A 57,671-nucleotide genomic window follows, 5' to 3' on the forward strand; every position below is an offset into this window, starting at 1 on the left:
TGCCGAACTCAGTAGTGAAACGAAACAGCGCCGATGATAGTGTAGCATTTGCTATGTGAAAGTAGGACATTACCAGGATCTAATTAAAGAAACCCGTTACAGCAATGTAACGGGTTTTTTGTTGTCTGAGATAAAGTAAAACATCAAGCCAAGACTGTATATGGAACTTAGTAGTGGCCGCTCTTGCATATCCTGTGCTCCATGGCATTCATATTCCTAAACAGCTCGAAGGCAAGCCCCGCACAAGGCCACTGTCGCATTTGCTATGTGACTTTCTACTGCTGTGGGCACCATGACATTACCACGATCCAAATAAGAGAAACCCGTTACAGCGATGTGACGAGTTTTTTTTGCTGTCTGGGATTTAATAAATAGCCAAGAGCCCATGCCGAACTCAGTGGTGGCCTTTCTCGTACATCCTGTGCTCCATGGCATTCGTATTCCTAAACAGCTCGAAGGCAAGCCCCGCACAAGGCCACTGTCGCATTTGCTATGTGACTTTCTACTGCTGTGGGCACCATGACATTACCACGATCCAAATAAGAGAAACCCGTTACAGCGATGTGACGGGTTTTTTGCTGCCTGGGATTTAATAAATAGCCAAGAGCCCATGCCGAACTCAGTGGTGGACTTTCTCGTACATCCTGTGCTCCACGGCATTTGTATTCCTAAACAGCTCGAAGGCAAGCCCCGCACAAGGCCACTGTCGCATTTGCTATGTGACTTTCTACTGCTGTGGGCACCATGACATTACCAGGATCCAAATAAGAGAAACCCGTTACAGCAATGTAACGGGTTTTTTGTTGCTTGGGATTTAATAAATAGCCAAGAGCCCATGCCGAACTCAGTAGTGGCCTTTCTCGTACATCCTGTGCTCTACGGCATTCGTATTCCTAAACAGCTCGAAGGCAAGCCCCGCACAAGGCCACTGTTGCATTTGCTATGTGACTTTCTACTGCTGTGGGCACCATGACATTACCACGATCCAAATAAGAGAAATCCGTTACAGCAATGTAACGGGTTTTTTGTTGTCTGAGATAAAGTAAAACATCAAGCCAAGACTGTATATGGAACTTAGTAGTGGCCGCTCTTGCATATCCTGTGCTCCATGGCATTCGTATTCCTATACATCAAACAAAACAGCTTGGATCTAAACAGAATAGTGGGATGTTCTATTGTATTGTCGCTATAAATTAGCGCACTGGCTTCAAATAACAGAACCACGTTACTGCAAAATGCTGGTTTTTTATTGTTTTAAATTTGAAGATGAATTACGCAATATCTTAAAAAATAGACTGTCCGCTAATCTCATCATGTATATGCTTCCTATCAGATTACTAATAACTTATAGACTTAACATTCTCATGCAGTTATAGATCCTACGTGTTAAAATTTGATTTTAACTTTGCATATTATTGAGGTGTCTATTGCCAACCAGTGATTATCAACGAGTGCTAAATGAGATAACTCAAGAGGTTAAACCTTTATTGAGCCAAGGTAAGGTTGCTGATTATATCCCTGCTCTTGCTGAAGTTGATCTTGAGCAGTTTTCTATTGCCATTTACACCACTGAGGGGGAGATATTTTGCGCGGGTGATTGCGAACAACGTTTTACTATTCAATCAGTTTCTAAAGTAATGACTCTGACATTAGCGCTGCAACGTTATGGCGATGAATTATGGAGTAGAGTGGGTAAAGAGCCCTCAGGAACAGCGTTTAATTCACTGACACAGCTTGAGTTTGAAAAAGGCATACCACGCAACCCGTTCATTAATGCGGGAGCGATTGTTACCTGTGATGCTTTGTATAGTCGTTTATCAGCTCCAATGCACTCTATGCTTGAAACATTTCGCGATTTATCAGGTAATCGAAGTATCGTAATTGATAAGCAAGTGGCTAACTCAGAATATGAGTTTCGGCATAGAAATGCGGCAATGGCACACTTAATGAAATCATTCGGCAACTTTGAGAATGAAGTGGATGATGTGCTTTGGTCATACTTTAATTTTTGTGCCATAGAACTTAATTGTATTGAACTTGCTAAGGCGTACAACTTTTTAGCTAATAAAGGGATAGACTACAGCTCTTCTAAACGAGTGCTTTCTAGCCGTCAAAATAAGCAACTAAACTCGTTGTTATTTACTAGTGGTTTATATGATGCGGCGGGTGATTTTGGTTATCGAGTGGGGATGCCTGGAAAATCAGGGGTTTCTGGGACTATATTGGCGGTATTACCGAATAGGTTTACTGTGGCAGTGTATTCCCCAGGATTAAACTCTTTTGGTAACTCGGTGGCAGGAATAGCAGCATTAGAGCTGCTATCTAAAAAGCTTGATATATCTATATTTTAGTACGCTGAGTGCTTTGGGATTTTATTGATCCCAATACACTTGCTCTAAACAATCTTCGCGCTCTGGTAAGCCACGTGATAAGCGTGGAGAATGCTGAACCAGCACTTCGTAACTTGCACGGTTGGCGTATTTACTGATTTGAGCGAGCGAAGAGTAGGTAATCGCTTGTTGCTGATGTTTTGCTGAATTAGCAACGTTCAGCTTATGATAAACATTCGCTGATAAGTCATGTAATACAGCGGCTAAAGCACAATCACCAGCGCCGTTGGTATTTTTAATCGAGTCAGGCCCGCCCATAAACGGAGCAGTATGACTATATGCCTTTATTGGGTTTTCACAGTCAACTTTACGCATTGCACGTGAAAACTCATAACGATTAAAATCAGGGATAGCACCAGGCAAAAGTGGATACTCTGTTTCGCGTTTGAAACTGTCATCAACAAAACCGGCCATAAATAAGCCTTTTTCACCGGCAGTACAAATTACTAAATCAACCCAGTCTAATGCTTTGTCGGCAGCTAGTAATGGATCTTCAAATCCAGTAATTGCTTGGCCTTCTTCTTCGTTCATAGCAAGGATATCAACATGCTTTTCTACAAAGTTAGCCCACCATGTAGGATCCTGCTCGATAAGAAACTTAGTACCGAGTGTTAATACAACCGGTACATCTGCATCGTTAGCATACTTGATTGCTTGCATGGTCGCTTCGGTCATGGTTTCATCGCCTTGAGTACGCATTAAATAAGCACTGATGACTAATGCTGATGAGCCTTCTATTAGCTCTCTATCAATTGACTCTGGCTTTAGGTAATTCATCAGGCCAGCACTAATGGCAAAGGTGCGTTCACCCGTTTCATCAATCAATGTGAAACAGCGGCCTATAGGGCCATCTACAGGCTGTAAGTAGTCTAGGTCTACGCGACTTGAGTTATTACATAAAAAGCGATAAGCATAACTGCCTATTTTTATGTTTTCACTCATTACACCTAATAGCACCGAACGGTCATCAGCAAGTACGGAATAGTTGTGCATCGTATTGCCAACGGTTCCGCCTGCGAATTCGTAATCGACCATGTCGTTTAGTTTTAAGCGATCGTATAAAGCATTGGTGATGTCATTATCTATAACTTGCGACATCCCTCGGCGCAATTGAAATTCATCGAGAAAAGCTTGGTCAACCTTAGCTTCTATATCAACAACGATTTGATCGATCCCCGTAATATAGCTGCGGTGTAATCGCTCAGTGGCGTTAAGTTGATTGGTCAGTGGATCTTTGGCTTCCACTGGAAAATAATGTTTATGCCTGCGGCGTCCAGGAAATTTCATTTGCTACCCGTGTTGTGAGCTAAATAAAAAAAGCGTGAGATTATAGCGTAAATCCTGCCTTATGAGCCATGACAAACCACTTAAATTTGTTTTATTTTTGCAATTAAGTGATCAATGACGCATTTTATTGCGCTAAGTTGGTATAATTACGGCATAAAAAATAGTTAAGTAATAATAATGATAGAGCCATTTGACGACCAATATTGGATGGAACAAGCGCTTGTGTATGCAAAACAAGCGGAGCAGCTAGATGAGATCCCGGTAGGGGCTATAATTGTTAGAGATAATCAGCTTATTAGCGCAGGCTATAATCGCTCAATTACTGATAATGACCCGTCGGCTCATGCTGAGATGATAGCGGTACGTGAAGCCGGAAAAGCACTTAATAATTACCGCTTAATTGACTGTACTCTTTACGTCACGCTAGAGCCATGCTCTATGTGCGCAGGTTTATTAGTACATAGCCGAATTAAACGCTTAGTATTTGGTGCAGCCGATGCTAAAACGGGTTCTGCTGGTTCAATTATGAACCTTTTACAAGAACCTCGTTTAAACCATCAGGTAGAAATAACGGGTGGGGTATTAGAAACACAATGTGCAGAGACTATTTCTAGTTTTTTTAAGCGTCGCCGAGCACAAATAAAGGCGGCAAAGCAGGCCGCTCGTAATAGTAACAGCGATTAGTCAGCTGCTGCTATTAAGGCGTCTAATTCAGCCATTTGCTGCATAGCAAACATGCGGCGGCGCCAAATTATTTTTTTATGTAAATTTCTTAACATCACTCGACGACGAGTGGCGGTTGAGTGCTTTATACAACGTTTAAGTTGATGTGTACGTCTACGTTTAAGCATGACTTATCCTTATGTGCTTGGTAATGACACAAAATTTTATACAATTAAGCCAGATTATTGAATAATTGATTACAAGTAAACAACTATTTGATTTTCTGATGTTCAGTTAATTACTAAGCAGCGTATTTATTTTTTTTCCTCAGCGGAATTACTTGTACGTTGCTCTGAATCATCTGGTTTAACGATTTTATCTTCTGTTTCATTTGTTGAGGTAATCGGCGCCATTGCATTATTTTCATCAAGCCAAACAAGCGCATCGTAATAGCGGCGTATATTATCAACGTAAGTCACAGCCACATCACCGCGAGCATAGCCATAACGGGTATTACGATAGTGACGTTTTTTTACTAACAGTGGTAAGCGCTTTTTAACGTCAGCCCATTTATCAGGGCTAGCTCCCTGTTGCTCGGTAATAATACGGGCATCGTTAACGTGTCCCCAACCTACATTATAGGCGGCAAGTGCAAGCCAAGTACGATCCGGTTGAGGGATTCGATCCGGGACGCGTTTAATTAATTTTGCTAAGTATTGTGCACCACCGCGTATATTTTGCTCTGGTTCTAAGCGGTTTGTTACACCGACTTGTTTTGCTGTGCGTCTTGTTAGCATCATAATACCACGCACACCGGTTGGTGACTTAGCACGCGGGTTCCACATCGACTCTTGATAACTTAATGCCGCCAGTAAGCGCCAATCTAGGCTACCTGCATATTGCATAAACCAAGGTTGATATTTAGGCAGTGTTTCTTTAATTGCATCTATATAGGCCAAAGTATTAACGTAATTAAACTGGCGGACATGACCGAAGTATTTTTCTTCGAGCACATAAAGTTGATTATTTTGTTTTGCTTCACCAAAAAAGGGGACTAATAATGCGTATAGGGAATCATCATTCGACTTTCTTAGTATCCATGCAATTGAATCATTTCGGGTAACTGAAAAGCCAATACTTAAATTAGGGTGATAGCGACGAAATAGCGCTAAAGTATGAGAATCCGCTAAGGTGTAATCTATTTCACCGTCAATAACTGCTTGCAGTAATTCTTCTTCATCAAACTCTTCGGTTTCATTCCAGCTTAAGTTTGGGTTGGTTTGTTGAATTTCTTCTAATGTTAATGAATGGCTACTTTTAGCGATAACGGTGAAGTTTCCGGTTAAATCATCAAAATCACGAGGGCGTTCACGGCCTTGTTTAAAGACTAATTTTTGACTAATTGTTCTGTATGTAGGGCCATAGCGATAGCGCTCAGCACGTACTTTATTGTAGGTAAGCCCTGAGGCAATTAAATCGAGGTCACCACTGTCCAAGCGCGCAAACATTTCGGATAAATTAAAAAAGGGTACAATTTCAAGCTCTACCCCTAAGTAGTCTGCAAACGCTTGAGAGAGCTCAAATTCAAATCCTTGCTCCCCTTGAACGGCTTGATAGTAATTACTTGCACTGGCAAGTGTACCAATACGAATTTTGTTTTCAGATTTGATTTGGGCAAGCTGTGTTGATTGCTCTTGTGTATTACATGCACACAAAAGTATGACTAACGTAATGATTGTTATTAGCTTTATCTTCAACATATTCGCCTCTTTAGCATCGTATCTCCTGTTATAACAAAACTTACTGATTACGTCACTTGTCGTTTAATCGCAGTGAGTAAAAAATAGGTGTAAACAAAAAGAAAAAGTTAATTTAATGAAAAGCGCATTTTTGAGTTAAATCTGAGAGTAATTTGGACTATAATACGCGCCTAAAATATCGTTCAATCCCTAACCCCGGGTGAAATTACTTATGTTGATCCTTCGTGGTGCACCAGCACTTTCAGAGTTCAGAGTTAATAAAATTTTAGCGCGTTGCCAACAATCGCAACTTCCTGTCACCAATGTATATGCCGAATACGCTCACTTTGCCGATTTAACATCGCCATTAAACACTGATGAGCACACCAAACTTGAAAAGTTATTAACCTACGGCCCAACAATTGCTGAGCATGCGCCAGCAGGTCAGTTGGTATTAGTAACGCCTCGCCCTGGTACAATCTCGCCATGGGCTTCAAAAGCGACAGATATCGCTCATAACTGTGGGCTTAAACAAGTTCATCGCGTAGAGCGCGGTATTGCTTACTATATTGAAGGTGATTTAAGTGCAGAACAGTTAGCACAAGTTGCAGCACTTCTTCATGACCGCATGACTGAAGCTACTCACAGTAAATTAGAAGATGCCGCGCAGTTATTTCGCAGCGATGCACCTCGTCCAATGTCATCAGTTGATATTTTAGGTGGCGGCCGTGAAGCATTAGCCGCAGCAAATATAGAGCAAGGGTTTGCGCTTGCTGATGATGAAATTGATTATTTAGTTGAAAACTTTATTAAGTTAGGGCGTAACCCTAACGATATTGAACTGTTTATGTTTGCTCAAGCGAACTCAGAGCATTGCCGTCATAAAATATTTAATGCTGATTGGACTATCGATGGCATTGAACAACCAAAGTCGTTGTTCAAAATGATTAAAAACACCTTTGAGCATAATCCTGAGAATGTATTATCTGCCTATAAAGATAATGCAGCCGTAATGAAAGGCTCAAAGGCGGGTCGCTTCTTCCCGAATGCACAAGGTGAATATGCGTATCACCAAGAAGACATTGAAATTTTAATGAAGGTTGAAACCCATAACCACCCAACGGCTATTGCTCCTTTCTCTGGTGCGGCAACAGGATCGGGCGGTGAGATTCGCGATGAGGGCGCAACTGGTCGTGGTTCAAAACCAAAAGCGGGTTTAGTGGGCTTTACTGTATCTAATTTACGTATTCCTGGTTTTGAACAACCTTGGGAAAGTGATTTTGGTAAACCAGGCCGTATTGTTAATGCCCTAGATATTATGACTGAAGGCCCATTAGGTGGTGCTGCGTTTAATAACGAGTTTGGACGTCCTAATTTATTAGGTTATTTCCGTACTTACGAAGAAAAAGTGACCAGTCACAATGGTGAAGAGGTGCGTGGTTACCACAAGCCAATTATGCTTGCCGGTGGTTTAGGTAATATCCGTGCTGATCATGTTCAAAAAGGCGATATTCCAGTTGGTGCAAAACTCATTGCACTAGGCGGCCCTGCAATGAACATTGGCTTAGGCGGTGGCGCTGCATCAAGTATGGCATCGGGTCAATCAAATGAAGATTTAGATTTTGCCTCTGTACAGCGTGAAAACCCAGAAATGGAACGTCGTTGCCAAGAAGTCATCGACAAGTGTTGGCAGCTAGGTGATGCAAATCCAATTGCGTTTATTCATGATGTGGGTGCAGGTGGTTTATCTAACGCATTCCCTGAACTTGTTAGTGACGGTGGACGTGGCGGTAAATTTCAGCTTCGCAATATCCCAAATGATGAACCGGGCATGGCACCACACGAAATTTGGTGTAATGAATCGCAAGAGCGCTATGTACTCGCTGTTGCTGTTGAAGATTTTGATCGTTTTGAAGCTATTTGTAAGCGTGAAAGAGCGCAATATGCGGTTATTGGTGAAGCAACTGCAGAGCCTCATTTAACGGTTGCTGATAGTCACTTTGAAAATAATCCTGTTGATTTACCGCTCGATGTTTTATTAGGGAAAGCACCTAAAATGCATCGTGATGTAACATCACAACAAGTATTAGGTAAAGCACTCGACGTTGAAAATATCAGTGCTGCTGATGCTGCAGAACGTTTATTACGTTTACCAACCATTGCTGAAAAAACCTTCCTCATTACTATTGGCGATCGCTCGGTAACAGGTTTAGTAGCACGCGATCAAATGGTAGGCCCATGGCAAGTACCAGTAGCTAACTGTGCAGTAACCGCAGCAACGTATGACACTTACCATGGTGAAGCAATGTCACTGGGTGAACGTACGCCTGCAGCACTACTTAACTATGGCGCTTCAGCGCGTTTAGCCGTGGCAGAATCGTTAACGAATATTGCCTGTGCAAACATTGGCTCTCTTGAAAATATTAAGTTATCTGCAAACTGGATGGCCGCAGCGGGACACCCAGGAGAAGATGCCGGTTTATACGAAGCAGTAAAAGCGGTGGGTGAAGAGTTATGTCCGGCACTTGGGTTAACAATTCCTGTAGGTAAAGATTCTATGTCGATGAAAACGACATGGAAGAATGAAGATGATGCTACAGAGCAATCTGTAACATCCCCGTTATCGCTTATTATCACTGCGTTTGGTCGTGTTGAAGACGTACGTAAAACAGTGACCCCACAGTTACGAACAGATAAAGGCGATACATCGCTTATTTTAGTTGACTTAGGCGAGGGCAAAAACCGACTGGGCGCATCAAGCCTTGCTCAGGTTTATAAGCAATTAGGTGATACAACACCTGATGTAGATAGCCCAGAGCTACTAAAAGGTTTTTACAACGCAATGCAAGCGCTAGTCGCTGATAGCAAGTTGCTTGCGTACCATGACCGTTCAGACGGTGGTTTATTTACCACTATCGCTGAAATGGCGTTTACCGGTCACACCGGTGTTACCGTTGATTTAGCGACTTTGACCGGCTCTGATATTGAAGCGCTTTATAACGAAGAGCTAGGTGCTGTAATTCAAGTAGCGAATAGCGATTTAGAGGCTGTAAATGCGGTATTTGAGCAGCATGGAGTTGCCGCAATTAGTCATGTGATTGGCTCGCTAAATAACGACGATAACATAGTGTTTAATCGTGGTGAGCAAACAGTACTTAATCATACTCGTACTGAACTTCGTACAATTTGGGCCGAAACAACGTATCAAATGCAAGCGCGTCGTGATAACCCAGATTGTGCTAAGCAAGAGTTTGACGCTAAGTTTGACGCAAAAGATCCTGGCTTAAATGTAAAACTTAACTTTGATTTAAATGAAGATGTTGCAGCTCCATATATTGCAACTGGTGCTAAACCGCAAATGGCTATTTTACGTGAGCAAGGTGTAAACTCTCATTTAGAAATGGCAGCTGCATTTAACCGTGCGGGCTTTGCAGCGGTTGATGTGCACATGAGCGATATTTTAGAAGGTCGTTTAACGCTTGAACAGTTCAAAGGTTTAGTGGCGTGTGGTGGTTTCTCTTACGGTGATGTGCTTGGTGCGGGTGAAGGTTGGGCTAAGTCAATATTGTTTAATGACATGGCACGCGATCAATTCCAAAGTTTCTTCCACCGTAAAGACACCTTTAGCTTAGGGGTATGTAACGGTTGTCAAATGCTATCAACATTAAAAGAGTTGATCCCAGGTACTGAGCATTGGCCACGCTTTGTAACGAACAAGTCAGAGCGTTTTGAAGCACGCTTTAGCTTAGTTGAAATACAAGAGAATCCATCGGTATTCTTTAATGGTATGGCGGGCTCGCGGATGCCAATTGCGGTATCTCATGGTGAAGGCCATGCAGAGTTTGCAAACGAAGCAGCAACAAAAGCAGCACTTGCAAGTGGTACTGTAGCGGTTAAATTTGTTGATAACTACGGCAACCCTACAACGCAATACCCAGCGAACCCGAACGGCTCGCCAGAAGGTATCACCGGTATTACATCAACAGATGGTCGTGCAACTGTAATGATGCCACATCCAGAGCGTGTATTTCGTACTGTTGCTAACTCTTGGCACCCAGATGAGTGGAAAGAGGATAGCCCATGGATGCGTATGTTCCGTAATGCGCGTAAAAATGTAGGTTAATATACACACTAGATTCATGATCTGGATGTAAAATAAAAAAGGCTGCCTTGTGCAGCCTTTTTTGTTTAGACTGTTCAAGGTTCAAGGTTCAAGGTTCAAATTAAGGATAGTATGATCAAACGCATCGCATGGGGAATCGTGTTTTTATTTCTGAGTGTTTTAACACTGGGTTATGTATTTCGTATGCCTATAACTCAATGGGCTATAGCGTCATCTTTGAGCCAATCTGGTGTTGAACTACATTGTTTAGATTGGTCACTAAACTCAAATATTAGCTTAGAGGTAAACCGATTATGTTTGGCTTACCAAGGCCATCAAATTGAGCTTGGTGGCATTGTGGCTGATACAAAAAAAATAACAGTTGGCCGCGCTAATCTTCGTTTAAATGATAGCGAGAGTGTCTCAGCAAGTAATAATTCCTTCAAAAAGCTGGCACTTAATTTACCCAAGCAACGGCCTAAAATTGATATCAAAAGATTGTTAATTACCCACCCACAACTTCATGATGAACTAGTTTTTAGCATTGGTGAAGAGAAGTTAAATACATTTGTGATTTCAGGTGATGCAATTGCCGAGATAACAGTCAGCAATCATAAAATTACTGGTCATTTTAAGGTAGCTGATGGAATATTAACAAAGATAAAGCCGATGCCCGCGCTTTCATTAAACAGTGAGCATGACTTCATCTTCGATGGGTTATCCGTTGATATAAAATCAAACATAGATGCTGATTTTACACAGCAGTTTAGTAAATGCCCAGTAACGCTAAATGCTTTTGGTAATATGAATATGTACTATCATTTTAACGATAAAAAAGCTTTGTTAAATGCACAGCAATTAAGCAGTTTGGTAACGTTTGATAGCGATTGTTTGGCGCTTATAAACAATCAATCACAGCGTGAATTTATAGCCAAGCAGCTGCCGTTAAAGTGGCAATTGATGCTCAGTGATACGGTAAAGCTTGAAAACGGACAACTTGTTATGCCGTCAATGCTATTAAACACTAAAAATAGTCAAACGAAGCTCAGCCTGAAAAACCTAGCAATTAATGTTCAGCAACCGTTAGAGTATGCTAAAGGCAATATTAAGTTATTGTTTATCAGCGAAGGTATTAAGCATATAGAAATAGAGGCAGCTTTAAATAATTTGGCTGTAGATGGCAACTACCAATTAAACGTCGATGAGCTGCCAGACTTTTTACCCGCATCAGCTAAAAAGGTAGCAAGCACTGGCCTATTTCAAATAGAGAATGTTTTACAGCGTCAGCAAAATGCAAAAATAACTAGTGAGGTGACTTTTGCTGAGCTTAGTTTTGATAAATTAACAGTAAAGGGCTACAAGGCGCAGTTTAGTGCTGAGCTTGATGATAAACAAAATATCAACGCTAGCCTAAATAGCCAATTACGCTCAGTGGCTTACGAGCAATACCAAATGCGTGGCGTAAATAATCAATTATCAGCATTTTCTAGTTTGGCTGTTGGCGAATTATTTGTCGATTTAAACAGTGAAACTAAACTTACCCAACTTAACAGTGACTTTTTAAACCTAAGTAATATTCGCATAAGCTCTAAAGGCTTGCAAAGTCGGGCGCTTCAAGCCTCACATCATGTATTTATTGATGGTATTGAATTGGTAGCCAGTCACCACATATCTGCTGTGGAACACCCATTTGAGATAACAGTTGCAGATCAAGCTGTGACTAAATTTAACCCTGTTTTACAGCAGTTTAAACCATTAGCCACGCTGACCGACGGTAGCTTTAATGGGGTTGTTCGCGGAGATGTTAATTTACAGCAGGCTGAGTTTACATTTCAAGTAGAACAAGTAAGTGGCTTATATAACGATTATTTAGCTAAGCATTTTAGCAGTCGCTTAACGGGTTCTTATGATTCAGGGCAGCTTAATGTGGCTCCTACTACATTTGAATTAAATGAGCTACGAGCAGGTGCTGTTGTGAGTAACATTGTCGGTAATTTTAGTGTTGAGAACTCTATTGCTCGCGCTGAAAGAATAACTGCAGATGTACTGGGTGGTCGTTTTGCTTTGGATAGCTACAAAGTGACGGAAAAAGCGCAGCGTTCATTGGCCACATTTGAAAATATTGATGCGAGTAAACTTATTACCTTAGATGATAAATCAGGCATTACACTAACAGGTCGAGTGAATGGCCGCTTACCCGTTTACATAGATCAACAAGGTATTTCGGTAAAATCCGGTGAGTTATCTAACCAAGGGACAGGTAAGCTAGTTATTACTGATAATGCTGCTTTTGATGCAGTTAAAGCTCAGCAACAAGAGCTGGGCCCGATTTTAAGCTTATTAGAGGATTTAGACATTCAGAGCTTAAACAGTAGTGTTGACTTAAAGCCTGACGGTTGGCTTTATTTAGGTGTAAACTTAAAGGGATACAATAAGGAACAGGCGCAGCAAGTTAACTTTAATTACAACCATGAAGAAAATGTTTTTACACTCTTAAGAGCATTGCGCTTAAGTGATGAAATTACTCAAAAAGTTGAACAAGAGTATTCAACAAAAGGAACTAAAAATGACTAAATGGCTGATAATACTTACAGCACTGGGGTTGCTTAGTGCATGTACGCACCGCGTTGAAGTGGCAGCGAAAGAGCCTATCACCATTAATTTAAATGTGAAGGTTGATCATGAAATTCGCGTAAAGGTTGATAAAGAGCTAGATGATTTATTTAGCGATGACAGTGAGTTATTCTAAGGAGCAATTATGAGTTTATTAAAAAATAAAAAGTTAAACGTGATCACACTTTTAAGTGCCGCTTTATTGTCATTTTCTGCTTGGGCAATCAGTTTAGATGATGCTAAAAACCAAGGGCTTGTGGGTGAAGATAGCTCAGGTTATTTAGGTTTGGTTGTACAAAATGCAGAGGCTAAAGCGGTTGTTGATGAAATTAACGCAAAGCGCAAAGCACAATATTTAAAACTTGCGAAAAAGAACAACTTGTCACTTGCTCAAGTAGAAGCATTAGCGGCGGCAAAAACCATTGAAAAAACCCAAGCAGGGCATTTCGTTGAAGTTAATGGTGAGTGGGTAAAAAAATAACTATGTGCATTATTAAAAACCAGAAACCGAGCTTATGCGCTCGGTTTTTTGCAATTTTCAAGTAGCTGCTGCCAAAAGTGAATGCCTTTTCGGCGCGCTAAGTTGATATTGTGTTCAGGAATTGACTCTGGCTCATTGTATTCATCTAGTGCCGCGCTCATACTTGCCTCACGTATTAAGTGTAAAGTAGGAAAGGGCGAGCGGTTAGTATAATTTGCAGCGTCATCTTCATCACTATCAGCAAAAACATAGTCAGGATGAAAGTTTGCAATTTGGTACTTTCCCTCAAATCCTTGTGCAACTAATAGCGCATTGGCTAAGTCAACAAGGTCTAAAAAATTTTCAAAATCAGTAAAGCCATTATCAAATATTAATAAAGTGGTTTCACGCTGAGGATCCCGGTCAAGCTGGGTACATTGCTCAAGCATATCCATTACGGCATCATCAATTTTTGAGGCATTACTAATAGTGTAGTGAATACAGTTATTTTCAACTTCTTTACGAGCAAATGGACAAAAGTTGTATTTTACAATCACAGCGCTTACCCATTCACGGGTTTGAGATATAGCTAAGTTGGTCACGATTTTGGCTCTAAATAAGGAGTTATAATGGCAAGCGTTTTGGCAATAGCGCCTTGGTTTTTAGCAACGCACTGAGCTGCTTTACTGCCAAGAATATCACACGCTTTGGTGTTTTTAATTAAGCGAAGCAATGCAAGCACCAGTTCGTCAGTATTTTCAACCACATGGGCGCCTTTGAGTTTAATAAGTTCAGGGTAAACATGGTCAAAGTTGTAGGTATGAGGGCCGGTAAGTACACCCACAGAAAAAGCTGCCGACTCTAATGGATTATGGCCACCACGACGAATTAAACTGCCACCGATAAAACTAATATTAGCGGCACCGTATAGATATTGTAATTCACCTAATGTGTCGGCTAATACAACTTGTTCATTGTTGTAACTTTTTTGACTGCGACGACTAAAGCTTAGATTCGAGTGAGTCAGCAACTCTGCAACTTTATCAAATTGCTCGGGATGACGTGGCGCAATGATCAGTAAAGCGTCAGGATGTGTTTCTAGTATTTGCTGGTGGGCTGCTAAAATAAACTCATGCTCTATAGGGTGTGTAGAACCTGCAACCCATATAAAGCGTTCTGCTTTTTTATAATCTTGCTGTAAAGAGGCGACTTTATTGAGTTGCGCAGTGGTTGGGGTAATATCAAATTTTATAGATCCCGTTACATGGCTTTTTTCAGCGGGTAGTCCTAATTCAATAAAGCGACTTGCATCGGTTTTGTCGTGACTTGCGAGTGCGGTAATTGATTGCATAATACTGCGAGTTAGCTGGGCCACTTTTTCGTAGCCTTGCTGTGACTTTTCAGATAGCCGTGCGTTAACAACCAATACAGGTATATTTTGTTTGTGCGCATTAGCCATTAAGTTCGGCCAGAGTTCAGTTTCTAAAATACAGAGTAATTGCGGCTTTACTCGTTTTAAAAAGCGAGTGGTGGCCATAGGAAAATCAATGGGTAAATAGCTAACAGCAGCGCTTTGTTTAAACTGTGCGGTAACTTGCTCTCGTCCTGTTGGGGTATTGCAGGTAATTAAAATATTTAACTGCGGTTGCTCATGTTGTAGGGCTTTTATTAAAGGGGTGGCAGCTAACACCTCGCCCACAGAAGCACAATGAAATACAACCGGTTTATTGTTGTTTGAAAATAAAGCGCGGCTTATGAAGCCAAAACGTTCCTTAAAGTGAGCGCGATATCCTGCGTTTTTTTTACCTCTTAATACATATAAGTAAAATACAATCAGTGGGCTAATAATAATTAATGCGAGTGAATAAAAAATGCGTGCCATACTGTTGCTTTATGTAAATGAAAGTGGCGCTAGTTTAACGTGAAATCGTTTTTTTCTAAATACACAAATATAAAATAGCAACTTGAAAAAGGTAACAACGATAAAACCCTTCTTTATCTGAATAATAACTTTCTACCCGTGCTTTAATTTAGTTATATAGAGGTGATTTGGCTATAAAATTATGGAATAATGAAATTAATTTTTCCTGCCATTTCAGTTCCAAGAGGAATATCTCATGTCAATTATAGATTCAGTGGCAACTAGCTACCTAGAAAGTTTAAATCGCCACCAAGTATTGTTCGAAACCATGGAGGCGTATCATCAAGAGGTAATGCAGTTGTTAGAAGCATGTCATAGTGCTTTACAAGCTGGTGGTAAGGTTGTTTGGTTTGGCAATGGCGGCAGTGCGGCTGATGCTCAGCATTTGGCTGCAGAGTTTGTGGTACGTTATAAGTTAGAGCGAGGGCCGTTAGCGTCTATTGCTCTAACCACAGACACCTCTATTTTAACAGCGCACAGTAATGACTATCATTTTGACACAGTATTTGAACGCCAAGTACAGGCGCTATGTAAACCTGAAGATATCGTAATTGGCTTAACTACATCGGGTACCAGTAATAATATTAATTTAGCATTAGAAGCCGCTAATAAAATAGGAGCGTTCACTGTTGCATTTACAGGTCGCGATGGAGGTAAAGTAAAAGACATCGCCAAGTTACCTATTATTATTAAAAATGATGAAACAGCCCGTATTCAAGAGGCGCACATGTTTATTGGCCATTGGCTGTGTGAAGCCATGGATATGGTTGTTGCGGAGCAGCAATAATGGATTTATCGCTATTAAAAAACTTATCAGCAGCACGTATTCTAGTGGTTGGCGATGTTATGCTCGATCGCTACTGGTATGGTGATTCTGGCCGTATTTCGCCGGAGGCACCAGTACCCGTTGTAAAAGTCAGTAAATTTGAAGACAAAGCTGGTGGTGCCGCTAATGTAGCTAAAAATATAGCCCGACTAGATGGCAAAGTGGGTTTACTTGGCCTAATTGGCGAGGATGAAAGCGGACAAATTTTAGAAAACATTCTAGAGGGTGAAAAAATAAATTCACAGCTTGTGAGTGTATGCGATTTGCCGACTATTTCTAAAATGCGGGTGATCAGTCGTCATCAACAAGTGGTGCGTTTAGATTTAGAAGAGGCTTTTAATGAGTCTCATAGCCAGTTGTTATTAAATCGATTAGAGCTGGTGCTCAGTGATTACGACTTTATTGTATTTTCTGATTACAACAAAGGCTCGCTATCGCTGATAAAAGAGATGATAAGTGTGGCCAAAAAAGCAGGAAAAACCGTGCTTGTTGATCCTAAATCATCTGATTTAGAGTTATATCGCGGTGCTGATTATATAACCCCTAATTTAAATGAATTTAAATTAGCCGGCGGGCAAGTGGGCTCAGAAGAGACACTTGCAAGTAGTGCACGAAACCTCATTAGTGATGCGGGTATAAAGGCGATGTTACTTACCCGTTCAGAGCAAGGTATGTCGCTAATTAATGCAACGCAAAAGCATGACTTTGCAGCGCAACAACTTGAAGTAAGCGATGTAACCGGTGCGGGCGATACTGTTATTGCTACATTAGCTGTAATGCTAGGTGCGGGTATGACCGCCAAAGATGCAGTCGAAATTGCAAACTTAGCAGCCGGTATTGCAGTAAGTAAATTGGGAGCGGCTACTGTTTCTCCTGAAGAGTTGAGCCGCAAGTTAGGTCAATACTTACAAACCACTGGCGAGCATTATCAAACCCCATTTGATGATGTATTACAGCATATTGAATTTGCAAAGCAAAATGGAGAAACCATTGTATTTACTAATGGTTGTTTTGATATTTTGCATGCAGGCCATGTGCGCTATTTAGCGCAAGCTAAAGCGCGTGGTGATAGATTAGTGGTTGGTTTAAATAACGATGAATCTATTGCCCGTTTAAAAGGTCCTGAGCGCCCAATTAACCCATTAGATGAGCGTGCTATGGTACTAAGTGCATTAGCCTCTGTTGATTGGGTTATTCCGTTTGGCAGTGAGGATGAAAATGACACACCAGCAAAGCTAATTGAGCAAATTAGCCCAGATATTCTTGTTAAAGGTGGTGATTACACCGTTGAGCAAATCGCTGGTGCTGAGCATGTGTTGCGTCATGGCGGAAAAGTAGAAGTGCTTGAGTTTTTAGATGGTTGCTCTACATCAAAAGTGATTAGCAAAATAAAAAGCTAGTTTAAGGGCCTGTTAATCTTTGAAGATTAAATTTGCAGCAGTCTGTTTGGTATTTAGGCAAGGCAGAGTCTATGTGGTGTGGTTATTCCCCATTAATAGGCGATAACGTAGCATTAATGCCAAACAGGCGCTGCCCAAAGGGTTCTGCCTAGGGGCAATTTACTCTTTGTTGCTCGGTTTTTACTTAGCCCGCTAGGTTACAAACCTCGCGCCGCGATTAAACTGCCCCTAGTTTGAACAAATATTAATCCGCAAAGGTCAACAGGCCCTAGTGAAATAAAAAAGGGGATAAACTTTGGTTTATCCCCCTTTTTTTAATACTTGCAAAACTAAAAATTATATTCGAACTTTGCAAATGCAGACGTATCGTTTTCTGCTCCATCGTTATTAGAGGCAAATCCGCCAAGGGTTAAGCGCCCCCCCATAGCAAGCATTCTGTAACGTACTTCAAGCTGTTTAGAGCTAAATGCTGTTTTGGTAATCGAGTTACCTAAGTCTGGGTTATTTGGGGTTCTATCACTGTTGTCGCTGTTGTAGTCTACATCACGTAATTTTACTTGCCAGTCAGTTCCGCTTGAGAGTTGCCCAAGTACGGTTAACACTAGCGATTGCGCATCATTATCATAGGTAGAGCCGATAGGGCGACCATGGTAACGATACCCTGAATTATAAATACTGTGCTCATAGAAGCAGTTTTCAGTTGCTGATGTGGCAGAACATGCTACGCCAGTATCAGTGTATTCTAGGTTAAATAAAATATTCTGATTATAAATGCGAGTCGTGGTTTGTATTCCACCAAGATAACCTCTGTCTACTGGCTTAATGCCGCCACTGGTATCTTCACCAATCGTGCTTGCATATACCGCATAAGGTTGATTAAAAAAAGTGTCCGACCAACGAATATCAAAACCCGCGAGTTGATTACCTAAACGAGTAATGAGCTCGCCATCGCAATCATTAGTGCCATCAACACATTCACCTCCGCCGGTTATTAAATCAAAAAAGTCGCCTGCTGAACTGGGTTGTCCCTTGCCAGCCCATTGTGCTGACCAACTAAAGCCAATTTCTAATTGTTGAATTGGACGAAGATTTAAACGAGTACTCCATAATAATGCATCAGGTACAACTCGGGTTGATTCAAGCTTAGCCATTTGTGCAGTAAAGCTCCACTGACCAATCCAGCTAAGCCAAGGTGTTTCGAACGCGCTACTTTGTTCTCTGCTGAGACTTATTGCGGGAAGTGGCTTTGAATTACCAGACATAATTAAGCTGTTATCAACACCCGGCCCCCAAAATTGCTCAACGGCACCCGCTCTTACAATCCAATTACCCATACGATATGCTAAATAGCTGTCATCTAGAGAGGTATCATTGCAGTCAGTTAGTGCTTGCTCGTTTTGAGCTATATCATCAGTTGTTTTACCGTCGACTAAGCAGTTTTTGCCATCATTACGATGATTAATCGCTATTTTAGCTGCAAAGTTATGTCCTAAATAAGCGTAGGCAGCAGTTAACTCTGATTCTTGGCTATTGGTGGCACCAAAGCTAGTGGCTACAAGAGGATCTGAGCTGGCAAATGCCGAAAGCTGTACACTATGCGAACCACTATTTTCTGACTTATAACGATGTTTTACACGTAATAACGCATCTTGCAGTTGAGGGGGTAATTGTTCTAACGAAGTATTGTTAACATCATTAATAAAGCTTTTCCACATTAATGGATATGTTGTTACTGGCGCTAAAATTATACCTGCATCGGCAAGCTGTTGTATATCTGCTCTAAGAGCATAGTCATCAGGCTTTACCCAAGGTTCAGCATTTACGGTTGTCGTTATGGCACAAAAAAGCGAAGAAAGTATAAAAATTTTGTTTCGCAAAGCTCAGATCCTTATGATTGAAATTGCCGACAAGTTTAGCAATCTACGCTCTTTATTGCAGTAATTAAATCAGCCAAGATAAATTTAAAATACCACTATAGATTAAAACATTGTAGCTCTATCGGAAAAATGATCTCGTTGATATACTCGTTGCAAAGAAAAAAAAGAGATAGTAATGAGCAACAAACGACTTTTATTTATTCCCGTGTCATCGCCCGAAGGTATTGGTGAATATATGCGCTCGTTACAGCTAGCTAATACCCTTACCTCGGAGTATGGCAATTCGTTAGATATTCATTTCATTTTAAATAAGCACACGGCTTATGCTAAAAACTGCCCATTTCCTACCTTATTGTTAAATCAATCGGCAACAAAAGAAAATACGCATGTATGTCAGTTCATTGAACAATACAAACCAGATATGGTGCTATTTGATTGCGCAGGACGAGCCGAACAAATGAAAGCGGCAAAAAAAGTGGGTGCTAAAGTTGTTTTTATTTCACAGCATGCAAAAAAGCGAGCAAAAGGTTTAAAGCTTAATAGAGCGGGCCTTATTGATACTCATTGGGTTGTTCAGCCTGATTACTGTATTGACCCTCTTTCGTGGTATGAAAAGCTAAAATTGAGCATGCTGCCCCTGGCTCACCCTGCTAATGTTGGGCCGTTTACAGTGTTTGCATCAGTACAACAAAAATCCGATGCGCTAACCCGTTATCACTTGAAAGAGAAAGAGTTCTTTATTGTTAACGCGGGCTCTGGTGGGCATACAGTTAATGGCGTGAATTGCGCAGATTTATATTTTCAAGCAGGGCTTATTATTGCTAAGCAAACAGGCTTAAAAGGTGTAGTGGTATTTGGTCCTAATTACACTAAGTCGTTACCTAAAAGCGATGAGTTAATTTGTTTGCCAAGCCAAGGGGGAGCTGAATTTTTAGCCTTACTAAGTCAGGCCAAGGTTGCATTATTAAGCGCGGGTGATACTTTACTCCAAGCTATTGCCTTGCAAACCCCCACAATTGCGTGTGCTATTTCAAAAGATCAAGGTGAGCGTCTTACCCGTTGTACTCGCACTGAAGTGGCTTATCAGGCACAGCTTGATATTGTTGATATAAGTGAAAAAGTGCAAACGTTACTTATAGAATCTCGTTATAAATATATTATTGATAAGTATTCTACTTTAGAAACAATCCACAGTTTTGACATTATTACACAAGGTTTGAAAAACATGTTGTTTAATAAGACTCATTAGTTATTAATAATTTAGTTTTTAGGAGCTTGATTTAACAAGTTTTTTAGAATTCGAGCTTTTGGTTGTATTGATTGCGTAATGTTTGCCAATCGTTTTGCTGCCAATGAAAGTGGCTATTGCGGCTTTGCTCTTTTAAAAAGGAGCGTTGTAAGCGAGACATGTTGCTTTGTTGCCATTTTTTATTGGGCACTTTTATTTCGCCACGGTCAAAGTCGATAATATAAACGTCGCCAGAGTCATCAAATAAAATATTATTAATATTTAAATCAGCGTGATACACCCCTTTATTATGAAACTGGGCAATGGTTTGTGCTACTTTTTTTATCTCAATATCACTTAAGGGGCGCTCAATCAGAACATCTAATACACTTTTAGCGCCGCTTACTGCTTCAGTAATAATATCACCTCGGTAAATAAAACTATGTCGGCTCACTTTAGCTGCAATGGGCTTTGGTACATTTAAACCTAACTCTATTAATTGCGTCATTAAGCTAAATTCTTGATAAACACGCGTATGCTCTAGTCCCCAATATAAATATTGGTCACTAAGTAGCTTGCCTATGAGGCCGCCACGCCAATAATGGCGCAACACAGCCGTTAAATCTGCGTGTTTAAAAAACCACGCGGTTGCACGTCCCTTTTTAGCGCCAACAATTTTTTGCTGTTGCTGCCAGAAGTCGGGGTTAAACCAATCTAACTCTATCTGGCTGCTATATTGAGGATGGCTCAAAATGACATGGTTATTTTTGACGTGTTGATTAAACATAGCTCATAGGGTTCGCGTTAATATGTGCACATATTAACGTGTTTTAACGCTAAGGATAAGTACTTGCAATGACGCGATTATAATTTAAGATCGGGTTTTATTATTTTACCTCCAAGGAAACGTGTGACTTCAGCGCCTACTTACACATCAATTTGTATTTTACGTCTTTCTGCTATTGGTGATGTATGCCATGCAGTGAGTGCGGTACAAGCAATTCAAAAAGCGCATCCAAATGCTAAGATCACTTGGGTGATAGGGAAGGTCGAGGCGATGCTGTTAGCAGATTTGCCTGGCGTTGAGCTTGTTGTATTTGATAAAAAACAAGGTAAGGCGGCACTAAAGCAGTTAAAGCAAACCTTTAAAGGGCAGTTTTTTGACGTGCTGCTTAACATGCAAGTGGCTTTAAGAGCTGGTTTTGTCGCTCGCTGTATTCCTGCCAAAGTTAAAATTGGTTTTGATTGGGCTCGCTCAAAAGAGCTGCATAGTTTATTTATTAATAAACGCATTAAAGCCCAATCTCAGGCACATGTTTTAGAGGGGTTTAATGGCTTTGCTCAAGCGATTGGTGTTGATGATTATGTCCCTGTTTGGAATATGCCCTACACCGACAAAGATCAAGCTAAAGCTGATGAGCTGTTAGGTGACGATTATTTATCAACTAAGCTATTCGTTATTTCGCCAGCAGCAAGTAAAGCACAGCGTAACTGGTTAGCCGAACGCTATGCTGCGCTTGCGGATTATGCCAATGCGCAAGGTTTTAAAGTGGTGCTAACCGGTGGGCCTACTGAGCTGGAAATTAATTTAGCAAATAATATCATTAAACACTCTGATTCACCCATTCTGAACTTGGTGGGTAAAACAAAACTCAAAGAATTATTGTGCGTACTTAAGCGTGCAGACTTAGTACTGGCACCTGACACAGGCCCAGCTCATATGGCGGTGACCGTGGGCACACCGGTTATTGGCTTATATGCGCATTCAAACCCAGCGCGAACGGGGCCCTATTTATACCAAGATTACGTGGTTGAGGTTTATCACCAAAACTTATTAAAGCAAACTGGTAAAACCGCCGAGCAATTACCTTGGGGCACTCGGGTTAAGGGCGATGATTTAATGAGTCAAATAACTACGGATGCAGTAAAAGAAATGTTTGACCATGTTGTTAAAAAAGAGTCGTTATTATGAATGGTAAACACACAAATAAGGCGCTTTTTTTAGACCGCGATGGTGTAGTCAATGTTGATCATGGCTATGTATTTAAAAGCGAAGAGTTTGAATTTATAGATGGTGTGTTTTCAACGTGTAAAGTATTTTATGACGCGGGCTATAAAATAATTGTTGTAACCAACCAATCAGGTATTGGTCGAGGTTATTACTCAGAAGCTGATTTTTTTGCCCTTAACACATGGATGAAAGCGCAGTTTAGTCATCATCAAATTGAAATTACTGATGTTTATTTTTGTCCTCATCATCCTAAAAATGCATTACCAGATTATTTAAAAGAGTGCGATTGCAGAAAGCCAGCGCCAGGAATGTTACTGCAAGGAATAAAAGATCATCATATTGACCCTGCACTTAGTGTGATGGTGGGGGACAAACGAGGTGATATGCAAGCTGCTATGAGCGCTAATATCCGTACTAAAATATTGGTACGTTCTGGGAAAACAGTTGATGAGCAAGCCGTAAAGTCTGCTGATTATGTTTGTGATTCAATCAAGGAGCTTCCTGTTCTGCTTGCTGGTCTGATTTAGTGCATACCTCATGCCCGTAAACTGGCAGCTTTTCCTGCCAGTTAGCTAATTTACGACGAATGACAAACAGTGCAATTTGGCGCTTAAACTTTTACAATACCCGCATTATAAATAGCAGCAACATGTCTGCTGTTTAACCCGTTCAACCAAATGGAGATCACAGATGAGAGCATCTGCTTTTTTTAGCCAATTACAACAGCAAATCGAAGACGTTAAAGCGGAAGGTTTGTACAAAAATGAACGTGTTATCACTTCACAGCAGCAAGCTCAAATTGAAGTGGCATCAGGTGATAAGGTTATTAACTTTTGTGCTAACAACTACTTAGGTTTAGCTAATAGCCCAGAGCTAATTGCAGCTGCCCAACAAGGCTTAGATGACCATGGTTTTGGTGTTGCGTCTGTGCGTTTTATTTGTGGTACCCAAGATATTCATAAAACGCTTGAGAAAAAAATCAGTCAATTTTTAGAAACTGAAGACACCATTTTGTATTCATCATGTTTTGATGCGAATACGGGCTTGTTTGAAACTATTCTAGGTGCAGACGATGCGATTATTTCTGATTCATTAAATCATGCTTCTATTATTGATGGTGTACGTTTATGTAAAGCAAAGCGTTTCCGTTATGCAAATAATGATATGGCAGATTTAGAAAAGCAATTAATTGCAGCCGATGAAGCTGGAGCTAAAACTAAACTAATTGCTACTGATGGCGTGTTCTCAATGGATGGCGTTATTTGTAATTTAGAAGCCGTGTGTGATTTAGCCGATAAATATGACGCGCTTGTTATGGTTGATGACTCACATGCCGTTGGTTTTGTTGGCGAAAATGGTAAAGGTACACCTGAGTACTGTAATGTACTCGACCGTGTCGATATTATTACCGGTACCTTAGGTAAAGCGCTTGGTGGAGCTTCTGGTGGTTACACTTCAGGTAAAAAAGAAATTGTTGAGTGGCTTCGTCAGCGTTCACGTCCATACTTATTCTCAAATTCATTGGCGCCTTCAATCGTAACGGCGTCAATCAAAGTGTTAGAAATGCTTGAAAATGGCGGTGAGCTTCGCGCTAAGCTATGGTCAAACGCTAAATACTTCCGCGAGCAGATGGAAGCGGCAGGCTTTACTTGTGCAGGTAAAGATCATGCGATTATTCCTGTGATGCTGGGAGACGCCAAAGTAGCGTCACTTATGGCTGATAAGCTTTTGGCCGAAGGGATTTATGTAACTGGCTTTTCATTCCCTGTTGTACCAAAAGGTCAGGCACGTATTCGTACCCAAATTTCTGCAGCGCATAGCAAGGAACAGCTAGATACAGCCATTGCAGCCTTTACCCGTATTGGTAAAGAGATTGGTGTTATTTAATTTTCTTGTTAAATCGCGGCTAAAGTCGCGATTTTTTAATTGAGTGTGGATTATGAAAGCATTATCAAAGTTAAAAGCAGAGCCGGGCATTTGGATGACAGATGCGCCAAAGCCTGAAGTGGGTCATAACGATCTGTTAATTAAAATTCGTAAAACAGCCATTTGTGGTACCGATGTTCATATTTATAAGTGGGATGAGTGGGCACAAAACACTATTCCTACGCCTATGGTGGTTGGCCACGAATACGTGGGTGAAGTAATTGACATGGGCCAAGAAGTTCGCGGTTTTGAAGTTGGCGACCGTGTTTCGGGTGAAGGTCATATAACCTGTGGTCATTGTCGTAACTGTCGTGCTGGACGCGTTCACTTATGCCGTAATACAACCGGTGTGGGTGTTAATCGCGAAGGTGCATTTGCTGAGTACTTAGTGATCCCAGCATTTAATGCATTTAAAATTCCAGATAACATTAGCGATGAACTTGCCTCTATTTTTGACCCGTTTGGTAATGCAGTACACACGGCTTTATCGTTCGATTTAGTGGGTGAAGATGTATTAATCACCGGTGCAGGCCCTATTGGTATTATGGCTGCAGCTGTAGCTAAACATGTGGGTGCACGCCATGTGGTTATTACCGACGTAAATGAATACCGCCTAGATTTAGCACGCAAAATGGGCGCAACGCGTGCTGTAAACGTCGCTAATGAAAAGCTCGAAGATGTAGCTAAAGAGCTAGGTATGACCGAAGGCTTTGATATTGGCTTAGAGATGTCAGGTGTACCAAGTGCATTTAATACCATGCTAAATAACATGAATCATGGCGGCAAAATTGCCATGTTAGGTATTCCACCTTCAGATATGGCGGTCGATTGGAATCAAGTTATTTTTAAAGGCTTAGTGATTAAAGGTATTTACGGTCGTGAGATGTTTGAAACTTGGTACAAAATGGCCAGTTTGATTCAATCAGGGCTTGATTTAAAACCAATTATTACTCATCAGTATTCAATTGATGACTTCCAAGCTGGCTTTGATATGATGATTTCAGGCCAATCGGGTAAAGTAATTCTTAACTGGGATTAATTATCCCCTTGTTAAGAGAATTAAAGGCGGCATTTGTCGCCTTTTTTGTAATTATAAGAGAGTACTATGGCATTTAAACATATATCAATCGCACAAACCCTCGAACTACTAGACAAAGAAGATGTGGTGATTGCCGATATTCGCGATCCTAATTCGTATCAGGCAGGGCACATTCCAGGTTCTGAAGCACTTTCAAATGCAAATATCGCCCAATTTATGATGGAAAAAGAGTTTGACCAGCCGATTATTATTGTTTGTTATCACGGCATGAGTTCACAAGGTGCTGCCAGCTACTTAGTAGAGCAAGGCTTTGAAGATGTTTACAGTATGGATGGTGGTTTTACTGCATGGGAAGCCGCTTACAAGGATAAAGTAGCACGATGATAGAGCTAGGCAGTCTAACTAACCCCCGTGCTGCACAGGGCTTTATAGATTACTTAAAAAGCCAAGGGCTTTCAGGGCAAATTCGTACTGAGGATGGCCATACGCTTGTCATTAGTGTGGCACCTGAGGACTTTCATGCGGTGCAACCGTTGTGGAATGAATTTGCTAAAAACCCTAATCATGAACGTTATCAACAAGCGTCATGGCAAGTAGGCAGCACGCAATCACCATTAAAATATCAAGGCCAGTCGCTTAATTTAGTCGCGCGTTTTAAAGCCTTAAGTTGGCTTAATCAAAGTGTTAGCATTCTCAGTATTGTTGTTTATGTTGCCTTTTTATTTGGTGCGTTTGAACCTATTTATATGGCGTTGCAGTTTAACCCTGCATCACTACTTACTTGGTTAACTCCGGCTATTGTGCATTTTAGCGCCATGCATATTGTATTTAACTTAATCTGGTGGGTTTCACTGGGTGACAATATTGAAAAGCAATGTGGTAAATCGAGTTTAATCGGGCTGTTTTTAGTTACCGCTTTAATAAGTAATTGGGCACAGTACTTAATGGTCGGTCCTAACTTTGGTGGGCTTAGCGGTGTTGTATATGGGTTGTTAGGCTTTTGTTGGATTTACAGCACCCTTAACCCTAAACAGCCTGCACTGGTTACAACCGCAATTGTTGGATTTATGCTGGTATGGTTAGTACTTGGTTTTGCAGATGTATTATTTGTTGGAATGGCTAATTGGGCACACTTAGGTGGGCTCGTTAGCGGTATGGCTTTTGCCTATACCGCTCAGCTTTTTAAAACAAAAAGTGCCTAATGATATAAATATTTAGTAAATAAGAGATCACGGATGATCTCATGTCCTGTTTCTTCTTTAAGAAGGCTCTTTAGTTTTTCTGCGCTTTTAAGGCGTATTTGCTCGCGTCCTGTTAAAGACTTTATTTTATTTTCATGCTCTTTAGATAATATCTCAACTAACGCATCACGAAGTAACGGCGTGTGGTGTTCCACGATTGCAATATCTGATGTTTTATTAAGCATTAAATCAACAGTGACACGTACATAGCCCATTTTTTTACTCGATGGGCCAATGTAGTTGGTAATAATATCTGGCTCAAACCCAAAATAACCGACAGTAGACTCAGCACGTGCTGATAAGCTGGTTAAGCTGACTAAAAGAATAAAAAGGCCTGTAAATACTGTTTTTTTCATTTCAAAAGCGTTTCCGTAAACTGGTTACAAATAGTTTATACTTATAATAAATAAGATACAGCAAGATGCTGTTATTTGTTGAGCTATGTAAAGGCATTCTGTACTCAAGTTTGGGATAGGCAATAGCGAGAGTCAAATGTTGATTAGCTTTTTATAATAACAGGGTGTGCTTGGTAGTAAGTAAATCGCGCTTTTTCAAATCTCTTAGCAATGTTATGATCTTGCTGATTTTTATCAAGTAGAGCTATTGTGATTACGTTTCCTCTTTCTTTATCTGCTGATTGGCAGAGTACCGCTCAAGTCAGTGGCTTATCTAGCGCTGAGCAAGAGTGGTTATTTGAACCGCATTCTTTAACGGCTAAATTAAAAAGCCAGTCTCAGCGTTTTGCTGTAAAAGTGTTGAGTGAGCAAAAAGTTAACCTCTCGCAACCTCAGCAAGCTTTATTAAGTAATGAGGTGAACACTGTACTTAACCGTGAAGTTTTATTGTTGTGTGATGACAAACCGGTTGTATATGCTCAAAGCTGGTTGCCAATATCAAACAACAATACAAATAATCAGCTGCATAATATGGGTGAACGTCCGTTGGGTGATGTCATATTTCAAGACCCTGCGTTAAAGCGCACTGATATTGAAATTGCTCGCTTTGATGATAACCACTCATTGCAATCACTGGTGAGCGAACTTAATTTACCCATACACATATTATTAGGGCGACGAAGCGTGTTCTCTTTGCATGACTACAAATTTTTAGTTTGTGAAGTTTTTTTACCAGGAGCCCATTTATACTCATGAAACTAGCCCCTTTATCGGTAAACCATGTACCGTATTACGTTCAGTTAATGCGAATAGATAAGCCCATAGGCACCTTATTATTACTTTGGCCAACTTATTGGGCGCTGTGGATAGCAAATGAGGGGATACCAAGCCTAACAAACTTCATTGTGTTTACCCTTGGGGTAATAGTTATGCGCAGCGCAGGATGCGTTATCAATGATTTTGCTGACAGAAAAATAGATGGCTCAGTAAAACGAACCTGTCAGCGCCCTTTAGCAACTGGGGCTGTGAGTAGTGGGGAAGCAATTAGTTTGTTTTTGCTGCTGGTTAGCATCGCTTTTATTTTAGTAATAATGCTAAATACCAATACTATCTTGTTATCGTTTGGGGCGCTTGGGCTCGCGTTTTGTTATCCCTTTATGAAACGTTACACACAACTTCCACAGGTTGTATTAGGGGCTGCTTTTGGTTGGGCAATTCCTATGGCATTTATGGCATCAACAAACTCGTTGCCTGTGCAGGCATGGCTGCTATTTATTGCCAATATTTGCTGGACGGTGGCTTACGACACTATGTACGCCATGGTTGATAGAGATGATGATTTAAAAATAGGAGTAAAATCAACCGCTATTTTATTCGCCAGTTATGACCGCCATATTATTGGGTTGCTTAACATTATATTCTTAGTATTAATGACATTGATCGGCTTTATTAGCCAAGTTGGAGCAAGCTTTTGGCTAGGGTTAGCGGTTGCTGCGGCTTTATTATTGTATCAACAGCGTTTGATTCATTTACGTCAACGAGATGCCTGTTTTAAAGCGTTTTTGAATAATCATTATGTGGGACTTACTGTATTTATAGGCTTATTATTTTCTTACCCCGTTTTTTCTTAACGGGGTGGGTCGATAATACCACTAATTGACGCATTTTTTCTGAACCAACCAGCAATCGAATAGCGGTTATCAAAAGCCGGAAGTACTTCATGCACAAAGCGTTCGCTTTCAAATAATACCAAAGTGCCTGCAGTGGGTTTTATAACCACTTCTATTTCTTTACTTTTAGGCTTGTAAATAACCAGCTCCCCGCCTTTATTAGGAGAGTTTAAGTACAATACGGTGGTAAAAACTCGATTTGAACGACCTTTGAACGCATCTACATGTTTTTTGTAAAAATCACCCTGCGTATACTTTGCATAGTGACACTCATAATCAAACAAGCCCATGAAAAAGTTACGATTAAGGGTAGTGCGAACAGCTTCCATTATTTGTTGATAGCTAAGCTGTGCATTTGAGCTGCCATCAAACCAGTAGGTTTTATCTTTACGAACGGAGTCATCAATTTGTAAATTGTTTAATCGTCCAATACCGGCAAGGCTAAAGTGAGGATTTATTCTATAGCAATCAGCCATCAACTCGGATATTAAGTCACTATCAATGGCGTTTTCAATAATGGCATAGCCATGCGTTTCAATGTGCTCTAGGTAAATTTCAGCAGCTGTAAAGTTTTTCATTAACGCTAGTCATAATATAAGGGAGCGTTAGTGTAGTGAAAAAAAACTTTAATGCCACTAATTTATAGTTGTTATAAAACGCATGGAGTCATTTTTTTATGCTCTAGAAACTTTCTTAATTAGCGAGAGTAGGTGGTCAACATGCTCACCAGCCTCTATCTGCTGGCTTGTTTGCACCACAAGTTGTTCATGGCTAATATCGTTATTCGTTTTAAGCTGGATTAAGTTATGGTTTTCTGCCACAGAGCTGGTGTGTTCAATACCGGCAATGGCAAAATGATCTGACTTTTCAAGTCCAGCCATTACCTGATCAATACTACCTACTTTAATCGTTGAAGCTTTATTTAGCGAGTCTATTACTTCATTAAGCATTGATTGCACTTGTTTTGACTGTGAAAAACAACTGAACATTGGATAGCTTTCGAGCTCTTTTTTACTAATATCGCTTTTATTTGCTAAAGGATGTTGTTTTGAACAAAATAAAATAAGCTGATCAGGTAATTGTATGTCGCTACCAATACTATTGACTATTTGCGAGCATACACTAATGTCTATTTCACCTTGAAGTAACTTTCTATGAAGCTCAGTTTTATTTTGTAGCTGCATTTCGATTTTAATGTGAGGATATTGGCTTAAAAATTCACCGCAGGTAATTGGTACTATGCTGCTGGTTGTTGTGGTGTAACCAATAACTAGCTTTTTCTCTTCAGTGCCATTAATTGACTGAAAAGCGCGATGCTTTATTTGCTCTAGCTCATTGAGGGTATTTTTTGCAAAGTCGAGGAAAAGTTCGCCTGCTTGAGTTAATTTAACCGAGCGAGTAGAGCGGGTAACAAGTTCGTAGCCAAGCTCTGTTTCAAGAGTTTGAATACTACGAGTTAACGCAGATGTGCTAATTTGGGTTTGTTCTGCAGCTTGCCTAAAATGACGAAGTAGGCCAAGCGCTACAAACTGTTCTAATTGTTCAAATCTCACTATACAGTCCTTTTTTATAGGTAAGCTAGGGGAATTGCAGATTAAATACTGACTTTATATCCCTACAGATCAGTTGAATTAATGTTTTTAACCACCTCCTTAGATTAACTTTCTTTTCATCGTATTTAAAGAGAATAGTTGCTAAAAGTTGTTATACCTTTGGATAATGTTAAATAACTGTAGGGTTTTATTATTGACCAAGTTTATGCAATTTTATAACAACTTTATTAAAGTCTCGGTTTGTTAATTGCTGCTTTTGCTTTTAGGGTTGGGTTCAATAAAATTCTTACTTACTCTATTGCTTAAAGGCTTATTTTCAATGTTTTGTAATTCAATTTCTATGGCATCACAAGAAATATGAATTTCAAATAATGAAGTAAGCAAAGATAAGCTCAAGCAGCTTAAACTGACCCCAAATAAAATAATGCCCGTGGTATTAAATTCTATAAATAATGCAAACATAGATAACGTACATAATAAAAAAGCAGCCACTCCGTATACTTGCATGGTCCTTATTAGTCTTATTCGCTTTCTAAGATTAGTTATTTGCGCCACTACAACAGGACGAATAGATTCTCCTTCACGGGCATTCAATTCTCGTATTAGTTGCGCTAGCACTAAAAATCGGTTTGTATAGGCAAGTAATAACAACGAGATTGCTGGAAAAAGTAAACCTGGGGTAGTTAGCGTCATAATGTGTCCTTAAATCATATTATTTGCTTTAGGTTACGCAGGCAAATTGTACACATAAAGTAAATGAGGTGGATATTGCAAAATATTAATAATAGCGATTCAAATATAACATCATTTGATTGGGTGACGCTTTATAACGCAGAAAATAGTTTAGAGGCCAATATAATAAAAGGACTGATTCTTAATGCGGGAATTGAGTGCCAAATTAAAGGTGAAATGCTGCAGGGTGCCATGGGCGAGATCCCGTTTGAGCAAACACAAGTAAGTGTGCAGGTTTATGCGATAAAAGAGCGCCATGCACGCGAAATATTGGTAAACTATCAGCAAGTAAAACAATCCGCTCCAGATTGGGTGTGCCCTAACTGTAATGAGCATAATGGATCAACATTTGATTTTTGTTGGTCATGTGGGACTTTAAAGAATGACAAAAGCGAATAATTTTCAGCGTATTAGAGAATTAAATTACCTACAAAAAGCGGTATTGGCCAGTGCGTTAATAGAGCGTATGTTGCCTAATTATGGGCTATTTAGTGAGGCTACCGGCTTTGGCGATGAGGTTATTTTACGCAATGCTTTAAATGTATGTTGGGAAAAAATACTCTTTCCTAAAAGTAAAATTGATTTAGAAAAGCAAGTCGAAAAAATTGAGCCTAATGTGCCTGAACTTGCTGATTTTGATATGTTTGGTACTTACCCTGCCATTGACGCTGCAACTTCATTATTGAGCTTAATGCATGGCCTTTTAGCACAAGATGAGCAAGAGTTTGTTAATGTGAGTAAAATATCGCAGGCTACTGTGGCTCGCTTTATTGAGTATCAAATGACGGTTGAAGGGGATGTTGCTGATAATAAAGCAGTGCGTGAACACCCACTAATGCAATACGAAATAGAGGTATTAGGTGAACTAATTGATTTTGTAGAGGCAATGGGGCGTATTACTGCTGAAAATGTAAAAGCATTGAAAAAGCATGTCCTTGCTGATGGCCAAACTAACATTGGTTTAGCACTTTAAGTTATTTGTTTTAAACACCTTGTTAGGTGGCAGGAGAATCAACAATGCGAATTTTAGGCATTGAATCATCATGCGATGAAACTGGTATTGCTATTTATGATGACGAAAAAGGGCTGCTAGCCCATCAATTATATAGCCAAGTAAAAGTACATGCTGATTACGGTGGTGTAGTACCTGAGCTTGCATCTCGCGATCATGTACGTAAAACATTGCCGCTTATTGATGCGGCATTTGCACAAGCTGGCTGTGGACCTGAAGATTTAGACGGTATTGCCTACACGGCAGGGCCAGGTTTAGTAGGGGCTTTGTTAGTAGGTACCTCAATTGGTCGATCTTTAGCGTATGGCTGGGATATCCCAGCGGTTGCAGTGCACCATATGGAAGGGCATTTATTAGCGCCAATGCTTGAGGAAAACGTCCCCGAGTTTCCATTTATTGCCTTACTGGTTTCTGGCGGTCATACCATGATGGTAAAAGTTGCTGGTATTGGTCAATACGAAGTATTGGGTGAGTCGGTAGATGATGCTGCAGGTGAAGCGTTTGATAAAACGGCTAAATTACTTGGGCTTGATTACCCTGGCGGTCCTCGTTTAGCTAAAATGGCTGAACAGGGTGTTGCTAAGCGATTTGTTTTTCCGCGTCCGATGACAGACAAACCTGGCTTGGATTTTAGCTTTAGTGGCCTAAAAACCGCCGCTTCAATTGCTATTCGTGAAAACGACAGTGACGAGCAAACTAAAGCAGATATTGCTCATGCATTTCAAACAGCCGTTATAGATACTTTAGTAATTAAGTGTAAGCGCGCATTAAAACAAACCGGTATTAAGCGCTTAGTAATAGCCGGTGGTGTAAGTGCTAATACGCAACTACGTTTGCAACTAGAGCGTGTGATGCAAGGTATGAAGGGCAAAGTGTATTACCCTCGCACTGAGTTTTGTACTGACAATGGTGCAATGATTGCTTATGCTGGTATGCAGCGTTTAAAAGCAGGGCAGTTTGCTTCGCTTGATATGAAAACTAAACCGCGCTGGCCAATCGATAGCCTAGAAGCAATATAGTTAACCAGAACTTAGGTTATTTATTACTTCTTATCATCTGTAGGGGCTTGTTTAGTTCCTACTTTTGGTTCTTCCCCCTTAAATAAACGCACAATATTAGTGCGATGCCTAATAATGATCAGTAGCGTAATAAAGGTTACCGGTAAGGTATATAACGGTTTTATCCACCATGTGTATAAAGGGGCTAGCGTAACGGCCACTAACGCGGCAAGTGATGAGTAACGAGTAATTGCGACAATCAGCAACCAAGTACCAATCAATAACCCTCCTAAAGAAAGCCCTATCGGTAGTAACGAGCCAAATGCAGTTGCAACCGCCTTACCGCCCTTAAAACTAAAGAATAACGGGTACATGTGCCCTAAGCATGCTGCAACGGCGATTAAACCAAGCTCTAATGGCTCAAGTTTTAAAAAATAAGCGCCCCAAACAGGGATTGTGCCCTTTAAAATATCGAAGACTAAAACTAAGCATGCAGGAAGTGACCCGCCTGAGCGGTAAACATTGGTTGCCCCTGGATTATTGGAGCCATGCGTGCGTGGATCGGGGAGTTTGAATAGCCGCGACACTAAAATGGCCGATGAAATCGAGCCGAGCAAATAGGCTAAAACAAACATTAAAATGACTAACACGCGCTTCCTTATTTTTTAATCATTACTTTTAAGCTATTATTGGCGTCAAAATTTACGGGCTTCTTAAATTACTCGCAATTTTGTAATTATTCTATTGTAGAAGTAATTTTAGTATATTTAAACACTGATTAAAGTATATACAGTATTAATTTGATTGATACAATATGTAATTAACTCAGTGACTTGTTACAGTCATTTGGAGTATCAATGGACAAGGTATTTATATCACAATTGCATGTCGAAACGATTATCGGGGTGTATGATTTTGAAAAGAAAAGTAAACAAAGCCTGTACTTTGATATTGAAATGCTAAGCGACATCAAGCCCGCAGCGCAAAACGACGATATTAACTTGGCACTGGATTACGCTAAGGTAAGTGAGCGTGTTATCGAACACAGTACGGCTAAACCGGTAGAGCTTTTAGAAACACTGGTAGAGCAATTAGCGCAAATCATTTTAACCGAATTTAATACCCCGCAAGTGACAATAAAAGTAAGTAAGCCCGCTGCAGTTGCACAAGCGCAAACCGTCGGTGTAGAAATAACGCGTAACAAGGCTATTGCTTAAATGGCGCAAATATTTATTAGTTTAGGGTCAAATATTAATAAAGCAGAGCATATCAGGCGTGCTTTAGTGGCGTTAAATAAACACTTTAAAAATCCCCAACATTCTTCGGTATTTGAAAGTGAAGCGGTGGGTTTTGCCGGTAATAACTTTTACAACTCCGTACTTGCTGCCACTACCGATATGGCGCTTGAAGATGTGTGTGCGTTATTAAAACAAATAGAGCGCGATAATGGTCGCAAAGCAAATGATAAAAAATTTAGCCCGCGCACCTTGGATCTCGATTTACTCTTTTACGATGATGTCATTTGCGAGAGCCCAGCTCAACTACCACGTGACGAAATTACCAAAAATGCCTTTGTATTACAGCCTTTAGCAGAGGTAGCTCCTGATTTTTATCATCCGGTAGCAAAACAAACGATTGCCCAAATTTGGAATGCATATAACAACCCTCAACAAAAACTATGGAAGGTGGAGTTTACTAACCCATGAGTATTATAGAAATAATTGTTTTAGCCTTGATACAAGGATTTACAGAGTTTTTACCTATTTCGAGCTCCGCTCATTTGATCTTACCTTCGCAAATTTTAGGGTGGGAAGACCAAGGACTAGCTTTTGATGTCGCTGTTCATGTTGGTACTTTAATAGCCGTTGTTATTTATTTTCGTAAAGAAGTGGCTGATATTCTTAGCGCATGGTTTAAATCGTTTGGCGCTCAAGGCACCACCGACGATAGTAAACTTGGCTGGTGGATTATACTGGGCACTGTACCTGCAGCGTTATTAGGCTTATTACTAAAAGATGTTGTTGAGCTGTACCTGCGCAGTGCCTGGGTTATAGCTGCTACGACTATTATTTTTGGTTTATTACTTTGGTACGCTGATGCCAAAGGTAAGCAAATGAAAACAATTTACCAGCTTAACTGGAAAACAGCGTTGCTTATTGGCTTTGCTCAAGCAGTGGCTATGATCCCAGGAACGTCTCGCTCAGGCATTACCATGACAGCGGGCTTATTGCTGGGCATGAATAAACAAAGCGCTGCGCGCTTTTCGTTTTTACTCGCAATCCCTATTATTTCTATGATGGGTCTTTACTACACAATAGAGCTGGCTTTAGGCGACCATGTAGTTGATTGGAACACTTTAATTTTAGGTGTCGTCCTTTCATTTTTATCAGCGTACGCTTGTATATTCATGTTCTTAAAAGTGATTGAACGAATGGGTATGCTGCCGTTTGTAATTTACAGACTTTTACTTGGTGTTGGCTTAATTGTATTTTTGACGCTGTAATTTAGCTTATTACCAGCAAGCCCTCCTACTTAGGTAGGAGGGCTTTTTTATTTTTTAGCGCTGTTTTAGCATCAATGAATTGACGAGACGCACATAGTCATCAAGCCTAAAATTTGGCATTATAACGCCATTAAACTTCACAGACGTGCGAAGTACCAAAGGATTAAAAAGTTATGCATATTCATATATTAGGCATTTGCGGCACCTTTATGGGCGGTATTGCGGCCATTGCTAAATCGCTTGGTCATAAAGTGACAGGCTCAGATCAAAATGTTTACCCACCAATGAGTACCCAATTAGAAGAGTTAGGAATCGAGCTAACCCAAGGCTATGATGTATCTCAACTAGAACCGGCACCCGACATCGTCGTCATAGGCAATGCTATGAGCCGTGGTAACCCGTGTGTTGAATATGTACTCGATAAGAGCCTGCCTTATACTTCAGGACCTGAGTGGCTAAAACATAACTTATTACAAGACTCTTGGGTACTCGCTGTAGCAGGTACTCATGGAAAAACGACCACAGCAAGTATGCTTGCATGGATATTAGAATATGCGGGCTTAAAGCCAGGGTTTTTAATTGGTGGTATTGTGCAAAATTTTGGCCTGTCTGCTCGAATCGGTGAAACGCCATTTTTTGTAATAGAAGCCGATGAATACGACACTGCATTTTTTGATAAACGCAGTAAGTTTGTTCATTACCTGCCGCGTACACTGATTTTAAATAATTTAGAATTTGATCATGCTGATATTTTTGAAGATTTAAATGCGATTAAAAAACAATTTCACCATTTGATACGTACACTATCGCAAAGCGGGAAAGTATTGTGGCCAAAAGATGATGAGGCTCTGAGCGATGTTATAGCAAAAGGGCTGTGGAGCGAGAGCGAAACATTAGGCAATGATTGGGATTATCAGCTACTTAAAGCGGATGGTTCTCAATTTAATGTGTTATTAAACACTCAGCTGCAAGGTGTAGTTAACTGGCAGGCAATTGGTGAGCATAACGTTAAAAATGCCATGATGGCCATTGCAGCAGCGCGCCATGTAGGAATTGCTATTGAGCACAGTATTGCGGCTTTAGGCGAATTTATCAGCCCAAAAAGGCGTATGGAGCTTAAAGCGAATATAAATAACATTAAAGTGTATGATGATTTTGCCCATCATCCTACCGCGATACAAACAACGCTTGCGGGGCTGCGCGCCAAAGTGGGTAATGACAAAATTATTGCGATTTTAGAGCCGCGTTCTAACACCATGAAAATGGGAGTTCATCAATTTACATTGCTAGATTCATTACGCGATGCGGATGAGGTGCTACTGTTTGAACCAGAAAACTTAAGCTGGTCGCTCAAGGAGCAAGCAGAAAAAGCCGGTATGCAGTGTTTTGATTCTACAATCGCCATTATCGAAACAGTGCTTGAAAGTATTGAGCCAAATCAACATGTTTTAATTATGAGTAATGGTGGTTTTAATGGCCTTCATCAACAACTTGTTGATGGCTTGGCCAATAAATACAGCGGAGAATAATGTGCAATTTAAAGATAAAATCACCTTAGCATTTAGTGGTGCATCAGGCGCGCCTTACGGACTAAGGTTATTAGAGGTGTTGCTTGAGCAGCAGTTTCAAGTGTATGTGCTTATTTCAAGTGCCGCGCGGGTAGTTTTTGATACCGAATCAAATGTTAAACTATCAGCAAATGAAGACAAGGCCACAGAGCAATTAAGCCTGTTATATAACGCCAAGCCTGAGCAATTAAAGGTATTTGGCAAAGATAACTGGTTTAGTCCTGTGGCTTCGGGCTCAGCAGCACCGAAAAAAATGATAGTATGTCCATGTAGCGCAGGATCTGTGTCTGCGATTGCAGTCGGCGCATCAGATAATTTATTAGAGCGCGCCGCCGATGTGGTGATAAAGGAGCGAGGCCAGCTTATTTTAGTGCCACGCGAAACGCCATTTAGCGAAATTCATTTAGAAAACATGCTTAAATTATCGCGTTTAGGTGTAACAATTATGCCTGCAGCACCTGGGTTTTATCATCAACCACAAAGCATAGAAGACTTGGTTGACTTTATGGTGGCGCGAATTTTAGATCACTTAAATATTGAACATAACCTCACAAAGCGTTGGGGTTATGGTGAGGGTAAAAAATGAATAAGCAAAATATTGCTTTAAATATTGAAGGCCTTACCAAGGTTTACAAAAATGGGGTAGAGGCAGTTAAAGGGGTTGATTTACAAGTTCACGAAGGTGACTTTTTTGCATTACTGGGCCCGAATGGGGCGGGTAAATCAACCACTATTGGGGTAATTTCTTCACTGGTAAATAAGACCAAAGGCAAAGTTGAAGTATTTGGCCACAATATTGATACCGACCTAGAAGCGGCGAAAGCCAATTTAGGTTTAGTGCCGCAAGAGTTTAACTTTAGCCAGTTTGAAACCCTAAGCCAAATACTCGTTAATCAAGCAGGTTATTATGGTGTTCCTCGCGGCGAAGCACATAAACGTGCAGATAAATACTTAGCGCAGCTTGGATTAATCGAGAAAAAAGATAAGCAAGCGCGTACCTTGTCTGGTGGTATGAAACGCCGTTTAATGATTGCACGCGCCTTAATGCATGAGCCCAAATTACTTATTTTAGATGAGCCAACAGCGGGGGTTGATATAGAGCTTCGCCGATCAATGTGGGACTTTTTAAGGCAAATTAACGAACAAGGTGTGACCATTATTTTAACCACTCACTACCTTGAAGAAGCCGAATTACTGTGTAAAAACATCGCTATAATTGATACCGGTCGCATAGTTGAAAATACCACCATAAAAGCCTTGTTAGCTAAATTAGACAAAGAAACCTTTGTATTGGATTTAAAACAGCCTACCAATCCGGTGGCGCTTGAAGGGTATAATTTCACCATGACTGATGATCACACCATTGAAGTTGAGGTGGCTAAATCACAAGGGCTCAATGCTGTATTTAGCGCGTTAACCGAACAAGGTAATACTGTGCTAAGCATGCGTAATAAAGCGAATCGATTAGAAGAATTATTTGTAGGTTTATTAGAGCAAGGGCGGGGCGAATAAATGTTTAAATATGGCGTAGCCTTAAAAAGTATTTGGATTAAAGAGTGTATTCGCTTTTTGCGTATTTGGGTGCAAACCTTAGTGCCGCCAGCGATTACTATGAGTTTATATTTTGTTATTTTTGGGAATTTAATAGGCTCGCGTATTGGCGATATGGGCGGCTTTAGTTACATGGAGTTTATTGTTCCTGGCCTTATTATGATGTCAGTTATAACAAACTCTTACTCGAATGTGGCTTCGAGCTTTTACTCAACTAAGTTTCAAAAAAGTATTGAAGAGTTATTAGTTGCACCTGTGCCTAATTACATCATTGTACTGGGTTATATGGGCGGAGGTATGACCCGTGGCATTATGGTTGGTTTTATCGTAACGTGCGTTTCTTTATTTTTTGTAGATATACAAATACATAATATTTTTGTGATTATAGCCACTGTTATTCTCACCTCGGCGGTGTTTGCCTTAGGCGGGTTAATTAACGCTATTTATGCAAACAGCTTTGATGACATAAGTATTATCCCGACCTTTATTTTAACGCCGTTGACCTATTTAGGCGGGGTGTTTTATTCAATCACTTTACTGCCTGATTTTTGGCAAATGGTGTCGCAAATAAACCCAATTATTTATATGGTTAACGCATTTAGATATGGGTTTTTAGGTGTTTCGGATGTAGATTTATCGGTCGCAATGGGTGTGTTGTTGGTGTTTATCAGCGTCCTATTTACTTTAGCACTGACGCTAATTAAAAAAGGTGTGGGGCTAAGACACTAATGAGCGATGCAAATTCACGTAGTATTGTATCTAATCAAGCGGGACTTCATGAAAAGCTTGATGAAATAGTTAATAAACACTTACAGGCTGAGTTTAAAAAGCCAATTGCAACGCATACGCAAACCGCATTTGATGAAGTTAATGCTAAAGTGCAAGCCTTTAATGGGCCGCTTATTTTAGACTCCTGTTGTGGGGTCGGAGAGAGCACCGCTAATTTAGCAAAACGTCATCCTGAAGCGTTAGTCATAGGCATTGATAAGTCATCTCATCGACTTGATAAGCATGATGTTGAATATAAACAAAGTGAAAGTGGTCAATACATTTTAGTGCAAGCTGACTTAAATGACTTTTGGCGTTTAGCGGTGGCTGCTAATTGGCAGCCTACGCATCACTATTTACTTTACCCTAACCCTTGGCCTAAGTCTAAACACATACAGAGGCGCTGGCATGGGGCGGCTATATTCCCATTTATTGTAAAGTTAGGCGGTTTACTTGAGGTGCGCAGTAATTGGGATATTTATGTTAAAGAGTTTGCCAGAGCGCTTGAATTAGCGGGGCATCCATGTCAAACCGAATTGTTTGAGTCAGACGAAGCAATTACCCCTTTTGAACGTAAGTACTGGGCCAGTGGCCAGCAAAGCCACCGGCTTGTTATAAATCTTAAATAGCTAATTGCTGTTTAAAGTGAGTCACATGTGGCGTTGGTTTACCAAGGTAACTACCTTGCATCAGCGTCACATTTAGTTTATTAAGTAGTTCGGCAACCGTGTTATTTTCTACCGCTTCAACAACCAATTCAAGTTCAAGCTGCTGGGCTATATCAGCAATATAGGCAATAAATAGCGACGTATTTTCATCATTCACCAGCTGCTTGGTGATCGCACCATCGAGTTTAATGCCATCTACCTCAATCTTTAACGTATTGAGCGTATTAATAAACTCATTACCCCAACAATGCATCACTATTTTTGCCCCTTTACTTTTCACCATCGCAATAAATGATTTTATTTCATAGTAGTGTGTAATGACCTGCGACTCCAATATTGAAATAGTAATGTTTTCAGGGTTGGGGTAGCGATGAAGCTCATACGCTATGTGATCATAAATAGTGGGATCTGCAATATTTTCAGCGCACACAGTTAACCCCCAGCTGATTGCTGATTTGCGAAAGCGCGAAATGCATTGAGTAAATAAGGTACGTGTTAACACCCCATCCATACGCAGCCTATTTACTGCATTAGAAAAGGTATCAGGGGTTAAAATCTCCCCATGTGAGGTCACTATTCTTGGTGAGCAGTCATACCTAATAATGGCATTGGTATTGGTATCTATAACAGGTTGAAAATAAGGAACAACGCGATGGGCATCAAATGCTTCACAAATTTCTTTTGCTATTTCTACATTGTATAAATACAGAGATTTAGCGTCGTTAATCGCTTCTGAGTAGTTAACTATTGGTTGAACGCCTTGCCTTGATTGCAGCAAAGCAATGTGGGCATTCTTAAGCAGTAATGACTTATTCCCTCTTGCCACTCCAGCGTTGAGCGTAATATAAATAAATGGGTCTGTAATAAAAGGTGTATTTTTATTATGGGATTGAATAATGCTGTAAAGCTCATCAAAAGGTGTTTCTTTACTGGTTAAAATGGCCAGCTTGTTGGTCGCAATACGATAAATACGTGATTGCAGACGGTTTTGCTGCTTAAAGTGACTGAGTAGTTTTTTCATCACTTCATCGGCTGTTTTTGTGCCAAAAAAGCGACTGATATTATCAATTTCGTTAACCAAAATAATCGCGATTTGTAGATGATGCTCATTACTTTTTTTTAGCTGCTTTTCCAAGGCAATATGATTTTCAAACCCCGTAGCATGATCCCTCATTAGTGAGCGGCGTACCCCAAAACAATAAAGAATATAAACCAGTAACAATATGAATAGTACGCAACTAAAATGAAGCAGGGCTTGATTCAAACGTGTTATTAAAGCCGTATTGATTTTATCGACGCTAATATCAGCTGCAGTTAAATAGGTTCTGCCATTTTTTGCTATATGAGGAATATACACCGTTTTAGAAGGACCTCGATGCGCCGTTGACACTTCAAAAATAGGGGCCGTTGATAAAAATGCCGCCATATTAATTGGCGTCGCTTCAGGGTAAAGATCTAAATACTGGGTGACTTTACCGTTATTTTGATCATCTTGGGTGTAACTGGAGGCAGTAAAATAAATATTTTCATCAATTAATATCATTGAATATAAAGAATCTATATTTAAATCATTGGCTAAAGCAGAAAGTTGCTCGGCCTTATTTTGATAGCTTGAAAAGCTGATTTCTTGCGGTGTTTTGTCGTGATAATCACTACCTAAAATATACTTTACGCTGGTGGCGGCATTTATTAAGCGATTGTCAATGCTGCGCATTACATCACTTTGAATGGCAGAGTAAGTGTAGTAACCATAAATGATTAAGCTGACCAAAAAAAAGACGGTCCCAAGTGCCAACCGTGTTAATTTTAGATTTCCTTTGAGCATGTATTATCCTTATTTTTGTTGATTTTATTATACTTAAAAATTATAAATGCCCAATATTTTAATTACCCTTTGTACTAAATTTAAAAAATAGTGAAATGTTACCTATTTAGTATTGTCTTTTATGGCTTAAAACGAGACATTTTTGTCATATTGCAGTAAAGTTAGCGCAATTTTTTAGAAATGCCGTTACTTAAAAACAACTTATATTAGCGTGTTTTACAAACTAACAGGTGTTTTAGTCACACACTAGGTATGAAGATGGATCAAAAGCGTTGTGCCGTCGCCTCTAAAGAAAGCCTTAAACGGATATTCACCGTTCCAGAGGCGCCAGACTCAACTTTGAGCAAAATAGAGCTTGAAATTTCGAGTAATTTAGCAGGTTTCTTAAACGAAAATATCGCGGCAATTGAAAAACCATTACATGAAATAGAAAAAGATTTTCAATCGGCGGCAATCCCTGAAGAACCGACGTTTGTGTCTTGCTATGCTCAAGATATTATGGAGCAGCTGGTTGCTCATTCTGTTCATACCGCAGCGCCAAGCTTTATTGGCCATATGACATCGGCTCTGCCTCATTTTTTACTACCGTTATCGAAATTAATGGTTGGGTTAAATCAAAACCTAGTAAAAATTGAAACCTCGAAAGCGTTTACCCCATTAGAACGTCAAGTTTTAGGGATGATGCATCATTTAGCTTATGGCCAAAGTGATGGTTTTTATTCTAAATGGATGCACAGTGCAAAAACTTCGTTAGGGGCATTTTGCTCTGGCGGCACCGTGGCGAATATTACTGCACTTTGGATAGCCCGCAACCGCTTATTAAAAGCGGATGGCAATTTTAAAGGTATTGCTGCACAAGGTTTAGTTGCAGGAATGCTTCACTATGGTTACAAAGGACTGGCGGTTTTAATCTCTGAGCGAGGTCATTACTCGTTAGGCAAATCGGTAGATTTACTAGGTATTGGCCGTGAGAATTTAATTGGTATTAAAACATCGGCTGATAATAAAGTAGATGTAGATGCTATGCGAGAAAAAGCGCTAGAGCTTGAAGCGCAAGGCATTAAAGTGATGGCAATTGTTGGGGTCGCAGGAACCACAGAAACCGGTAATATTGACCCACTTGAAGACATGGCTAATTTAGCACAAGAAATTAATTGTCACTTTCATGTTGATGCGGCATGGGGGGGAGCCACCTTACTGTCTAATACCCATAGGCATCTTTTAAAAGGGATTGAGCATGCAGATTCAATCACCATTGATGCGCATAAGCAAATGTATGTGCCGATGGGGGCCGGTTTAGTCTTATTTAAAGACCCTGCTGCTACCGATGCCATAGAGCATCATGCTGAATATATTTTACGTAAAGGCTCTAAAGACTTAGGTAGCCATACGCTTGAGGGGAGTCGCCCTGGAATGGCGATGTTAGTGCATGCTTGCTTACGTGTTATTGGTCGTAAAGGCTATGAAATGCTTATCGATCGCAGTATTAAAAAAGCCCGTTACTTTGCTGATTTGATAAATGCAGATGAAGATTTTGAGTTAATATCAGAGCCAGAACTTTGCTTACTGACCTATCGCTATGTACCAAAACAAATTAAACACGCGATAGCCCAAGCTGATGCACAAACCCGTTTAGACATTTTTGCCGCGCTTAATCGTTTTACTGCAAGCATGCAAAAACGTCAGCGTGAATCAGGTCGATCGTTTGTATCGCGTACACGTTTAACGCCAGTTCAATATGATAACCAACCAACCGTGGTATTTAGAGTGGTACTTGCGAATCCGCTTACATCAGGTGCAATATTAAAAGAGATATTAGAAGAGCAGAAAGAACTAGCTCAAACCGACCCTGTATTTAAAAAGTATTTACGAAAATATATGTAACCATAAATGCTATAAAAAAGACGCGATTAAGCGTCTTTTTTGTTGCTGATTAAAAGCAACTCGCCTTTATAAGGTTGCTGATAATTTGTTGAGAAGGTTTGATTTTTTCCATTGCTAAAAACTCATCGGGCTGATGCGCTTGGTTAATAGAGCCTGGTCCCATTACGATGGTTTCACAACCGAGTTGCTGTATAAATGGCGCTTCGGTACAGTAGTTAACAGCCACTGCTTTTTGCCCTGCTATATTTTCGGCTAATTTGACTAACGCGCTATCTGTGCTTCCCGTAAATGCTGGAATTGGCTCATGCAAATCAATTACGCTCACAGAGTTAGGGTATTGCTGGTTTATATCGTAGGTTGCATCAAGTACCAGTGCTTGAAGCTCTTGCACGCTTAAACCGGGGAGAGGGCGCATATCAATGTGCATTTCACAGCAGCCACAAATTCGGTTGGCATTGTCACCCCCATGAATATTGCCTAAGTTGAGTGTTGGATAAGGAATTTCAAAGTGATTTATTGAATATTTATTCTTGAGTTGTTCTTTTAAGATCAGTAATTTTGTAATTACTTTATGCATTACTTCGATGGCGTTAAGCCCCCGTTCGGGATCAGAGCTATGTCCTGAGCGACCAACGACTCTGATTGCTGTACTCATATGACCTTTATGGGTAAATACGGGGGTCATATCTGTTGGCTCACCAATAATACAGCGGCTTGGCTTTAAATTTGGGTGCTTACAAATTTGCTGTGCGCCAGCCATAGTGGTTTCTTCATCGGCGGTCGCTAATATTAAAATAGGTTGAGTTTGTTGCTTTTCATCAAGCTCACTAATAGCTTGCAGTACAAAAGCAAAAAAGCCTTTCATATCAATACTGCCTAAACCATATAATTTGTTATCAAGTTCAGTTAATTTAAATGGGTTTTGATTCCAGCGGCTATCATCAAATGGCACTGTATCGGTGTGCCCCGCAAGCATTAACCCGCCATCGCCTTGTCCGCGTTTTGCTAATAAGTTGTAGCGGCCTTTACCACCTTCTAACTCTATTATTTCACAGGTAAAACCTAAGCTTTCACACCACTGAGCGAGTAGTTCAATAACGCTTTTATTGCTCATACACAAATGCTCTTCAATAGCGCTAATTGAGGGGGCAGCAATCAATTGCTGATACATCGAGATAAATGACGGCAGAGACATAAAAAAATCCAAAATAAGTATTCAATTTAATTGCATAACAATATAAAAGTATTTATGATGAATATCAATTCACTTTTTAAGCATAAATATATTTAAAGTTACGCCATGAAAATAATACGACGATAGTTATCACTCATTAATTTAATCAGTTTAGCTAGGTTTCAACCTAGTGTAAGTAAATAACATGGAATGTAGTCACTAATTTTAGATAAAGAGTAAATAATGAACGTAGTAATTATAGGTGCCAGCGGTTACAGCGGCGCAGAATTGGCTAGCTTAATTGCCAAACATCCAGCATTAACATTATCAGCATGTTATGTATCAGCGCAAAGCTTAGATAAACATAAACTGCTCAGTGAATTATACCCTGAGCACTTAGGGTTACTTGACTTACCTTTGCAACCACTTAATGAGAGTGCATTGAGTGATATAGCTCATTCAGCAGACTATGTGTGTTTATGCACTGACCATAAAGTAAGTGTTGATTTAGCCCCTCAGTTTTTAGCGATGGGCAAAAAGGTATTTGACCTCTCTGGTGGTTACCGTCTTGAAAGTAATGAAGATTACGTCACTTATTATGGTTTTGAACACCAGCATCCAGAGCTCCTCAAAGAAGCTGCATATGGCCTTGCAGAGTGGAATAGTGAGGCCATTGCAAAGGCGCAGTTAGTTGCTGTAGCTGGCTGCTACCCAACTGCCGCATTAAACGCATTAAAGCCTCTTCAGCAAGCTGGGTTACTTAGTGACGAGCGGATTATTATTAATGCTGTATCGGGAGTAACTGGGGCTGGTCGTAAAGCAAGTATTGGCACGCATTTTTGCGAGGTATCACTTGCACCCTATGGTTTGTTTAACCATCGTCATGGGCCTGAAATACAGCAGCATCTTGGTCATAACGTATTATTTACCCCTCATTTAGGTAATTTTCCTCGCGGTATTTTAGAAACCATTTATGTACAGCTAAAACCGGGTGTGACCAGTGAGCAAGTAACTAAAGCGTATCAAGTATTAGCGGATGAGCCGTTAATTCGATTGCTTGGTGGCAAAATCCCCTCGATTAAAGGGGTGGCCAAACAACCTTATGTAGATATTGCGTGGCAGCAGCAAGACTCACAATTAATAGTGATGGCAGCGATTGACAATTTACTAAAAGGGGCGGCTGGTCAGGCTCTGCAATGCATTAATTTGTCAATGGGCTTGCCTCACACTACAGGTCTAGTAGGAGCGTTTAAATGAGCAGTAAAACGTGGGTTATTAAACTCGGTGGCGCAGTACTCAATACTGAAAATGCCGCTAAAGCGCTTTTTGAGGTTCTTAATGAACAACATGATGCACAATTTGTCATTGTTCATGGCGGTGGCTCATTAGTTGACCATTGGCTAGCAGAAGCCGGTTTTGCCAGTGCTAAACACCAAGGTTTGCGAATCAGCCCTAAAGAACAGATGCCTTATATTGTAGGAGCATTAGCGGGAGCAGCAAACAAACAATTAATGGCGCAAGCAATGACTGCTGGGCACAAACCTGTTGGCTTGAGTTTATATGAAGCAGGAATAACAGCATCACAAAAATTAAAAGCGCTAGGGCAAGTAGGTCAATGCCATAGTAATAATGATTCTATTATTAATGAATTACTCAGTGGCGGGCGTTTACCTATAGTCAGCTCCATCGGTTTTGATGAGCAAGGGCTTTGGTACAACGTTAATGCCGATGAAGCAGCCGCCGCAATGGCAAATAATTTAAATGCAGAACTTATTTTTATGACGGACGTAGAGGCGGTACTTGATGCCAATAAGCAGCCTTTACATCAACTTGACACAAAACACATTGATACTTTAATTGCAGAGGGAGTAATTGTGGGTGGGATGGAGGTCAAAGTTAAGACCAGTCTTCACGCTGCCCAACATTTACGACGCGGTGTGTACATTTCCAGCTGGCAAAAGCCAGAAAACTTAACTGCTTTGCTGCAAGGCGAGCATGTCGGAACTAAAGTAACACCATAGGTTGAACATGTTTAAAGATTTTTTAACGGGTCTAGAATTAGACCAACAAGGCGCACTAAATTTATTAAAGTTAGCGCAAGATATTAAAGAAAGCCCGAGTAAATATAACCAAGTACTAGCTGGTAAGTCAGTGGTTACTCTGTTTGAAAAGCAAAGTTTACGTACTCGCCTTTCATTTGATATTGGTATAAACCGTTTAGGGGGCCATGCGGTTTACCTTGATCAACAAAACGGCGCGATGGGGGCACGTGAATCAATAAAAGATTTCGCTTTAAATATTTCGACTTGGGCCGATGGGATTGTTGCCCGCGTTAATCAGCACAGTACGTTAACGACACTCGGTGAGTATTCATCCGTTCCTGTGATTAATAGTTTGTGTGATTTATATCATCCATGCCAAGCATTAGCTGATTTTTTAACGCTACAAGAAGTACACGGTGATGTTAGCCAGTTAAAGCTTGCCTACCTAGGTGAGGGCAATAATGTAACGCACTCATTAATGCTATTAGCCGCTACTTTAGGAACAGATTTTGTCGCTGTAACACCAAAAGGCAGCTCACCTGATTCGCAAGTACTTAAACAAGCAGAGCAAATAGCAGCTATGAATGGCGCTTCTGTAATGGTAAGTGACAGGGTTGAGGCTGCAGTAGGCGCTAATGTTGTTTACGCCGATACCTGGGTATCTATGGGAGACACCACACCGCTTGAGCAAGTGAAAGAAAAATACATGCCTTATCAATTAAACCAGGCATTGTTAGAAAAAACCGGTGCAACTACGGTATTACATTGCCAACCGGCACACCGTGAGTTTGAAATTACTTCTGAGGTAATGGATGGCCCTGCATCAAAAATTATACAGCAAGCAGAAAACCGCATGCATGCGCAAAATGCGCTATTAGTTACATTGTTAAATCCAAATTTTGTTAAGGAACACCTATGAGTTCAATTAAAAAAGTCGTTTTAGCCTATTCAGGTGGTCTTGATACATCAGCTATCGTGCCATGGTTAAAAGAGAACTACGGCTGTGAAGTTATTGCCTTTGTTGCCGATGTTGGCCAAGGAGCTGAAGAACTTGAAGGCGTAGAAGCGAAAGCCATTGCATCGGGGGCATCTGAGTGTTATGTGGTTGATTTGAAAGATGAAATGGTAAGTGATTACATTTACCCAACACTTAAAACAGGCTCTATATACGAAGGAACCTACTTGCTAGGTACTTCTATGGCACGTCCAATCATCGCTAAAGCCCAAGTTGAAATTGCTCGTAAAGTGGGGGCAGATGCACTTTCTCATGGCTGTACGGGTAAAGGTAACGACCAAGTACGTTTTGAGTCATGTTTTGCCGCACTGGCTCCTGATTTAAAGGTGATAGCGCCATGGCGTGAGTGGGATTTATCAAGTCGTGAATCATTGCTTGATTACCTAGCCGAGCGTGATATTCCGTGTTCTGCATCAGCAACTAAAATTTACAGTCGTGATGCTAACGCATGGCATATCTCCCACGAAGGCGGCGAGCTTGAAGACCCTTGGTGTGAGCCAAGTGAGCAAGTATGGACCTGGACTAATTCACCAGAGCAAGCGCCCGATAAAGCTGAGCATGTCACTTTATCAGTTGTAGAAGGTGAAGTGGTTGCTGTGAACGGCGAACAATTAAAGCCTTACGACTGTTTAGTTAAACTAAACGACATAGCTGCCCCGCATGGTGTTGGTCGTGTTGATATTGTAGAAAACCGTTTAGTGGGCATGAAGTCACGCGGTTGTTACGAAACACCAGGCGGTACAGTGATCATGGCTGCGCTGCAAGCAATTGATGAGCTCGTTCTTGATAAAGCGAGCCGTAAATGGAAAGAGGTGCTCGGTGGTGAATTTTCGCATTTAGTCTACGACGGTCGTTGGTTTACGCCGCTTAAAGATTCTATTTTAGCCGGTGCAGAAGCGCTTTCTACGTTAGCGACAGGTGAAGTGGTACTTAAACTTTACAAAGGGCAAGTAACAGCGGTTCAGAAAAAATCACCTAACAGTTTATACAGCGAAGATTTTGCTACTTTTGGTGAAGACGATGTTTATGACCAATCGCACGCAGAAGGCTTTATTCGTTTATTCTCACTATCAAGCAGAATTTCAGCATTAGCTAAAAAGTAATTTTTTATGCCCCTTGGAATTAAGGGGCTATTATCGGGTTTGGAGAAATTTCATGGCATTATGGGGCGGACGTTTTTCTACGGGTCCAGATGAAGCGTTTAAACAGTTTAACGATTCACTTCCCTTCGATTATCAATTAGCAGAGCAAGATATTATTGGCTCTGTTGCATGGGCTGGCGCACTTGAACAAGTGAACGTGTTATCTAATGACGAACACCAAAAGCTGGTATCGGCATTATATGAATTACTTGAAGAGGTAAAAGCAGATCCACACGCTGTTGCCACCTCAGGTGCTGAGGATATTCACTCACATGTTGAAGCCGCGCTAATTGAAAAAGTGGGTGATTTAGCTAAAAAATTACACACAGGCCGAAGCCGTAACGACCAAGTTGCTACCGACTTTAGATTATGGTGTCGCGATACTGCCGATCATATCTTAAAAGCGATTGCACAACTAAAAGCTGAATTTATTCGCTTGGCTGAACGTGAGCTTGGCACAATATTACCAGGTTATACCCACTTACAACGTGCACAACCGGTGTTATTTAGCCATTGGTGTATGGCTTATGTAGAAATGCTTGAGCGTGATGAAAGCCGATTACAAGATGCCCAAGCAAGAATGAACTACTGCCCACTCGGCAGTGGCGCTCTTGCAGGCACTGCATACCCGATTGACCGTCACGCACTTGCACAAGGGTTAGGGTTTACAGGCGCGACTAAAAATAGTTTAGATGGCGTATCTGATCGTGACTTTGTGGTTGAACTATTAAGCTGTGCGTCTATCTCTATGATCCACTTATCGCGCATGTCTGAAGACCTGATTTTTTATAACTCGGGAGAAGCTGGCTTTATTGAACTGGCCGATAATGTTACATCGGGCTCATCTTTGATGCCACAGAAAAAAAACCCAGATGCATTAGAGCTAATTCGTGGTAAAACTGGCCGGGTGTTTGGTGCGTTTAGCGCAATGATGATGACCTTAAAAGCACTGCCTCTTGCTTATAATAAAGACATGCAAGAAGACAAAGAAGGCATTTTTGATGCCATGCCAACATGGCTTGCGTGTATTCATATGGCACAAGCGTGTATTAAAGGCATAAAAGTGAAAGCAGATAAAACCCTTGCAGCGGCAAAAGGTGGCCACGCTAATGCAACCGAACTTGCTGATTACTTAGTCGCTAAAGGTGTACCGTTTAGAGAAGGGCATCATATTGTTGGGGTGTTGGTGCAATTAGCTATTAGTGAAGGTAAAACGTTAGAGGAGCTTTCACTTGAGCAGTATAAATCAGTAAATCCAGTGTTTGAAGATGATGTGTATCCGGTACTTGAAATTGATGCCTGTATTAAAGCACGCCAAGCACTTGGTGGAACTTCATTAGAACAAGTAAGTAAAGCGGTGAAAGACGCGAAAAAAAAACAGCAAATAACAGTTCGTGATGCAAACCTAGATGACGTGGAAGCAATCGCTAAACTCGTACAACACTGGGCAACAGTCGGCGAAAACTTACCGCGCGCTAAAAGTGACATGGTGCACTCAATTAATGAGTTTGCCGTAACCGAGATAGACGGTCAGGTATCGGGTTGTGCTTCACTTTATATTTACGACACAGGATTAGCTGAAATACGTTCATTAGGTATTGATCCTAAAAGCGCAGTAACGGGGCAGGGACGAGAACTGGTTGAACACTTATTAGTGAAAGCCAAAAAATTGGCACTCAACCGTGTCATCGTTCTGACTCGTGTACCTGACTTTTTCGAAAATCAGCGGTTTAGTTTCTGTAATAAAGAGAGCCTACCTGAAAAAGTAATGAAAGATTGCGAGCTATGTTTACGCAAAGAAAACTGTGATGAAGTCGCAATGGAATATATGTTAAAGCCAAGTAATAGCATGGAGATCCCCTGTAAAAACGTGGCTTGAGCAATCCCTAGGATAAAAAACGCACGGTGACCCCGATGCGTTTTTTTTTGAGTAAAATAAAGTGATGTTTTAAATTAATATGCTATGAATTTAAAGTTGGCATATCGTTTGCCTTTATTATTCTGTAGCGTGTTGTTGAGTCAACTAATCAACGAAGGCAATACGTTACCGCAGTTATTTAGTAACTGCTCCAGGTGGTGTGATTTAAATTTACGCCAATAATAAAAATTTAATACTCATAAGGATTAATCACATGCAAATTTCAGCTAATAGCCAAGTACAAATGCAAGCATACAATAAAACGCAACAATTAAAGCCTGCAATGGAACAAACTGCTAGCCCTAAAACCCTACAATCTGATACAGTAAGTATCTCTCAAGAAGCGATGGCTGCGGCTAGCGGTACAGATCTTCAACGTGGTGGCGTAGTAATTCTTCCTCCTCTTAAGCCTAAGTAAAAAATAATGAAGGTATGAATGTTTTTAACTGAGTTTTTTGGTTTTTTTTCACTCTCCGCATTTTCTTCGTGGGGATTTTTGATGGCATTTTTTTTTAACGTTTTTGTTTATACAATTGACGTTAAAAGAAATACGACCTTATTACTCAGTTCATTCATAATGATGGCTTCCTATGCAACGTCGGACTATTTCTTTACATGGCTATCAATAGGTACATCGGTTTACCTCGATTGGACGATTTACGACTATGTAACTATCCTTTTCTTGATTTCAGTCTTTTTTATTCAGAAAAAAACCACACCTTCATTTATATACTTAATAACAGGCTTGATAATTAACTCTATATTGAGCATAGCAATGCACTATGATATTTATATCGAGGGAAATAGAGTCTCTTGGATTCTTTGGGATGTGTATACTTTTGGCGTGAACATTATCGATCTGATAATGATCGTAGTTTTAATTGTAGATAGAGACTTCCTTGGTCTTCATAAATTAAAAAACAAACTCTTCAAAGGCTCAAGTATTCAGCCTGAAAAAAACTTCTCATAAACATGTATATAAGCTATACCCTTGGTGAATATGTAAGCGCACTCATACAGTGGGGCTTTTTAATGGCTTTCCTGTATTGTTTTGTAAAAAGTATAAATATCCCACATAAATCCTCCCTATATTTAGCTGCAATAATGCTGTGCTCATATGTATTAAGTGATTATTTATACATAGTAAAACATGTTTATCTCAATTGGATAGTTTACGATTTTTTCACTATTACTTTTATTATTCTTGCGATTAAAAAAGCTTTCGTCACTCCCTCTTTACCTGCATATTTCATCATTGTAGGCTTAACCATAAATAGTGTATTAGTTGGTTTTATTTATTATGATTTATACATTTTAGGGAATACTCAAGAGTGGTGGTTTTGGAGTTTTTACTCTATTTCTATAAATTTAATTGACATATTAATGATAGCTTCTTTGGTAATGAACATAGATCCCGTAAATATAAATCGATATAGAAAGACCATTACACTAATAGATATAAGCGGTCTTTCAAATGGATGACTTCTTGCTCAGTCCATATGTATCTCTTTACCTCGGCGCATTTGTTCAGTGGGGCTTTTTAATGGCTTTTTTATACTCATTAGTCACGAGTATAAATAAACCCAAAAAAGAGGCTTTATGGCTGTCGCTAATAATGTCGGTTTCATACTCTTCAAGCCTGTTCATTGATATCCAAAATATTTCTTATATGAAATTATTACTTTTTGATTTAGTAACAATTTTGGTTATTTTGGTTGTAAGCAACTTCTTAACTAAAAATGTTATATCTACTTATCTATTATTAGGGTTAAGCATAAACTCACTGTTATTTTTTGGCATGCATCTAGATGTACTTGTTTTTAGTAACAGCTCACCATGGTGGTTCTGGTCATTTTATTCTTTGGGAATTAATCTGATGGATTTCATGATGATAGCTATCTTCTTTATCAATAAAGATTTTTTGGGTTTAGTGAGGCTTAAGAACGTTCTGTTTCCAGCAAGAGTGAAGCTACCTAGCGCGATGAAATGATACGCTAGGTGTTACCTTTATCCCAAGCCTTGATTGCAGGGCTTTCATTACTATGGTGTCAACAAACTCACTCACATCCCCGTTATGGCGTGCTACTTCTTTTACTAGTGTAGATGATATAAAAGTATTGCGCTCGGCGGGCGTTAAAAATACGCTTTCTAAATCAGGGTTTAAACGACGGTTCATATTCGCAAGCTGAAATTCATAATCAAAATCAGAAACCGCTCTTATACCTCTAATCAATACATTTGCGTTATGGTCACGAGCCAGATCTGCTAGTAGCCCCGAAAAGCCAATGACTTTTACATTATCTAAATGGCTTAAAATTTCATTTGCTAAATCAACGCGTTCTTCTAAAGTAAAACACGGTTTTTTACTTGGGTTATGAGCAATAGCCACAATAACGGTATCAAACATCTTAGCCGCACGCTGAATTAAATCAGTGTGGCCGTTGGTAAGAGGGTCAAATGTGCCTGGGTAGATTGCGGTCACTTTCATAATATTTACTGTGTTATTATTTTTAGCCGTAGTGTAGCAGTGTTTAGTGTGTAAAGCAGCCTTGTAAGTAAATTGTATATAACTGCGGCTGCGCAGTGTTACAAATGCAATGATTTGTTTATACTAGGCGGATTATTTTAATGCAGCATCGTATTTTCGAAAATTGAGTAATGAGTATATGAATACCAAGGATAAAATAATTCAAACCAGTATTTCATTGTTTAATGAACATGGTGAAAGAGCAATATCTACTAATCATATCGCATCGAGTTTGGGCATGAGTCCGGGTAATCTGTACTACCACTTTAAAAATAAAGAAGACATTATTCGTCATATATTTGCACTTTATCGTGATCATTTAAGCACCCATTTTAAGCCAGTCGATCAAGGCGACGATGCTTTTGAACGCCTAGGTCCTTATTTAGATTCGTTATTTGAATTAATGTGGCGCTATCATTTTTTTTACGACAACCTTGGTGATATTCTTGCTCGCGATAGCCATTTAAAACAGGGTTACATTGATTTTCAGCAGGAATTACTTGAGCAGGTACGTAACATCATTTTGGCCTTGCGGGATAGTGAAATTATTGCCATTGATGAACAAGATGCCATTGAACTTGCTCATACGCTAAAATTAACGGTTAGCTTTTGGACACCCTATATGAAAGCAAGAAGACTAAGTGGTGTGCTGGTTGAGCAAGATATTTACCCTGGCATTGTAAAAGTACTGACTTTATTTAAGGCTTACAGTACAGAAAAAAGCGCAAATAAAATTAATCAGTTAAGAGACAAGTACGCACTTTTAGCAAATGCTGCCCCCCAGAATCCTTAGCCCCATCGGGTTGGTTAGTTCCTAGGCGTTAAATTTTTTGCTATAATCCGCCGCGCCCAATGCCTGGGTGCGCGAATTCCCGCAGTCTAAGAGTTGAACTATGCTTAAATTTATCGTCAAACTTCACCCTGAAATAGCCATCAAAAGCCGTTCAGTCCGTAAACGCTTTACCAAAGTGTTAGAAAATAACATTAAAATTGTATTGCGTCGTGTTGACGAAAAAGTACAAGTGCGTAATAACTGGGATAACATTTCAGTTGTTACAAAACTTGACGATGCTCAAACTCGTATTGATTTTATTGATAGCTTGCAGCGTATTCCCGGCATCGTACAGTTTATTGAAGTGACCGAAACAGACTTTAAAACCCTTGATGACATTTATCAAAAAACCATTGCGTTAGTTGGTCACACTATTATTGGTAAAACCTTTTGTGTGCGTGCTAAGCGCATAGGTCAACATGATTTTACTTCAACTGAACTAGAGCGTTACGTCGGTGGTGGGCTTAATCAACATGTTGAAGGGGCTCGAGTAAAGCTAAGTCGCCCAGAAGTGACTATTCGTTTAGAAATTAAAGACGAAAAAGCCTACATAGTAACGCAAACCCATTTAGGGATGGCGGGCTTCCCACTGCCAACACAAGACGATGTATTATCGCTTATGTCTGGTGGTTTTGATTCTGGCGTTGCTAGTTATCAAATGATCCGTAAAGGGGCTCGCACGCACTTTTTATTCTTTAACTTAGGTGGCGCTGCTCATGAAATTGGGGTTAAACAAGCGAGTTACTATCTATGGAAACAATATAGCTCTACGCATAAAGTTAAGTTTATTACTGTTGATTTTGAGCCAGTGGTTGCTGAAATCTTAGAAAATGTTGAGAACAGCCAAATGGGCGTTGTCCTTAAACGTATGATGATGCGAGCGGGTAGTGCCGTAGCTGAAAAACTAAATATTCAAGCATTGGTTACGGGTGAAAGTATAGGTCAGGTGTCTAGTCAAACCTTAGCTAACTTAAGTGTGATTGACCGCGTAACCGAAACGCTCATTTTACGCCCACTTATCCAGCATGATAAGCAAGAAATCATCAATATAGCGCGCCAAATAGGCACTGCAGAAATGGCAGAGACGATGCCCGAATACTGCGGTGTGATCTCTAAAAAGCCGACAGTTAAAGCCAAAATAGAAGTAATTAAAGCGGAAGAAGAAAAGTTTGACTTTGATGTGTTAGATACCGTTATTGATAACGCCCGTGTTATGGATGTGCGCGATATTGATGTTGAGGCTAAGCAAGAGCTTAAAGAGGCAGAATCAGTTACAGAGTTACCAGAGGGAGCGGTTGTTGTTGATATTCGCTCGCCTGAAGAAGAAGATGCGGCGCCGCTGGAAATTGAAGGTATTGAAGTTATCCACTTACCGTTTTTCCGCTTAGCAACAAAGTTTGGCGATTTACCTAAAGGTAAAGATTATTACTTATATTGCCAAAAAGGAGTAATGAGCCAATTACAAGCGCTTATTCTTCACGAAGAAGGCTTTACCACTGTTAGAGTATATCGTCCTTAATGGCTTAATATATTAGATGCGCGGATTTAGTCCGCGCTTTTTTTTGCCAAAATTTTAGCAAGTAAGGCGTCATTATAAGGTGTTGCAATATGGTGCAGTTTTCCTTGCTCACTTATATAGCCACAAATCGCCATGATCTCAGTTTGCCTATTATGTATAACGTCTTGATGCATAGATGAGTAATTTTCGGCAGTTAAACTCATTACCTTGTAGGCGCGCTCTAGGGCATCAATAAGCTTAATATTAAGTTTAAGCGCGGTTGCAATATGGCAAGCCTCAGTTAATAAATTAATAATTTCGCTATTGTACTGCGGCGCACGCAACTGACCATTTTTTATATTGTGGTGAGCGGTTAATGGATTTATTGCAATATTAACCAGTAGCTTTTCAAACCGTAGTTGTTCAATATTGTTACTGACAATTAATTGCGGAATAGTGTGTAATTGCGCACTAAGCTGTTGAATATTTTGAATAGCTAGTTGATTACAGCCCCCTAATACACTTTGCCCGTTTCCGGTATGTTGCACAATATTAGGGTTTGACTTAAATCCAGCCATGCTGGTGGTTAAAAAGTACAACGACTGCTGCTTTGTTAGCTGTTCATTTAATTGCTCAACATTACCCATGCCATTATGACTCAGTATAATATGGGTATTATTGCCAAGATAAGGTTTTACTTGAGCATAGGCTTGTTGCACTGCAAACGCTTTTACCGTGAATAAAACAATATCAAATTCAGGAGTTTGAGATAACTGCTCTTGTGAGATAAAAGTGGCGTTAATTTTTTCAGACGCAGCGTTACTGTGGCTGTAAAAGCGAGTATTAACTGTCCCTTTTCGAGTAAGTATATATATAGCGTGATGCTTGGCTAAAAAATGGCTAAATAACAAGCCAATAGCGCCATCACCTACAACAAGTATGTTAGCCATAATGCTTCTTTTTACGCAGTGTTAACAGGGCTTTAGCTAAAAAGTAGCTCGCTGCACCAATAAAATCGGCAACAAAATCGGCCAGTGATGCTTGTCTGTAAGGAAGGCTATCTTGCATAATTTCTATTGCTGCACCGTAACCAGCGAGTAATAGTATTTGTGCATATAATGGGAGTTTAAACGCTTTATCCATAATAATGGCAAGTAAAAAGAAAATACCAAAATGCGCCACTTTATCTACATGCGGAAATAAGTTTGCCGCGCCCTTTACCTCTTTAGCAAATAAGAAGGTAAACGCAACAATACTAATTAAAAAAATTGCTTGGTAAACACGCCTTGTCACGAAAATTCCTAAAATCGTATAAAAAAGAAGCCTCAGTATATCAAACTAATTTAGTATCGCACCTGAACAAAATGCAGAAAAATGTAAAGATTTATCATTTTAACGTTATAATTGCGGCATAAAATTAAGATTAGATAGTTAGGAGAACGCTATGCCTTCATTTGATATTGTATCTGAAGTAGAAATGAACGAAGCAAAAAATGCGGTTGATAACGCCAACCGTGAACTAGAAACGCGATTTGATTTTAGAGGCGTTGATGCCTCAATAGAACTAAATGATAAAACAATTAAATTAAAAGCTGAAGCAGATGCTCAGGTAATGCAGTTATTTGATATTTTAGCGAGTAAAATCTCTAAGCGTGGGATGGATGTTGCAAGCT

The 57,671-nt window shown here is 40.2% G+C and carries 56 protein-coding genes (1 of these 56 running past the window's edge); 39 read left to right on the forward strand and 17 right to left on the reverse strand.

Annotated elements, in window-relative coordinates:
- Positions 1-1,427 precede the first annotated feature (1,427 nt).
- A complete protein-coding gene (gene glsB, locus MTN97_RS00005) occupies positions 1,428-2,351 on the forward strand; it encodes a glutaminase B (protein WP_028835530.1) in 924 nt (307 codons plus the stop codon).
- 21 nt (positions 2,352-2,372) lie between these two features.
- Here the strand turns inward: glsB and MTN97_RS00010 are convergent, their stop codons facing one another.
- The gene (locus MTN97_RS00010) at positions 2,373-3,677 is read right to left on the reverse strand and encodes an inosine/guanosine kinase (RefSeq protein WP_248473242.1); all 1,305 of its coding nucleotides are present in this window, start codon (positions 3,675-3,677) and stop codon (positions 2,373-2,375) included.
- 177 nt (positions 3,678-3,854) lie between these two features.
- On the opposite strand from MTN97_RS00010, the gene tadA reads away from it, so the two are divergent.
- Positions 3,855-4,361 carry a tRNA adenosine(34) deaminase TadA gene (gene tadA, locus MTN97_RS00015; protein WP_248473244.1) on the forward strand — a complete coding sequence of 169 codons (507 nt, stop codon included), beginning with the start codon at positions 3,855-3,857 and terminating at the stop codon, positions 4,359-4,361.
- Here the strand turns inward: tadA and MTN97_RS00020 are convergent.
- Together MTN97_RS00020 and mltF are read right to left on the reverse strand one after the other, a co-directional pair.
- A complete protein-coding gene (locus MTN97_RS00020) occupies positions 4,358-4,528 on the reverse strand; it encodes a hypothetical protein (RefSeq protein WP_008468235.1) in 171 nt (56 codons plus the stop codon). The two genes, tadA and MTN97_RS00020, sit on opposite strands and share 4 nt — an antisense overlap.
- A 126-nt stretch (positions 4,529-4,654) precedes the next feature.
- A complete protein-coding gene (gene mltF, locus MTN97_RS00025) occupies positions 4,655-6,100 on the reverse strand; it encodes a membrane-bound lytic murein transglycosylase MltF (protein WP_248473246.1) in 1,446 nt (481 codons plus the stop codon).
- Positions 6,101-6,311: 211 nt separating this feature from the next.
- Between mltF and purL the strand changes: the two genes are divergently transcribed.
- The 4 genes from purL to MTN97_RS00045 all read left to right on the forward strand — a co-directional run bounded on the left by purL (position 6,312) and on the right by MTN97_RS00045 (position 13,275).
- A complete protein-coding gene (purL, locus tag MTN97_RS00030) occupies positions 6,312-10,202 on the forward strand; it encodes a phosphoribosylformylglycinamidine synthase (RefSeq protein WP_248473248.1) in 3,891 nt (1,296 codons plus the stop codon).
- 111 nt (positions 10,203-10,313) lie between these two features.
- Complete coding sequence (locus MTN97_RS00035) at positions 10,314-12,755, forward strand: YdbH domain-containing protein (protein WP_248473249.1); 2,442 nt, start codon at positions 10,314-10,316, stop codon at positions 12,753-12,755.
- A complete protein-coding gene (locus MTN97_RS00040) occupies positions 12,748-12,930 on the forward strand; it encodes a YnbE family lipoprotein (RefSeq protein ID WP_008115575.1) in 183 nt (60 codons plus the stop codon). Before MTN97_RS00035 ends, MTN97_RS00040 begins: the two co-directional genes overlap by 8 nt.
- A gap of 9 nt (positions 12,931-12,939) precedes the next feature.
- Positions 12,940-13,275 carry a YdbL family protein gene (locus tag MTN97_RS00045; RefSeq protein ID WP_008115577.1) on the forward strand — a complete coding sequence of 112 codons (336 nt, stop codon included), beginning with the start codon at positions 12,940-12,942 and terminating at the stop codon, positions 13,273-13,275.
- A 32-nt stretch (positions 13,276-13,307) separates the two neighbouring features.
- On the opposite strand, the gene MTN97_RS00050 is transcribed toward MTN97_RS00045, so the two are convergent.
- Positions 13,308-13,856, reverse strand: coding sequence for a DUF1415 domain-containing protein (locus MTN97_RS00050; protein ID WP_248473251.1), 549 nt, complete (start codon positions 13,854-13,856; stop codon positions 13,308-13,310).
- Positions 13,853-15,136 carry a lipid IV(A) 3-deoxy-D-manno-octulosonic acid transferase gene (waaA, locus tag MTN97_RS00055; RefSeq protein ID WP_248473253.1) on the reverse strand — a complete coding sequence of 428 codons (1,284 nt, stop codon included), beginning with the start codon at positions 15,134-15,136 and terminating at the stop codon, positions 13,853-13,855. The genes MTN97_RS00050 and waaA overlap by 4 nt, the downstream gene beginning before the upstream one ends.
- A 235-nt stretch (positions 15,137-15,371) precedes the next feature.
- On the opposite strand from waaA, the gene MTN97_RS00060 reads away from it, so the two are divergent.
- On the forward strand, positions 15,372-15,962 hold the full coding sequence (locus MTN97_RS00060; RefSeq protein WP_008115583.1) for an SIS domain-containing protein: 591 nt from the start codon (positions 15,372-15,374) through the stop codon (positions 15,960-15,962).
- Complete coding sequence (hldE, locus tag MTN97_RS00065) at positions 15,962-17,401, forward strand: bifunctional D-glycero-beta-D-manno-heptose-7-phosphate kinase/D-glycero-beta-D-manno-heptose 1-phosphate adenylyltransferase HldE (RefSeq protein WP_248473254.1); 1,440 nt, start codon at positions 15,962-15,964, stop codon at positions 17,399-17,401. The genes MTN97_RS00060 and hldE overlap by 1 nt, the downstream gene beginning before the upstream one ends.
- A gap of 329 nt (positions 17,402-17,730) precedes the next feature.
- Here hldE and MTN97_RS00070 read toward each other — a convergent pair whose 3' ends face one another.
- A complete protein-coding gene (locus MTN97_RS00070; RefSeq protein ID WP_248473256.1) occupies positions 17,731-19,278 on the reverse strand; it encodes a capsule assembly Wzi family protein in 1,548 nt (515 codons plus the stop codon).
- 175 nt (positions 19,279-19,453) lie between these two features.
- On the opposite strand from MTN97_RS00070, the gene MTN97_RS00075 reads away from it, so the two are divergent.
- A complete protein-coding gene (locus MTN97_RS00075) occupies positions 19,454-20,527 on the forward strand; it encodes a glycosyltransferase family 1 protein (protein ID WP_248473258.1) in 1,074 nt (357 codons plus the stop codon).
- 43 nt (positions 20,528-20,570) lie between these two features.
- Here MTN97_RS00075 and MTN97_RS00080 read toward each other — a convergent pair whose 3' ends face one another.
- A complete protein-coding gene (locus MTN97_RS00080; protein ID WP_248473259.1) occupies positions 20,571-21,293 on the reverse strand; it encodes a 3-deoxy-D-manno-octulosonic acid kinase in 723 nt (240 codons plus the stop codon).
- A gap of 123 nt (positions 21,294-21,416) precedes the next feature.
- On the opposite strand from MTN97_RS00080, the gene MTN97_RS00085 reads away from it, so the two are divergent.
- From MTN97_RS00085 to glpG, 6 genes are all read left to right on the forward strand, one after another.
- Complete coding sequence (locus MTN97_RS00085; RefSeq protein WP_248473261.1) at positions 21,417-22,478, forward strand: glycosyltransferase family 9 protein; 1,062 nt, start codon at positions 21,417-21,419, stop codon at positions 22,476-22,478.
- The gene (gene gmhB / locus MTN97_RS00090; protein ID WP_248473263.1) at positions 22,475-23,044 is read left to right on the forward strand and encodes a D-glycero-beta-D-manno-heptose 1,7-bisphosphate 7-phosphatase; all 570 of its coding nucleotides are present in this window, start codon (positions 22,475-22,477) and stop codon (positions 23,042-23,044) included. Before MTN97_RS00085 ends, gmhB begins: the two co-directional genes overlap by 4 nt.
- 163 nt (positions 23,045-23,207) lie before the next feature.
- Positions 23,208-24,404 (forward strand): glycine C-acetyltransferase, encoded by a 1,197-nt coding sequence (locus MTN97_RS00095; protein ID WP_036979809.1) that lies wholly within the window; start codon positions 23,208-23,210, stop codon positions 24,402-24,404.
- Positions 24,405-24,456: 52 nt separating this feature from the next.
- Complete coding sequence (gene tdh, locus MTN97_RS00100) at positions 24,457-25,482, forward strand: L-threonine 3-dehydrogenase (RefSeq protein WP_036979807.1); 1,026 nt, start codon at positions 24,457-24,459, stop codon at positions 25,480-25,482.
- Between the two features lie 66 nt (positions 25,483-25,548).
- Positions 25,549-25,866 (forward strand): thiosulfate sulfurtransferase GlpE, encoded by a 318-nt coding sequence (gene glpE, locus MTN97_RS00105; protein WP_033104018.1) that lies wholly within the window; start codon positions 25,549-25,551, stop codon positions 25,864-25,866.
- Positions 25,863-26,684, forward strand: coding sequence for a rhomboid family intramembrane serine protease GlpG (glpG, locus tag MTN97_RS00110; RefSeq protein ID WP_248473265.1), 822 nt, complete (start codon positions 25,863-25,865; stop codon positions 26,682-26,684). Before glpE ends, glpG begins: the two co-directional genes overlap by 4 nt.
- Here glpG and MTN97_RS00115 read toward each other — a convergent pair.
- Positions 26,681-27,079 carry a flagellar basal body-associated protein FliL gene (locus MTN97_RS00115; RefSeq protein WP_248473267.1) on the reverse strand — a complete coding sequence of 133 codons (399 nt, stop codon included), beginning with the start codon at positions 27,077-27,079 and terminating at the stop codon, positions 26,681-26,683. The two genes, glpG and MTN97_RS00115, sit on opposite strands and share 4 nt — an antisense overlap.
- A gap of 249 nt (positions 27,080-27,328) precedes the next feature.
- On the opposite strand from MTN97_RS00115, the gene MTN97_RS00120 reads away from it, so the two are divergent.
- Positions 27,329-27,874, forward strand: a complete 546-nt coding sequence (locus tag MTN97_RS00120) for a chorismate lyase (RefSeq protein ID WP_214553419.1) — start codon at positions 27,329-27,331, stop codon at positions 27,872-27,874.
- Positions 27,871-28,749 carry a 4-hydroxybenzoate octaprenyltransferase gene (gene ubiA, locus MTN97_RS00125; RefSeq protein ID WP_248473268.1) on the forward strand — a complete coding sequence of 293 codons (879 nt, stop codon included), beginning with the start codon at positions 27,871-27,873 and terminating at the stop codon, positions 28,747-28,749. The genes MTN97_RS00120 and ubiA overlap by 4 nt, the downstream gene beginning before the upstream one ends.
- Here ubiA and MTN97_RS00130 read toward each other — a convergent pair.
- From MTN97_RS00130 to MTN97_RS00140, 3 genes are all read right to left on the reverse strand, one after another.
- Positions 28,746-29,366 carry a 2OG-Fe(II) oxygenase gene (locus tag MTN97_RS00130; RefSeq protein WP_248473270.1) on the reverse strand — a complete coding sequence of 207 codons (621 nt, stop codon included), beginning with the start codon at positions 29,364-29,366 and terminating at the stop codon, positions 28,746-28,748. The genes ubiA and MTN97_RS00130 overlap by 4 nt on opposite strands.
- A gap of 96 nt (positions 29,367-29,462) precedes the next feature.
- Positions 29,463-30,341 (reverse strand): LysR family transcriptional regulator, encoded by an 879-nt coding sequence (locus MTN97_RS00135; protein ID WP_036979795.1) that lies wholly within the window; start codon positions 30,339-30,341, stop codon positions 29,463-29,465.
- A 243-nt stretch (positions 30,342-30,584) separates the two neighbouring features.
- Positions 30,585-31,034, reverse strand: coding sequence for a DUF2721 domain-containing protein (locus MTN97_RS00140; protein WP_248473271.1), 450 nt, complete (start codon positions 31,032-31,034; stop codon positions 30,585-30,587).
- A 63-nt stretch (positions 31,035-31,097) separates the two neighbouring features.
- Between MTN97_RS00140 and MTN97_RS00145 the strand changes: the two genes are divergently transcribed.
- Genes MTN97_RS00145 through tsaD form a run of 3 tightly spaced genes read left to right on the forward strand, consistent with a single transcriptional unit; the run spans position 31,098 to position 33,104 of the window.
- Positions 31,098-31,472 (forward strand): DUF2007 domain-containing protein, encoded by a 375-nt coding sequence (locus tag MTN97_RS00145; protein WP_372239236.1) that lies wholly within the window; start codon positions 31,098-31,100, stop codon positions 31,470-31,472.
- Positions 31,456-32,046: a YjaG family protein gene (locus MTN97_RS00150; protein ID WP_036979791.1), complete on the forward strand. Its 591-nt coding sequence runs from the start codon at positions 31,456-31,458 to the stop codon at positions 32,044-32,046. Before MTN97_RS00145 ends, MTN97_RS00150 begins: the two co-directional genes overlap by 17 nt.
- 44 nt (positions 32,047-32,090) lie before the next feature.
- The gene (gene tsaD, locus MTN97_RS00155) at positions 32,091-33,104 is read left to right on the forward strand and encodes a tRNA (adenosine(37)-N6)-threonylcarbamoyltransferase complex transferase subunit TsaD (protein WP_069438531.1); all 1,014 of its coding nucleotides are present in this window, start codon (positions 32,091-32,093) and stop codon (positions 33,102-33,104) included.
- Between the two features lie 23 nt (positions 33,105-33,127).
- Here the strand turns inward: tsaD and plsY are convergent, their stop codons facing one another.
- Positions 33,128-33,733 carry a glycerol-3-phosphate 1-O-acyltransferase PlsY gene (plsY, locus tag MTN97_RS00160; RefSeq protein ID WP_069438532.1) on the reverse strand — a complete coding sequence of 202 codons (606 nt, stop codon included), beginning with the start codon at positions 33,731-33,733 and terminating at the stop codon, positions 33,128-33,130.
- A gap of 207 nt (positions 33,734-33,940) precedes the next feature.
- Here plsY and folB point away from each other — a divergent pair, with 207 nt between their 5' ends.
- The 8 genes from folB to MTN97_RS00200 all read left to right on the forward strand — a co-directional run bounded on the left by folB (position 33,941) and on the right by MTN97_RS00200 (position 40,102).
- Positions 33,941-34,300: a dihydroneopterin aldolase gene (folB, locus tag MTN97_RS00165; protein ID WP_036979785.1), complete on the forward strand. Its 360-nt coding sequence runs from the start codon at positions 33,941-33,943 to the stop codon at positions 34,298-34,300.
- Positions 34,301-34,789: a 2-amino-4-hydroxy-6-hydroxymethyldihydropteridine diphosphokinase gene (folK, locus tag MTN97_RS00170; protein ID WP_036979783.1), complete on the forward strand. Its 489-nt coding sequence runs from the start codon at positions 34,301-34,303 to the stop codon at positions 34,787-34,789.
- Entirely contained in the window at positions 34,786-35,586 is an 801-nt protein-coding gene (locus MTN97_RS00175) for an undecaprenyl-diphosphate phosphatase (protein ID WP_248473272.1), read from the forward strand. The genes folK and MTN97_RS00175 overlap by 4 nt, the downstream gene beginning before the upstream one ends.
- A gap of 173 nt (positions 35,587-35,759) precedes the next feature.
- The gene (gene mpl, locus MTN97_RS00180) at positions 35,760-37,115 is read left to right on the forward strand and encodes a UDP-N-acetylmuramate:L-alanyl-gamma-D-glutamyl-meso-diaminopimelate ligase (protein ID WP_248473274.1); all 1,356 of its coding nucleotides are present in this window, start codon (positions 35,760-35,762) and stop codon (positions 37,113-37,115) included.
- Between the two features lies 1 nt (position 37,116).
- Positions 37,117-37,740, forward strand: a complete 624-nt coding sequence (locus tag MTN97_RS00185) for a flavin prenyltransferase UbiX (protein ID WP_036979775.1) — start codon at positions 37,117-37,119, stop codon at positions 37,738-37,740.
- Positions 37,737-38,666 (forward strand): ABC transporter ATP-binding protein, encoded by a 930-nt coding sequence (locus tag MTN97_RS00190; RefSeq protein ID WP_069438536.1) that lies wholly within the window; start codon positions 37,737-37,739, stop codon positions 38,664-38,666. The genes MTN97_RS00185 and MTN97_RS00190 overlap by 4 nt, the downstream gene beginning before the upstream one ends.
- Entirely contained in the window at positions 38,667-39,434 is a 768-nt protein-coding gene (locus tag MTN97_RS00195; protein WP_008466038.1) for an ABC transporter permease, read from the forward strand. It abuts the gene before it with no gap.
- Positions 39,434-40,102 carry a tRNA (guanosine(46)-N(7))-methyltransferase TrmB gene (locus MTN97_RS00200; RefSeq protein WP_214552940.1) on the forward strand — a complete coding sequence of 223 codons (669 nt, stop codon included), beginning with the start codon at positions 39,434-39,436 and terminating at the stop codon, positions 40,100-40,102. The genes MTN97_RS00195 and MTN97_RS00200 overlap by 1 nt, the downstream gene beginning before the upstream one ends.
- Here MTN97_RS00200 and MTN97_RS00205 read toward each other — a convergent pair.
- The gene (locus MTN97_RS00205; RefSeq protein WP_248473276.1) at positions 40,095-41,966 is read right to left on the reverse strand and encodes a GGDEF domain-containing protein; all 1,872 of its coding nucleotides are present in this window, start codon (positions 41,964-41,966) and stop codon (positions 40,095-40,097) included. The genes MTN97_RS00200 and MTN97_RS00205 overlap by 8 nt on opposite strands.
- Before the next feature lie 258 nt (positions 41,967-42,224).
- Between MTN97_RS00205 and panP the strand changes: the two genes are divergently transcribed.
- The gene (gene panP / locus MTN97_RS00210; RefSeq protein WP_036979765.1) at positions 42,225-43,850 is read left to right on the forward strand and encodes a pyridoxal-dependent aspartate 1-decarboxylase PanP; all 1,626 of its coding nucleotides are present in this window, start codon (positions 42,225-42,227) and stop codon (positions 43,848-43,850) included.
- Positions 43,851-43,899: 49 nt separating this feature from the next.
- Here panP and argE read toward each other — a convergent pair whose 3' ends face one another.
- On the reverse strand, positions 43,900-45,045 hold the full coding sequence (gene argE, locus MTN97_RS00215; RefSeq protein ID WP_036979763.1) for an acetylornithine deacetylase: 1,146 nt from the start codon (positions 45,043-45,045) through the stop codon (positions 43,900-43,902).
- Positions 45,046-45,267: 222 nt separating this feature from the next.
- Between argE and argC the strand changes: the two genes are divergently transcribed.
- From argC to MTN97_RS00255, 7 genes are all read left to right on the forward strand, one after another.
- Entirely contained in the window at positions 45,268-46,281 is a 1,014-nt protein-coding gene (argC, locus tag MTN97_RS00220; RefSeq protein WP_069438539.1) for an N-acetyl-gamma-glutamyl-phosphate reductase, read from the forward strand.
- On the forward strand, positions 46,278-47,045 hold the full coding sequence (gene argB / locus MTN97_RS00225) for an acetylglutamate kinase (protein WP_248473278.1): 768 nt from the start codon (positions 46,278-46,280) through the stop codon (positions 47,043-47,045). The genes argC and argB overlap by 4 nt, the downstream gene beginning before the upstream one ends.
- Positions 47,046-47,052: 7 nt before the next feature.
- Positions 47,053-47,985, forward strand: a complete 933-nt coding sequence (locus MTN97_RS00230) for an ornithine carbamoyltransferase (protein WP_069438540.1) — start codon at positions 47,053-47,055, stop codon at positions 47,983-47,985.
- Positions 47,982-49,184: an argininosuccinate synthase gene (locus MTN97_RS00235; protein ID WP_036979753.1), complete on the forward strand. Its 1,203-nt coding sequence runs from the start codon at positions 47,982-47,984 to the stop codon at positions 49,182-49,184. The genes MTN97_RS00230 and MTN97_RS00235 overlap by 4 nt, the downstream gene beginning before the upstream one ends.
- Before the next feature lie 52 nt (positions 49,185-49,236).
- Positions 49,237-51,102 (forward strand): argininosuccinate lyase, encoded by a 1,866-nt coding sequence (gene argH / locus MTN97_RS00240; protein ID WP_069438541.1) that lies wholly within the window; start codon positions 49,237-49,239, stop codon positions 51,100-51,102.
- A gap of 253 nt (positions 51,103-51,355) precedes the next feature.
- Positions 51,356-51,559 carry a hypothetical protein gene (locus tag MTN97_RS00245; RefSeq protein ID WP_036979747.1) on the forward strand — a complete coding sequence of 68 codons (204 nt, stop codon included), beginning with the start codon at positions 51,356-51,358 and terminating at the stop codon, positions 51,557-51,559.
- A gap of 1,056 nt (positions 51,560-52,615) precedes the next feature.
- Positions 52,616-53,131: a hypothetical protein gene (locus MTN97_RS00255; RefSeq protein WP_036979740.1), complete on the forward strand. Its 516-nt coding sequence runs from the start codon at positions 52,616-52,618 to the stop codon at positions 53,129-53,131.
- On the opposite strand, the gene coaD is transcribed toward MTN97_RS00255, so the two are convergent.
- Positions 53,111-53,629 carry a pantetheine-phosphate adenylyltransferase gene (gene coaD / locus MTN97_RS00260; protein WP_248473281.1) on the reverse strand — a complete coding sequence of 173 codons (519 nt, stop codon included), beginning with the start codon at positions 53,627-53,629 and terminating at the stop codon, positions 53,111-53,113. The two genes, MTN97_RS00255 and coaD, sit on opposite strands and share 21 nt — an antisense overlap.
- Before the next feature lie 178 nt (positions 53,630-53,807).
- Between coaD and MTN97_RS00265 the strand changes: the two genes are divergently transcribed.
- Positions 53,808-54,461 (forward strand): TetR/AcrR family transcriptional regulator, encoded by a 654-nt coding sequence (locus tag MTN97_RS00265; RefSeq protein ID WP_036979735.1) that lies wholly within the window; start codon positions 53,808-53,810, stop codon positions 54,459-54,461.
- A gap of 100 nt (positions 54,462-54,561) precedes the next feature.
- Complete coding sequence (gene thiI, locus MTN97_RS00270; RefSeq protein WP_036979733.1) at positions 54,562-56,019, forward strand: tRNA uracil 4-sulfurtransferase ThiI; 1,458 nt, start codon at positions 54,562-54,564, stop codon at positions 56,017-56,019.
- 26 nt (positions 56,020-56,045) lie between these two features.
- Here thiI and MTN97_RS00275 read toward each other — a convergent pair whose 3' ends face one another.
- Both MTN97_RS00275 and MTN97_RS00280 read right to left on the reverse strand, forming a co-directional pair.
- Positions 56,046-56,948 carry a ketopantoate reductase family protein gene (locus MTN97_RS00275; protein WP_248473283.1) on the reverse strand — a complete coding sequence of 301 codons (903 nt, stop codon included), beginning with the start codon at positions 56,946-56,948 and terminating at the stop codon, positions 56,046-56,048.
- Complete coding sequence (locus tag MTN97_RS00280) at positions 56,941-57,291, reverse strand: VanZ family protein (protein ID WP_008466003.1); 351 nt, start codon at positions 57,289-57,291, stop codon at positions 56,941-56,943. Before MTN97_RS00280 ends, MTN97_RS00275 begins: the two co-directional genes overlap by 8 nt.
- A 151-nt stretch (positions 57,292-57,442) precedes the next feature.
- On the opposite strand from MTN97_RS00280, the gene MTN97_RS00285 reads away from it, so the two are divergent.
- Positions 57,443-57,671: the start of a YajQ family cyclic di-GMP-binding protein gene (locus MTN97_RS00285; RefSeq protein WP_013464315.1), read on the forward strand. The gene runs 254 nt beyond the window's last position; the window shows 229 of its 483 coding nt (coding positions 1-229); its start codon is at positions 57,443-57,445; its stop codon lies off the right edge, out of view.

This window comes from Pseudoalteromonas sp. 2CM36K (assembly GCF_023161865.1).
GTDB lineage: Bacteria > Pseudomonadota > Gammaproteobacteria > Enterobacterales > Alteromonadaceae > Pseudoalteromonas > Pseudoalteromonas tetraodonis.

What these genes read in the sequence shown, in the direction of transcription:
- MTN97_RS00010 (WP_248473242.1), bottom strand. Translation starts at nt 3,677, where the DNA reads ATGAAATTTCCTGGACGCCGCAGGCATAAACATTATTTTCCAGTGGAA.
- tadA (WP_248473244.1), top strand. Translation starts at nt 3,855, where the DNA reads ATGATAGAGCCATTTGACGACCAATATTGGATGGAACAAGCGCTTGTG.
- MTN97_RS00020 (WP_008468235.1), bottom strand. Translation starts at nt 4,528, where the DNA reads ATGCTTAAACGTAGACGTACACATCAACTTAAACGTTGTATAAAGCAC.
- mltF (WP_248473246.1), bottom strand. Translation starts at nt 6,100, where the DNA reads ATGTTGAAGATAAAGCTAATAACAATCATTACGTTAGTCATACTTTTG.
- purL (WP_248473248.1), top strand. Translation starts at nt 6,312, where the DNA reads ATGTTGATCCTTCGTGGTGCACCAGCACTTTCAGAGTTCAGAGTTAAT.
- MTN97_RS00035 (WP_248473249.1), top strand. Translation starts at nt 10,314, where the DNA reads ATGATCAAACGCATCGCATGGGGAATCGTGTTTTTATTTCTGAGTGTT.
- MTN97_RS00040 (WP_008115575.1), top strand. Translation starts at nt 12,748, where the DNA reads ATGACTAAATGGCTGATAATACTTACAGCACTGGGGTTGCTTAGTGCA.
- MTN97_RS00045 (WP_008115577.1), top strand. Translation starts at nt 12,940, where the DNA reads ATGAGTTTATTAAAAAATAAAAAGTTAAACGTGATCACACTTTTAAGT.
- waaA (WP_248473253.1), bottom strand. Translation starts at nt 15,136, where the DNA reads ATGGCACGCATTTTTTATTCACTCGCATTAATTATTATTAGCCCACTG.
- MTN97_RS00060 (WP_008115583.1), top strand. Translation starts at nt 15,372, where the DNA reads ATGTCAATTATAGATTCAGTGGCAACTAGCTACCTAGAAAGTTTAAAT.
- hldE (WP_248473254.1), top strand. Translation starts at nt 15,962, where the DNA reads ATGGATTTATCGCTATTAAAAAACTTATCAGCAGCACGTATTCTAGTG.
- MTN97_RS00075 (WP_248473258.1), top strand. Translation starts at nt 19,454, where the DNA reads ATGAGCAACAAACGACTTTTATTTATTCCCGTGTCATCGCCCGAAGGT.
- MTN97_RS00080 (WP_248473259.1), bottom strand. Translation starts at nt 21,293, where the DNA reads ATGTTTAATCAACACGTCAAAAATAACCATGTCATTTTGAGCCATCCT.
- gmhB (WP_248473263.1), top strand. Translation starts at nt 22,475, where the DNA reads ATGAATGGTAAACACACAAATAAGGCGCTTTTTTTAGACCGCGATGGT.
- MTN97_RS00095 (WP_036979809.1), top strand. Translation starts at nt 23,208, where the DNA reads ATGAGAGCATCTGCTTTTTTTAGCCAATTACAACAGCAAATCGAAGAC.
- tdh (WP_036979807.1), top strand. Translation starts at nt 24,457, where the DNA reads ATGAAAGCATTATCAAAGTTAAAAGCAGAGCCGGGCATTTGGATGACA.
- glpE (WP_033104018.1), top strand. Translation starts at nt 25,549, where the DNA reads ATGGCATTTAAACATATATCAATCGCACAAACCCTCGAACTACTAGAC.
- glpG (WP_248473265.1), top strand. Translation starts at nt 25,863, where the DNA reads ATGATAGAGCTAGGCAGTCTAACTAACCCCCGTGCTGCACAGGGCTTT.
- MTN97_RS00115 (WP_248473267.1), bottom strand. Translation starts at nt 27,079, where the DNA reads ATGAAAAAAACAGTATTTACAGGCCTTTTTATTCTTTTAGTCAGCTTA.
- ubiA (WP_248473268.1), top strand. Translation starts at nt 27,871, where the DNA reads ATGAAACTAGCCCCTTTATCGGTAAACCATGTACCGTATTACGTTCAG.
- MTN97_RS00130 (WP_248473270.1), bottom strand. Translation starts at nt 29,366, where the DNA reads ATGAAAAACTTTACAGCTGCTGAAATTTACCTAGAGCACATTGAAACG.
- MTN97_RS00140 (WP_248473271.1), bottom strand. Translation starts at nt 31,034, where the DNA reads ATGACGCTAACTACCCCAGGTTTACTTTTTCCAGCAATCTCGTTGTTA.
- MTN97_RS00145 (WP_372239236.1), top strand. Translation starts at nt 31,098, where the DNA reads ATGAGGTGGATATTGCAAAATATTAATAATAGCGATTCAAATATAACA.
- MTN97_RS00150 (WP_036979791.1), top strand. Translation starts at nt 31,456, where the DNA reads ATGACAAAAGCGAATAATTTTCAGCGTATTAGAGAATTAAATTACCTA.
- tsaD (WP_069438531.1), top strand. Translation starts at nt 32,091, where the DNA reads ATGCGAATTTTAGGCATTGAATCATCATGCGATGAAACTGGTATTGCT.
- folB (WP_036979785.1), top strand. Translation starts at nt 33,941, where the DNA reads ATGGACAAGGTATTTATATCACAATTGCATGTCGAAACGATTATCGGG.
- folK (WP_036979783.1), top strand. Translation starts at nt 34,301, where the DNA reads ATGGCGCAAATATTTATTAGTTTAGGGTCAAATATTAATAAAGCAGAG.
- MTN97_RS00175 (WP_248473272.1), top strand. Translation starts at nt 34,786, where the DNA reads ATGAGTATTATAGAAATAATTGTTTTAGCCTTGATACAAGGATTTACA.
- mpl (WP_248473274.1), top strand. Translation starts at nt 35,760, where the DNA reads ATGCATATTCATATATTAGGCATTTGCGGCACCTTTATGGGCGGTATT.
- MTN97_RS00190 (WP_069438536.1), top strand. Translation starts at nt 37,737, where the DNA reads ATGAATAAGCAAAATATTGCTTTAAATATTGAAGGCCTTACCAAGGTT.
- MTN97_RS00195 (WP_008466038.1), top strand. Translation starts at nt 38,667, where the DNA reads ATGTTTAAATATGGCGTAGCCTTAAAAAGTATTTGGATTAAAGAGTGT.
- MTN97_RS00200 (WP_214552940.1), top strand. Translation starts at nt 39,434, where the DNA reads ATGAGCGATGCAAATTCACGTAGTATTGTATCTAATCAAGCGGGACTT.
- MTN97_RS00205 (WP_248473276.1), bottom strand. Translation starts at nt 41,966, where the DNA reads ATGCTCAAAGGAAATCTAAAATTAACACGGTTGGCACTTGGGACCGTC.
- panP (WP_036979765.1), top strand. Translation starts at nt 42,225, where the DNA reads ATGGATCAAAAGCGTTGTGCCGTCGCCTCTAAAGAAAGCCTTAAACGG.
- argE (WP_036979763.1), bottom strand. Translation starts at nt 45,045, where the DNA reads ATGTCTCTGCCGTCATTTATCTCGATGTATCAGCAATTGATTGCTGCC.
- argC (WP_069438539.1), top strand. Translation starts at nt 45,268, where the DNA reads ATGAACGTAGTAATTATAGGTGCCAGCGGTTACAGCGGCGCAGAATTG.
- argB (WP_248473278.1), top strand. Translation starts at nt 46,278, where the DNA reads ATGAGCAGTAAAACGTGGGTTATTAAACTCGGTGGCGCAGTACTCAAT.
- MTN97_RS00230 (WP_069438540.1), top strand. Translation starts at nt 47,053, where the DNA reads ATGTTTAAAGATTTTTTAACGGGTCTAGAATTAGACCAACAAGGCGCA.
- MTN97_RS00235 (WP_036979753.1), top strand. Translation starts at nt 47,982, where the DNA reads ATGAGTTCAATTAAAAAAGTCGTTTTAGCCTATTCAGGTGGTCTTGAT.
- argH (WP_069438541.1), top strand. Translation starts at nt 49,237, where the DNA reads ATGGCATTATGGGGCGGACGTTTTTCTACGGGTCCAGATGAAGCGTTT.
- MTN97_RS00245 (WP_036979747.1), top strand. Translation starts at nt 51,356, where the DNA reads ATGCAAATTTCAGCTAATAGCCAAGTACAAATGCAAGCATACAATAAA.
- MTN97_RS00255 (WP_036979740.1), top strand. Translation starts at nt 52,616, where the DNA reads ATGGATGACTTCTTGCTCAGTCCATATGTATCTCTTTACCTCGGCGCA.
- coaD (WP_248473281.1), bottom strand. Translation starts at nt 53,629, where the DNA reads ATGAAAGTGACCGCAATCTACCCAGGCACATTTGACCCTCTTACCAAC.
- MTN97_RS00265 (WP_036979735.1), top strand. Translation starts at nt 53,808, where the DNA reads ATGAATACCAAGGATAAAATAATTCAAACCAGTATTTCATTGTTTAAT.
- thiI (WP_036979733.1), top strand. Translation starts at nt 54,562, where the DNA reads ATGCTTAAATTTATCGTCAAACTTCACCCTGAAATAGCCATCAAAAGC.
- MTN97_RS00275 (WP_248473283.1), bottom strand. Translation starts at nt 56,948, where the DNA reads ATGGCTAACATACTTGTTGTAGGTGATGGCGCTATTGGCTTGTTATTT.